This window comes from Streptomyces sp. col6, from assembly GCF_008042035.1.
Taxonomy (GTDB): domain Bacteria; phylum Actinomycetota; class Actinomycetes; order Streptomycetales; family Streptomycetaceae; genus Streptomyces.
Genome location: NZ_RDBL01000006.1, coordinates 135,191 through 192,150 on the forward strand (window position 1 = coordinate 135,191; position 56,960 = coordinate 192,150).

49 protein-coding genes, 1 tRNA gene and 3 pseudogenes are annotated in these 56,960 nt (G+C 69.9%); 32 read left to right on the plus strand and 21 right to left on the minus strand.

Going from position 1 to position 56,960, the window contains the following annotated elements; all coding sequences use genetic code 11:
- The coding region (locus EAO73_RS04560) for a serine/threonine-protein kinase (protein WP_224756181.1) at positions 1 to 1,275 on the minus strand (1,275 nt) is incomplete at its 3' end.
- Positions 1,276 to 1,417: 142 nt separating this feature from the next.
- On the opposite strand from EAO73_RS04560, the gene EAO73_RS04565 reads away from it, so the two are divergent.
- The gene (locus EAO73_RS04565; protein ID WP_147970207.1) at positions 1,418 to 2,122 is read left to right on the plus strand and encodes a GntR family transcriptional regulator; all 705 of its coding nucleotides are present in this window, start codon (positions 1,418 to 1,420) and stop codon (positions 2,120 to 2,122) included.
- Positions 2,123 to 2,260: 138 nt separating this feature from the next.
- A complete protein-coding gene (locus EAO73_RS04570; RefSeq protein ID WP_147970208.1) occupies positions 2,261 to 2,911 on the plus strand; it encodes a hypothetical protein in 651 nt (216 codons plus the stop codon).
- Positions 2,912 to 2,944: 33 nt separating this feature from the next.
- Here the strand turns inward: EAO73_RS04570 and EAO73_RS04575 are convergent, their stop codons facing one another.
- Entirely contained in the window at positions 2,945 to 3,745 is an 801-nt protein-coding gene (locus tag EAO73_RS04575; protein ID WP_376557473.1) for an SLATT domain-containing protein, read from the minus strand.
- 379 nt (positions 3,746 to 4,124) lie between these two features.
- On the opposite strand from EAO73_RS04575, the gene EAO73_RS04580 reads away from it, so the two are divergent.
- The 7 genes from EAO73_RS04580 (at position 4,125) to EAO73_RS04610 (ending at position 10,912) form a co-directional block, all read left to right on the plus strand.
- Entirely contained in the window at positions 4,125 to 4,463 is a 339-nt protein-coding gene (locus EAO73_RS04580; protein ID WP_147971381.1) for a YbaB/EbfC family nucleoid-associated protein, read from the plus strand.
- 79 nt (positions 4,464 to 4,542) lie between these two features.
- A complete protein-coding gene (gene recR / locus EAO73_RS04585; protein ID WP_018514171.1) occupies positions 4,543 to 5,142 on the plus strand; it encodes a recombination mediator RecR in 600 nt (199 codons plus the stop codon).
- 92 nt (positions 5,143 to 5,234) lie between these two features.
- Positions 5,235 to 5,894: a DUF5063 domain-containing protein gene (locus EAO73_RS04590; RefSeq protein WP_147970209.1), complete on the plus strand. Its 660-nt coding sequence runs from the start codon at positions 5,235 to 5,237 to the stop codon at positions 5,892 to 5,894.
- Between the two features lie 374 nt (positions 5,895 to 6,268).
- Positions 6,269 to 7,540, plus strand: a complete 1,272-nt coding sequence (locus EAO73_RS04595) for an aspartate kinase (RefSeq protein WP_147970210.1) — start codon at positions 6,269 to 6,271, stop codon at positions 7,538 to 7,540.
- Positions 7,537 to 8,601: an aspartate-semialdehyde dehydrogenase gene (locus EAO73_RS04600; protein WP_147970211.1), complete on the plus strand. Its 1,065-nt coding sequence runs from the start codon at positions 7,537 to 7,539 to the stop codon at positions 8,599 to 8,601. The genes EAO73_RS04595 and EAO73_RS04600 overlap by 4 nt, the downstream gene beginning before the upstream one ends.
- A gap of 383 nt (positions 8,602 to 8,984) precedes the next feature.
- Entirely contained in the window at positions 8,985 to 9,560 is a 576-nt protein-coding gene (locus tag EAO73_RS04605) for a SigE family RNA polymerase sigma factor (RefSeq protein ID WP_147970212.1), read from the plus strand.
- 119 nt (positions 9,561 to 9,679) lie between these two features.
- A complete protein-coding gene (locus EAO73_RS04610) occupies positions 9,680 to 10,912 on the plus strand; it encodes a hypothetical protein (RefSeq protein ID WP_147970213.1) in 1,233 nt (410 codons plus the stop codon).
- Between the two features lie 82 nt (positions 10,913 to 10,994).
- On the opposite strand, the gene EAO73_RS04615 is transcribed toward EAO73_RS04610, so the two are convergent.
- On the minus strand, positions 10,995 to 11,888 hold the full coding sequence (locus EAO73_RS04615; RefSeq protein ID WP_147970214.1) for an SURF1 family protein: 894 nt from the start codon (positions 11,886 to 11,888) through the stop codon (positions 10,995 to 10,997).
- Positions 11,889 to 11,960: 72 nt separating this feature from the next.
- Entirely contained in the window at positions 11,961 to 13,847 is a 1,887-nt protein-coding gene (locus EAO73_RS04620; RefSeq protein WP_191133933.1) for a prolyl oligopeptidase family serine peptidase, read from the minus strand.
- 70 nt (positions 13,848 to 13,917) lie between these two features.
- On the opposite strand from EAO73_RS04620, the gene EAO73_RS04625 reads away from it, so the two are divergent.
- Positions 13,918 to 14,754 carry a class I SAM-dependent methyltransferase gene (locus EAO73_RS04625; RefSeq protein ID WP_147970215.1) on the plus strand — a complete coding sequence of 279 codons (837 nt, stop codon included), beginning with the start codon at positions 13,918 to 13,920 and terminating at the stop codon, positions 14,752 to 14,754.
- Positions 14,755 to 14,821: 67 nt separating this feature from the next.
- Here EAO73_RS04625 and EAO73_RS04630 read toward each other — a convergent pair whose 3' ends face one another.
- Complete coding sequence (locus tag EAO73_RS04630; RefSeq protein ID WP_147970216.1) at positions 14,822 to 15,628, minus strand: SGNH/GDSL hydrolase family protein; 807 nt, start codon at positions 15,626 to 15,628, stop codon at positions 14,822 to 14,824.
- A gap of 1,639 nt (positions 15,629 to 17,267) precedes the next feature.
- Here EAO73_RS04630 and EAO73_RS04635 point away from each other — a divergent pair.
- A complete protein-coding gene (locus EAO73_RS04635; RefSeq protein ID WP_224756182.1) occupies positions 17,268 to 18,452 on the plus strand; it encodes a DNA cytosine methyltransferase in 1,185 nt (394 codons plus the stop codon).
- Here the strand turns inward: EAO73_RS04635 and EAO73_RS04640 are convergent.
- A complete protein-coding gene (locus EAO73_RS04640) occupies positions 18,373 to 19,260 on the minus strand; it encodes a hypothetical protein (protein WP_147970218.1) in 888 nt (295 codons plus the stop codon). The two genes, EAO73_RS04635 and EAO73_RS04640, sit on opposite strands and share 80 nt — an antisense overlap.
- A gap of 159 nt (positions 19,261 to 19,419) precedes the next feature.
- On the opposite strand from EAO73_RS04640, the pseudogene EAO73_RS36345 reads away from it, so the two are divergent.
- A pseudogene (locus EAO73_RS36345) lies at positions 19,420 to 19,916 on the plus strand (site-specific integrase); the annotation flags it as partial.
- 77 nt (positions 19,917 to 19,993) lie between these two features.
- Here the strand turns inward: EAO73_RS36345 and EAO73_RS04650 are convergent.
- Positions 19,994 to 20,067: transfer RNA gene (locus EAO73_RS04650), tRNA-Pro, on the minus strand.
- Between the two features lie 95 nt (positions 20,068 to 20,162).
- Positions 20,163 to 21,104 (minus strand): metallophosphoesterase, encoded by a 942-nt coding sequence (locus tag EAO73_RS04655; protein ID WP_147970219.1) that lies wholly within the window; start codon positions 21,102 to 21,104, stop codon positions 20,163 to 20,165.
- 79 nt (positions 21,105 to 21,183) lie between these two features.
- Between EAO73_RS04655 and EAO73_RS04660 the strand changes: the two genes are divergently transcribed.
- A complete protein-coding gene (locus tag EAO73_RS04660) occupies positions 21,184 to 21,648 on the plus strand; it encodes a GatB/YqeY domain-containing protein (protein WP_147970220.1) in 465 nt (154 codons plus the stop codon).
- 145 nt (positions 21,649 to 21,793) lie between these two features.
- Here the strand turns inward: EAO73_RS04660 and EAO73_RS04665 are convergent, their stop codons facing one another.
- Positions 21,794 to 24,037: a transglycosylase domain-containing protein gene (locus tag EAO73_RS04665; RefSeq protein WP_147970221.1), complete on the minus strand. Its 2,244-nt coding sequence runs from the start codon at positions 24,035 to 24,037 to the stop codon at positions 21,794 to 21,796.
- A 518-nt stretch (positions 24,038 to 24,555) separates the two neighbouring features.
- Between EAO73_RS04665 and EAO73_RS04675 the strand changes: the two genes are divergently transcribed.
- Positions 24,556 to 24,906, plus strand: a complete 351-nt coding sequence (locus EAO73_RS04675) for a WhiB family transcriptional regulator (RefSeq protein ID WP_191133934.1) — start codon at positions 24,556 to 24,558, stop codon at positions 24,904 to 24,906.
- A 36-nt stretch (positions 24,907 to 24,942) separates the two neighbouring features.
- Here EAO73_RS04675 and EAO73_RS04680 read toward each other — a convergent pair whose 3' ends face one another.
- Positions 24,943 to 26,316, minus strand: a complete 1,374-nt coding sequence (locus EAO73_RS04680) for an ArsA family ATPase (RefSeq protein WP_224756183.1) — start codon at positions 26,314 to 26,316, stop codon at positions 24,943 to 24,945.
- Positions 26,313 to 27,302, minus strand: a complete 990-nt coding sequence (locus EAO73_RS04685; RefSeq protein ID WP_147970222.1) for an ArsA family ATPase — start codon at positions 27,300 to 27,302, stop codon at positions 26,313 to 26,315. Before EAO73_RS04685 ends, EAO73_RS04680 begins: the two co-directional genes overlap by 4 nt.
- Positions 27,303 to 27,384: 82 nt before the next feature.
- On the opposite strand from EAO73_RS04685, the gene EAO73_RS04690 reads away from it, so the two are divergent.
- The 4 genes from EAO73_RS04690 (at position 27,385) to EAO73_RS04705 (ending at position 29,895) form a co-directional block, all read left to right on the plus strand.
- Positions 27,385 to 27,543 carry a DUF4177 domain-containing protein gene (locus EAO73_RS04690; protein WP_003991873.1) on the plus strand — a complete coding sequence of 53 codons (159 nt, stop codon included), beginning with the start codon at positions 27,385 to 27,387 and terminating at the stop codon, positions 27,541 to 27,543.
- A complete protein-coding gene (locus EAO73_RS04695; protein WP_147970223.1) occupies positions 27,543 to 28,013 on the plus strand; it encodes a RidA family protein in 471 nt (156 codons plus the stop codon). Before EAO73_RS04690 ends, EAO73_RS04695 begins: the two co-directional genes overlap by 1 nt.
- A 125-nt stretch (positions 28,014 to 28,138) precedes the next feature.
- Positions 28,139 to 29,068 (plus strand): NUDIX hydrolase, encoded by a 930-nt coding sequence (locus tag EAO73_RS04700; protein ID WP_147970224.1) that lies wholly within the window; start codon positions 28,139 to 28,141, stop codon positions 29,066 to 29,068.
- Positions 29,065 to 29,895, plus strand: a complete 831-nt coding sequence (locus tag EAO73_RS04705; RefSeq protein ID WP_147970225.1) for an MBL fold metallo-hydrolase — start codon at positions 29,065 to 29,067, stop codon at positions 29,893 to 29,895. The genes EAO73_RS04700 and EAO73_RS04705 overlap by 4 nt, the downstream gene beginning before the upstream one ends.
- Positions 29,896 to 29,960: 65 nt before the next feature.
- Here the strand turns inward: EAO73_RS04705 and EAO73_RS04710 are convergent, their stop codons facing one another.
- On the minus strand, positions 29,961 to 30,635 hold the full coding sequence (locus tag EAO73_RS04710; RefSeq protein WP_014046869.1) for a Crp/Fnr family transcriptional regulator: 675 nt from the start codon (positions 30,633 to 30,635) through the stop codon (positions 29,961 to 29,963).
- A gap of 253 nt (positions 30,636 to 30,888) precedes the next feature.
- Here EAO73_RS04710 and nth point away from each other — a divergent pair, with 253 nt between their 5' ends.
- From nth to EAO73_RS04725, 3 genes are all read left to right on the plus strand, one after another.
- Entirely contained in the window at positions 30,889 to 31,827 is a 939-nt protein-coding gene (nth, locus tag EAO73_RS04715; protein ID WP_147970226.1) for an endonuclease III, read from the plus strand.
- A gap of 62 nt (positions 31,828 to 31,889) precedes the next feature.
- Positions 31,890 to 32,705 carry an NUDIX hydrolase gene (locus EAO73_RS04720; protein ID WP_147970227.1) on the plus strand — a complete coding sequence of 272 codons (816 nt, stop codon included), beginning with the start codon at positions 31,890 to 31,892 and terminating at the stop codon, positions 32,703 to 32,705.
- A gap of 87 nt (positions 32,706 to 32,792) precedes the next feature.
- Positions 32,793 to 33,998, plus strand: a complete 1,206-nt coding sequence (locus tag EAO73_RS04725) for a MarP family serine protease (protein WP_147970228.1) — start codon at positions 32,793 to 32,795, stop codon at positions 33,996 to 33,998.
- Between the two features lie 26 nt (positions 33,999 to 34,024).
- On the opposite strand, the gene EAO73_RS36350 is transcribed toward EAO73_RS04725, so the two are convergent.
- From EAO73_RS36350 to EAO73_RS04755, 6 genes and pseudogenes are all read right to left on the minus strand, one after another.
- Complete coding sequence (locus tag EAO73_RS36350) at positions 34,025 to 34,228, minus strand: hypothetical protein (protein WP_073966437.1); 204 nt, start codon at positions 34,226 to 34,228, stop codon at positions 34,025 to 34,027.
- A 106-nt stretch (positions 34,229 to 34,334) separates the two neighbouring features.
- The gene (locus tag EAO73_RS04735; protein WP_147970229.1) at positions 34,335 to 35,360 is read right to left on the minus strand and encodes an alpha/beta fold hydrolase; all 1,026 of its coding nucleotides are present in this window, start codon (positions 35,358 to 35,360) and stop codon (positions 34,335 to 34,337) included.
- Positions 35,357 to 35,887, minus strand: coding sequence for a phage holin family protein (locus EAO73_RS04740; RefSeq protein WP_147970230.1), 531 nt, complete (start codon positions 35,885 to 35,887; stop codon positions 35,357 to 35,359). Before EAO73_RS04740 ends, EAO73_RS04735 begins: the two co-directional genes overlap by 4 nt.
- Positions 35,888 to 35,926: 39 nt before the next feature.
- The gene (gene nhaA / locus EAO73_RS04745) at positions 35,927 to 37,333 is read right to left on the minus strand and encodes a Na+/H+ antiporter NhaA (protein WP_147970231.1); all 1,407 of its coding nucleotides are present in this window, start codon (positions 37,331 to 37,333) and stop codon (positions 35,927 to 35,929) included.
- A gap of 232 nt (positions 37,334 to 37,565) precedes the next feature.
- The gene (gene acs, locus EAO73_RS04750; RefSeq protein WP_147970232.1) at positions 37,566 to 39,563 is read right to left on the minus strand and encodes an acetate--CoA ligase; all 1,998 of its coding nucleotides are present in this window, start codon (positions 39,561 to 39,563) and stop codon (positions 37,566 to 37,568) included.
- A gap of 193 nt (positions 39,564 to 39,756) precedes the next feature.
- Positions 39,757 to 42,561 (minus strand): annotated as a pseudogene (locus EAO73_RS04755) (bifunctional SulP family inorganic anion transporter/carbonic anhydrase).
- A 280-nt stretch (positions 42,562 to 42,841) separates the two neighbouring features.
- Here EAO73_RS04755 and EAO73_RS04760 point away from each other — a divergent pair.
- Positions 42,842 to 44,146: a hypothetical protein gene (locus EAO73_RS04760; protein WP_147970233.1), complete on the plus strand. Its 1,305-nt coding sequence runs from the start codon at positions 42,842 to 42,844 to the stop codon at positions 44,144 to 44,146.
- Positions 44,147 to 44,257: 111 nt separating this feature from the next.
- Here the strand turns inward: EAO73_RS04760 and EAO73_RS04765 are convergent, their stop codons facing one another.
- Positions 44,258 to 45,259, minus strand: coding sequence for an AAA family ATPase (locus EAO73_RS04765; protein WP_147970234.1), 1,002 nt, complete (start codon positions 45,257 to 45,259; stop codon positions 44,258 to 44,260).
- A 96-nt stretch (positions 45,260 to 45,355) separates the two neighbouring features.
- Between EAO73_RS04765 and EAO73_RS04770 the strand changes: the two genes are divergently transcribed.
- Positions 45,356 to 46,180 (plus strand): oxidoreductase, encoded by an 825-nt coding sequence (locus EAO73_RS04770; RefSeq protein WP_147970235.1) that lies wholly within the window; start codon positions 45,356 to 45,358, stop codon positions 46,178 to 46,180.
- A gap of 403 nt (positions 46,181 to 46,583) precedes the next feature.
- Here the strand turns inward: EAO73_RS04770 and EAO73_RS04775 are convergent, their stop codons facing one another.
- Positions 46,584 to 47,423: an HAD family hydrolase gene (locus tag EAO73_RS04775; protein ID WP_147970236.1), complete on the minus strand. Its 840-nt coding sequence runs from the start codon at positions 47,421 to 47,423 to the stop codon at positions 46,584 to 46,586.
- 565 nt (positions 47,424 to 47,988) lie between these two features.
- On the opposite strand from EAO73_RS04775, the gene ssd reads away from it, so the two are divergent.
- The 7 genes and pseudogenes from ssd to EAO73_RS04810 form a co-directional block, all read left to right on the plus strand.
- Positions 47,989 to 49,050: a septum site-determining protein Ssd gene (gene ssd / locus EAO73_RS04780; RefSeq protein WP_191134007.1), complete on the plus strand. Its 1,062-nt coding sequence runs from the start codon at positions 47,989 to 47,991 to the stop codon at positions 49,048 to 49,050.
- Positions 49,047 to 50,195, plus strand: a complete 1,149-nt coding sequence (locus tag EAO73_RS04785; protein ID WP_147970238.1) for a TadA family conjugal transfer-associated ATPase — start codon at positions 49,047 to 49,049, stop codon at positions 50,193 to 50,195. Before ssd ends, EAO73_RS04785 begins: the two co-directional genes overlap by 4 nt.
- Complete coding sequence (locus EAO73_RS04790; protein WP_191133935.1) at positions 50,192 to 51,076, plus strand: type II secretion system F family protein; 885 nt, start codon at positions 50,192 to 50,194, stop codon at positions 51,074 to 51,076. The genes EAO73_RS04785 and EAO73_RS04790 overlap by 4 nt, the downstream gene beginning before the upstream one ends.
- A complete protein-coding gene (locus EAO73_RS04795) occupies positions 51,073 to 51,912 on the plus strand; it encodes a type II secretion system F family protein (protein WP_191133936.1) in 840 nt (279 codons plus the stop codon). Before EAO73_RS04790 ends, EAO73_RS04795 begins: the two co-directional genes overlap by 4 nt.
- 67 nt (positions 51,913 to 51,979) lie before the next feature.
- Entirely contained in the window at positions 51,980 to 52,186 is a 207-nt protein-coding gene (locus EAO73_RS04800; protein WP_224756184.1) for a DUF4244 domain-containing protein, read from the plus strand.
- Entirely contained in the window at positions 52,173 to 52,655 is a 483-nt protein-coding gene (locus EAO73_RS04805) for a TadE family type IV pilus minor pilin (RefSeq protein WP_412074562.1), read from the plus strand. The genes EAO73_RS04800 and EAO73_RS04805 overlap by 14 nt, the downstream gene beginning before the upstream one ends.
- Positions 52,656 to 52,786: 131 nt before the next feature.
- Positions 52,787 to 52,984, plus strand: a pseudogene (locus EAO73_RS04810) (Rv3654c family TadE-like protein); the annotation flags it as partial.
- 40 nt (positions 52,985 to 53,024) lie between these two features.
- Here EAO73_RS04810 and EAO73_RS04815 read toward each other — a convergent pair.
- On the minus strand, positions 53,025 to 55,592 hold the full coding sequence (locus EAO73_RS04815) for a DEAD/DEAH box helicase (protein WP_191133937.1): 2,568 nt from the start codon (positions 55,590 to 55,592) through the stop codon (positions 53,025 to 53,027).
- Between the two features lie 78 nt (positions 55,593 to 55,670).
- Between EAO73_RS04815 and EAO73_RS04820 the strand changes: the two genes are divergently transcribed.
- The gene (locus EAO73_RS04820; RefSeq protein ID WP_003967428.1) at positions 55,671 to 56,024 is read left to right on the plus strand and encodes an STAS domain-containing protein; all 354 of its coding nucleotides are present in this window, start codon (positions 55,671 to 55,673) and stop codon (positions 56,022 to 56,024) included.
- 305 nt (positions 56,025 to 56,329) lie between these two features.
- Entirely contained in the window at positions 56,330 to 56,800 is a 471-nt protein-coding gene (locus EAO73_RS04825; protein WP_147970241.1) for an ATP-binding protein, read from the plus strand.
- The last annotated feature ends 160 nt before the right edge of the window (positions 56,801 to 56,960 follow it).

Below are 56,960 nucleotides of genomic sequence, written 5' to 3' on the forward strand. Positions count from 1 at the left end.
GCCGGGAGTTGGCGGCTGCGGCGGGGCGAGGGGAGCGGTCGGCCCGGTCGGCACGCCCAGCACCTCGGTCGCGGGTTCGGCCGGGGGCCCCGGCTGCGGTTCGGACACCGCGGCGGTCACCGGACCGGCCGGGGACGGCTTGGTCAGGGGCACGGCATCCCGGGGCACCGCGTCCTGCGGCTCCGTGTCCCGAGGCGCTGTGTCCCGAGGCGCTGTGTCCCAAGGTGCCGCGACCCGCGGGTCATCGCCCTGCGGCCCGCCGTCGCCCGCTCCGGCGCCGGAAGCCCCCGCGTCCGTAGGCCCGCTACCCCCCGGAGCCGCACCGGCCACCCCCGCATCCGCCGGTACCGCGTCCTCCGGGTCCTCCGAGTCGAGCAGTTCCACGGCATGGCGGCCGAGCTGGGCGATGAGCGCGCCCGGCAGCCAGGGCTCCGCGCTGTTGTCGTCGCCCGCCAGCAGGGCCAGGATGTCGTCCGTGGACGGCCGGGCCTGCGGGTCCTTGTGGAGGCAGCCCCGGATCAGGTCGTCGAGACCCGCAGTGACCCCGGTCAGGTCCGGGTCCTCCTGCGCGATGCGGAACAGCAGGGCGTGCATCTCGTTGGCCGCGGCACCGAAGGGGAGCCGCCCGGTCAGCGCGTACGTGAGCACCGATCCCAGACAGAACACGTCGCTCGCCGCGCTCACCCGCTCGCCCCGCACCTGCTCCGGCGACATGAAGCCGGGCGAGCCGACGAGCGCTCCGGTACGGGTGAGTCCGCCGTCGGTGACGGTGTCCAGGGCTCTGGCTATCCCGAAGTCGATGACGCGCGGACCGTCGATCGTGAGCAGGATGTTGGAGGGCTTCAGGTCCCGGTGGATGAGGCCGGCCGTGTGGATGGCCTTCAGGGCGTGCGCGAGACCGGCGCCGAGAATGCGGACGGACCGTTCCGGCAGGGGGCCGTACCCGCCGGCGGCCGCCCGGCCCGAGACGGTGGCGTGGAGGGAGGGCCCCGCCACATACCCGGTGGCGACCCACGGCACATCGGCCTCGGTGTCGGCGTCCAGCACCGGCGCGGTCCTGGTGGAGCCCACCCGGCGGGCGGCCTGCACCTCCTGCCGGAACCGGTCGCGGAATTCCTGCTGGGCGGCGAGTTCCTCGCGTACGAGCTTGAGCGCGACCGTACGGCCCCGGTCGGACCTGGCCAGATAGACCTGGCCCATGCCGCCCGCGCCGAGGCGCCCCAGCAAGCGGTACGCGCCGATGCGCTGTGGATCGGTGGACCCGAGCTTCTCCATGGTGTGCGGCCTCCCCCGTACGACAACACGCCGGACGGGGACGAGAATAGCGGCGTGGCCCGTCCCGTCGGGGCCCTCGGGGGCTCCTGACCGGTCCGGAGCCGGTCTAAGGTGACCCGGAACCGAATCGGGGAGGGGCGCCATGTGCGCGAGCGGAGCCGTCACCCGCAGCACCCTGCGTCAGCAGATCGCGGACGCGCTGCGCGACGAGGTGCTCGCCGGGCGTCTGCTGCCGGGGCGTGAGTTCACGGTGAAGCAGATCGCCGAGCAGTACGGGGTCTCCGCGACACCCGTCCGCGAGGCGCTGTTCGACCTGTCCGCGCAGGGCCTCCTCGAATCCGACCAGCACCGCGGGTTCCGGGTGCACGAGTTCACGGTCGCGGACTACCGGGCGATGGTCGAGGCCCGTGCCCTGGTCATGGACGGGGTCATCCGAGGCGTCTTCCACGATCCGCTGCCGGCGCAGCAGCCGGGCTACCGTGACGCGCTCGTCTCCGTACGCCGCCGCGCGGAGGAGGCCGCCCGTGCGGCACGCGGCGGGGACCTGGACATCCTCATCGGCTACGACCTGCGCTTCTGGCGGGAGCTCGGCGGGCTCATCGGCAACGCCTACATCAGCGACTTCCTGCACCGGCTGCGCGTGCAGGCGTGGGTGTTCGCCGTGCCGTACCTGCGGGGCGACACCGATATGCGCGACTGGCTGTGGAACGGCCATGCCGAGCTGGTCGCCGCGATCACGCATCGGGACCGCGAGGCCCTGCGCGCGGTGATTCACGACTACAACAGCCACGCGCTGAGCTGGGCCGACCGACTGGCCGCCCCGGGACCGGCCACGAGGGAGACCTAGGGGCGCCCCTGCCCCCGACGGGCACCGGGCACAGCGCCACCGCGCCCCGGGCCGGTCGTGAGCGACCTCTGTGCGCGCGGTGCCGGCCGCATTACGCTGGCCCGACCACCGCACGCCCCCGTTGGAGAGCGAGACTTCGTGGCCTGTGACCTGTGGCTGGTCCCCCTCGTCGATGTGCTGTGCCACAGCCCCGACAACCCCTTCGCCGAAGAGATCACCCTCTACGACAAGGCCCTGGGCGAGGCCGGACTGCCGCCCGTCCCCGTCTACGCCTACATGCCCGGACTCACCGGCGATGTGGCCCCGGTCGCGGGATTCGACTACGAGGCCCTGCACTTTCTGCGCCGCGCCTACCTGCTCCAGCTCAGCGGCCTCGCCGTCACTCCGGTCGACGAGCTGGGCGGGGACTACGAGCAGTTGCTGGAGATGTTCGAGCCGACGGCCCGGCAGTCGCATCTGGTGTGGCACTTCGACCACGCGGGTGCGTACGTTCCCCTCGACTTCGCCGCCCCGGTCTCCACCGACGACCTGCTGGCGGGCGGCGGCCCGCTCGGTTCGGCGCACGGGCTGCTGCGGGAGCTGGAGTTCGTCGCCCCGGCGATCGGCATCGACCCGGCGAACCCGCCGGCCGCCCCGCTGCCGCCCGCCGCACCGACCGAGCTGGAGGAGCCGGCGAGCTCCGTCCCGTACGACGACGACCCGTTCGCCCGGGAACGCCACGTCTGGCTCGGCCTGCACGCCGCGGCCACCCGCAGCCTCGCCCAGGGATCGATGATCGTCTTCAGCTGAGGCGGCCTCGTACCGCCCGGGTCCCCGTGCCGGTCAGCGCGGGGACTCCGGTGGCCGCTGCCTCGGCATGTTCGGCCGGCCCATGGACTGGAGCGGGAACCGGCCGGGAGCCGCCCCCTGCTCCGGGCGCCCGTTCCCCGAGCCGCCGGAGGCCAGGGCCTGCATCCCCAGCGGCGCGGGACCTGCCCGGAACTCCACCATCCAGTCGGCGGTCTCCGACCGTACGAGCTCCGTGATGTCCTCGGAGAAGCGCCGCAGCACGCCCAGGCACCGCTCGGTCGCCTCGCTCGCCGTGCCCTCGGCCGGGCCGAGCACCTCCCGTACGCACTCCGACGCCCAGTCGAACCGGAGCACCTGGAGCCGCCGCTGCACGGCCTGCGCGGTCGCGAGGTTCCTTATCCAGCCCGAGGTCAGGCCGAAGTACCGGTCGCACGCCATGCATGCGGCGCCCAGCAGCAGCGACAGATACCCCAGGCCGGCCGCACCGTGCAGCGCGCCGGTCAGGTCGAGCAGCGGCAGGGCGGCGCCCGCGACCACTCCGGCCGCCGTGCCCATCCGCAGGGCCCTGGCGCCGCGGCGCTTCCACAGCCGGTCGTTCAGATACCACTCGGCGGTGCGCAGCGCGTCCGCCTCAAGCCACCGGTAGAGCTCGTCGAGCCGCTGGGAGGGCTCTCCCCAGTCGCCCTGCGGGAACGGCTCCCCGGTCAGGTCACGGCCCCGCCCCGCACGGCCCTCGGCGCCGGAGCCCGTACCGGAAGGAGCGGCCGCACCCACCGGGCCGGACGCGCCGGACTTGCGGGGCGGCACTTCGGGCTGCATCTCCGGCTGACTCACCGGGGTACTCCTCTGCATGCTGCATAGCGACGCGTGCTCTCGACCGCGTACTCGACGACGGGGCGGATCTCTGCTCTGCTCCCTGGCTGCTCCAGCCCCCTGGACGCGACGGGCAGTCCCCCGTGCGTAACCATGCGTGACGGGAAGTATGCGCGTGCGTACCGGGACGCATGCCCTTCCTACCGCCGAATGGTGGGCCGTGGGGTCGAAATCGCGGTATTCCCGGGTGCGTACGGCCTCTGGTCAGGTATAGGAGTCCCGGCACCGTTCTCCCGAACTCACTCGAAAGAGTTGCTCCCCGGCGGGTGGGGCGCGCCGCCCGGGGACAACGTAGGCTCGGCGTACCGAAACATTTGTCGTCGAAATGCCTGGAGTGACCGTGATTCCCGGTGGTGGTCAGCCCAATATGCAGCAGCTGCTGCAGCAGGCCCAGAAGATGCAGCAGGAGCTCGCTCAGGCCCAGGAGGAGCTTGCCAGGACCGAGGTCGACGGCCAGGCGGGCGGCGGTCTGGTCAGGGCGACGGTCAACGGCTCGGGTGAGCTGCGCGGCCTGGTGATCGATCCCAAGGCGGTGGACCCGGAGGACACCGAGACCCTCGCGGATCTCGTCGTCGCGGCGGTCCAGGCGGCCAACGAGAACGCGCAGCAGCTCCAGCAGCAGAAGCTGGGCCCGCTGACCCAGGGCCTGGGCGGCGGCATGCCCGGCCTGCCGTTCTGACCGGCCGCATACCCAAGACCCTACGTACCCCCTACGGTACGTACCACGACTCAGCCGGCTCAGTCAGGAAGGCGTTCCGTTGTACGAAGGCGTGGTTCAGGACCTCATCGACGAACTGGGCAGGCTGCCCGGCGTCGGTCCCAAGAGCGCGCAGCGGATCGCCTTCCACGTGCTGCAGGCGGAGCCCACGGACGTACGGCGGCTGGCGCACGCCCTCCTGGAGGTCAAGGACAAGGTCCGCTTCTGCGCGGTCTGCGGCAACGTGGCCCAGCAGGAGGAGTGCGGGATCTGCCGCGACCAGCGCCGCGACCGGTCGGTCATCTGCGTGGTCGAGGAGCCCAAGGACGTCGTCGCGATCGAGCGGACCCGTGAGTTCCGGGGCCGCTACCACGTGCTGGGCGGGGCGATCAGCCCCATCGAGGGCGTCGGACCGGACGATCTGCGCATCCGCGAACTGCTGGCCCGTCTCGCCGACGGCTCCATCACCGAGCTGATCCTGGCGACCGACCCCAACCTGGAGGGCGAGGCCACCGCGACGTACCTGGCGCGGATGGTCAAGCCCATGGGCCTGCGCGTCACCCGGCTGGCCAGCGGCCTGCCGGTGGGCGGCGATCTGGAGTACGCGGACGAGGTCACCCTCGGCCGCGCCTTCGAGGGGAGGCGGCTGCTCGATGTCTGACGGTTCCGTCCCCGCATCTCACGACGGCTTTACGTTCAGCGCGGTTATCTTCTACTCACCGTCTCCGACCGTGCACACGGGAGGTCTCCTCGATGTCTGACGCCACGTTGAACACCGTCACGCAGGACCCCGGCGATTTCGCGGTCCAGATCGCGGACCAGATCAAGACGTTCATCGTCGCGGTCACCGAGGTGTCCAAGGTCGAGGAACCGGAAGAGGCTGTTCCGGTCCTGCTCCTCCAGGTCTCCCAGCTGCTGCTGGCCGGCGGCCGGCTCGGCGCGTACGAGGACATCCTCCCGGACGAGCGCTACGAGCCGGACCTGGGCGCCGAGCCGGACGCCGACGGCCTGCGCGAGCGCTTCGCGGCCCTCCTGGAGCCGATCGACGTCTACTCCGAGGTCTTCGACCCGTACGAGCCCCGCAAGGCGCCGGTCGCGGCCCGCATCTCGGACGACCTGGCCGACCTCGTCACCGATCTGCGCCACGGCCTGGCCCACTACGAGGAGGACCGGACCACCGAGGCCCTGTGGTGGTGGCAGTTCTCCTACTTCTCCAACTGGGGCTCCACCGCCTCCGCCACCCTGCGCGCCCTGCAGTCCCTCATCGCCCATATCCGCCTCAACCAGCCCCTCCAGGAGCTGGACGGCCTGGACACCGACCAGGACGCCGCCGACGACGACCTGGCGGAGGAGGCGGGCCGCGTCATGGTCGAGGAGATCGCGGGGCCGCTGGGCCTGCGGCCGGTGAAGTAGCGGCCGTCACCCAGCCGCGCCCCGTTGTCGGTGCGCGACACCTGCGAAGCCGGAGCGGATCGTTCCGCCCATGCTGGGGGCCGAGGTGCCGCGCGGGGCGGACGCGGACGCGGCGCGGCGTGTGAAGCGCCGCGGCGTTGCCCCGCCGCACCTGCGGAGCGTAGGAATCCGGCGCCCCGGCCCCGTGTGGGCTGGGCCACAAACGGGAATGCGTACGGGTCCGCTGGGCAGCAGCGCGGTACGAGCGGCTCGGAAGCGACACGCTGATGATCACGTGGTGAGCGGGACATCTCATCATGTGATATCAGCGCGGCGTTTCCGGGCTGCTCGTTAAACTGAGCCGACCGCAGTAATGGACTGAGCGAGGAGCGCACGTGGGCCTTGTCGTGCAGAAGTACGGAGGCTCCTCCGTAGCCGATGCCGAGGGCATCAAGCGCGTCGCCAAGCGAATCGTCGATGCCAAGAAGAACGGCAACCAGGTGGTTGTCGTGGTGTCAGCGATGGGCGACACGACGGACGAGTTGATCGATCTCGCCGAGCAGGTATCCCCGATACCGGCCGGGCGTGAGTTCGACATGCTGCTGACCGCGGGAGAGCGGATCTCCATGGCGCTGCTGGCCATGGCGATCAAGAACCTGGGACACGAGGCCCAGTCGTTCACCGGCAGCCAGGCGGGCGTCATCACCGACTCGGTCCACAACAAAGCGCGCATCATCGATGTGACGCCGGGCCGTATCCGTACGGCGCTGGACGAGGGGAACATCGCGATCGTCGCGGGGTTCCAGGGCGTGTCCCAGGACAAGAAGGACATCACCACCCTCGGCCGCGGCGGGTCCGACACCACCGCCGTCGCCCTCGCGGCCGCGCTGGATGCCGAGGTCTGCGAGATCTACACCGACGTGGACGGCGTGTTCACCGCCGACCCTCGGGTCGTGAAGAAGGCCCGTAAGATCGACTGGATCTCGTTCGAGGACATGCTGGAGCTGGCCGCGTCCGGCTCCAAGGTGCTGCTGCACCGGTGCGTAGAGTACGCACGCCGTTACAACATCCCGATCCACGTGCGCTCGTCCTTCTCCGGACTGCGCGGCACCTGGGTCAGCAACGAGCCGCAAGGGGACCAGCAGGTGGAGCACGCGATCATCTCCGGAGTCGCCCATGACGTCTCCGAGGCCAAGATCACCGTCGTCGGCGTGCCCGACAAGCCGGGCGAGGCCGCCGCGATCTTCCGCACGATCGCGAACGCCGAGGTCAACATCGACATGGTGGTGCAGAACGTCTCCGCCGCCTCGACCGGCCTGACGGACATCTCGTTCACGCTCCCGAAGGCCGAGGGCCGCAAGGCCATCGACGCCCTGGAGCGCAACCGCGGCGTGATCGGCTTCGACTCGCTGCGCTACGACGACCAGATCGCCAAGATCTCCCTGGTCGGCGCGGGTATGAAGACCAACCCCGGGGTCACCGCGGGCTTCTTCGAGGCGCTGTCCGATGCCGGCGTGAACATCGAGCTGATCTCGACATCCGAGATCCGCATCTCGGTGGTCACCCGTGCCGACGACGTCAACGAGGCCGTGCGCGCCGTGCATACCGCCTTCGGTCTCGACAGCGACTCCGACGAGGCAGTCGTGTACGGGGGCACCGGCCGATGACCGCACGCCGCCCTTCGCTCGCGGTCGTCGGCGCGACCGGGGCGATCGGTGGCGTCATGCTCCAGATCCTCTCGCAGCACGCGGATGTCTGGGGCGAGGTCAGACTCGTCGCCTCGCCGCGCTCGGCCGGCCGCAAGCTGGTCGTCCGCGGTGAGGAGAGCGAGGTCCTCGAACTCACCGAGGACGTCTTCGACGGCGTCGACGTGGCGCTCTTCCTGGTGCCCGCCGAGGTCTCCGCGCGATGGGCCCCGATCGCCGCGTCGAAGGGCGCCGTCGTCGTCGACGACTCCGCGGCCTTCCGGACGGACGGCGACGTTCCGCTCGTCGTGCCCGAGATCAACCCGCATGCCGTGCGGATGAGACCGCGCGGCATCGTCGCGAACCCCAGCTGCACCACGCTGGCGCTGATCGTCGCCGTCGGCGCCCTGCACGCCGAATTCGGCCTGCGAGAGCTGGTCGTCTCCTCGTACCAGGCCGTCAGCGGCGCCGGACGCGACGGAGTCGCGGCACTGCGCGAACAGTTGTCGATGGTGGCCGGCACCGAACTCGGTACGAAGCCGGGCGACGTACGCCGCGTCGTGGGGGACACGCACGGCGGCCCGTTCGCCGCGCCGGTCGCGCTCAACGTCGTCCCCTGGGCCGGGACGGACGCCGGGGACGGCTGGTCGTCGGAGGAACTGGCCATCCGCGACGAGTGCCGCAAGATCCTCGACCTGCCGGACCTGCGGGTATCGGCGACCTGTGTCTACGTACCCGTCGTCGCCACGCACTCGATGTCGGTGCACGCCCGCTTCGAGAACGAGGTCGCGGTCGACCGGGCCCACGAGATCCTGGCGACGGCCCCCGGAGTGGTGCTCTACGACAGCCCGGGTGCCGGCGACTTCCCCACCCCCTCGGACGTGGTGGGCACCGATCCGACCTGGGTCGGCCGGGTCCGGCGCTCGCTGGACGATCCCCGGGCACTGGAACTCTTCGTCTGCGGCGACAACCTCCGCAAGGGCGCGGCACTCAACGTGGCGCAGATCGCCGAATCGGTGGCCGCCGATTTTCCCCGGTCCTGAGCAGCCGTGATCATGAGGTCCGGATCGAGCCGGTTTTGTACTTTCTGTGAACGGCCTGTGAGCAACTTGCTGGTCTGAACCTCTTGAGCTGGGCAGTCGCCGTGACCGACGATGACCTTTCGGTTCGTTGCAACCGCGGGTCGGGCGCCAGGCGTCTAAGCGGTCACTTCTTGCGCGGCGGGGCGCATGTGCGAGGCATCTGGGGAAGAGCGGGTACGTATGAAGGCATATCGCAGGGCCTCAAACGCGGTGCCGTATGCGTACAACCCTGACGGGGGGAAGCGTGTCCAACTGGCGTGGCAGAGGTTCTCGATATCACAGTGGTGGGCCCCTTGCGCGGCGCTTCGGTGCGACCGCTCCGACGGGCCCGTGCAGCCGGCGGCATGCCGGTGATCGCCCCCATGCCCGCCGCACGCCGGACGGGGCTGCCGACGCAGCGCGAGGGCGCTGAGGAGAGCGTGGCAGCCGGAACCACCGTCGACCATCTCACCGAAACCTACCGCGCCCACTACCGTTCGCTGCTGGGCCTCGCGGCCCTGCTGCTGGACGACACGGCGTCCTGCGAGGACGTCGTGCAGGAGGCGTTCATCCGCGTGCACTCCGCGCGCAACCGGGTCCGCGAGCCCGAGAAGACCCTCGCGTATCTGCGCCAGACCGTGGTCAACCTGTCCCGCTCCGCGCTCCGCCGCCGCATCCTCGGGCTGAAGCTGCTCTCGAAGCCGATGCCGGACATGGCGAGCGCGGAGGAGGGCGCGTACGACCAACTGGAGCGGGACGCGCTGATCAAGGCGATGCGCGGCCTGCAGAGGCGCCAGCGCGAGGTGCTGGTCCTGCGCTACTTCGCGGACATGACCGAGGCTCAGGTCGCCGAGACGCTGGGCATATCCCTGGGCTCGGTCAAGGCGTACGGGTCCCGCGGCATCGCGGCCCTGCGCGTGGTGATGGAGGCGCAGGTATGAGCCGGCGCGGCGATCACCACGATCACGAACACGAACGGGACCCGCGGCACGGGGGCCGTAACGGATACCGACGCGGCCCCTCGCGCGGTTTTCCGCTGAACCGGACTGGGAACGGAACTGTGAACCACGGGCCGGAGAGCGTTCCTTACGCGGGTGGCGACGAGGAACCCGGTGCGCGTCCCGCCGGGGGTCCGGGCGCCGGGGAAGGCGACACGGCGGGCTTCACGACCCCGGCCGATCTGTTCGGCGACGGGCTCTTCGGCGGAGGGGGCGGCTCCTTCGGCGGCGGTTCGTCCGGCGGAGGCGGGTCCTTCGGTGACGACGGCGACGACGAGGACGCGCTGCGCCGCATGATGCGCGGTGTCGTGCAGGGACTGGAGCCGAGCGAGGGCAGCCTCGACCGGCTGCAGCGGGCGGTGCCCGCCCGGCGCGCCCGGCGACGGCAGGCCTTGGTCGGTGCGGCGGCCGCCGCATTGCTGATCGGCACCGCGGTCCCCGCGTTCGTCCACGTCGCCAACTCGGAAGGTTCGAGCACCGCCAGCCCCGCCATCGCCGGCCACGGTGAGCAGGCGCAGGGCGGCAACGGCGACGCCGCCGGCGAGGACTCCGGAACCGGGGGCGGCGGCGAGAGCGGCGGCGGGCACCCGGACGGCGGCCAGGGGCTTCCGCAGGCCACCGCGACCCCGACCGGCAGCGGTGACCAGGGGCCGGCCGGCGACACGACCGGCGCGACCGCCGACCCCGCCGTCAGCGCGGAGGGCGTCATGCCCGCGTGCGATCCGGGCCAGCTCGGCGTGAGGTCGGCCAGTACGGGTGCGGCGGGTGCCGACGGCACGGTGTACGGGACCTTCCGCATCGCCAACGTGTCCAGCAAGGACTGCGCGGTGAACAGCGGTGGCACCGTGGGCTTCGAGGCGATGGGCGCCGCCGACCCGGCCCGGATCGTGGTCGTCCGGCACACCGAGGGCGACCCCGCGTCGGGTCTGCCCAGTCCGGCCACCGAGGAGGCCACCGTCCTGCTGAAGCCGGACATGGTCTACGAGGTGCAGTTCGCCTGGGTCCCCAAGGACACCTGTCCGACCACCGGCGGCTCTCCCTCCCCGACACCGACGGACGCCGCGGCGGGCGCCGGCAGCGGCGGCTCCGCCGGGGCGGCGGCGGCCGGCGGGACCGGCGAGAGCGACACGGGTACGGAGGCGCAGTTCGGCACCGCCGACGGGGCCGGCCCGGCACAGGGCAGCATCTCCGTGCAGCACACCCCGGAGCCGGGTGCGCCGGTCGCCGCGACCAAGATCGACAACGCCTGCGCGGGCACGATCTACCGGACGGGAGTCCTGGAACCCTCGTCGTAGGGCGGTCGTAGGTGCGCTCGTAGGCGGAGGGGCGTGGGGGCGGAGAGGTCAGAGCGGGGCCGGGTGACGGCCTTCCGGCCGTTCACGCCCCGGAACGGGCCTCCGCCTCGCCCGGCGCCGCGGCCCCCGGCGTCTCCGCCTCGGGGACCAGCCCCAGCTGCACGTCCCGGGCGGCCTCCGCCTCCCGGCGCAGCAGCCGGAACCACATGAAGACCACGAACGCGGCGAAGACGAACCACTCACCCGTGTAGCCGAGGTTCTGGAAGGCCTTGAGGTCGAGCCCCCCGCCCACCGGCGCGGCTGCCGGGACCGGACGCAGCGCGGTAGCCGCCCCGGACCGGGCGGCACCATCGGTCGTGTCCGCCGGAGTGCCCGTGGCGCCCGCGGCCTTCTCGGAGCCGCCCGCGCCGCTCTTCGGAAGCGTCACCCAGGCGTCGTACACGTCGTACGGCACGAGGTTGACGAGTGACGCGGCGCTGATCATGCCCACCTGGCCGTCCGGCAGCCCGCCCGTCGCGCCGACCCCGGCGGTGCCCGCGTTCTCCGACGCCTGGAGGTCGCCGGTCACCGTGACCCGGCCGGACGGTGCGTGCGGCACCCTCGTCTGCCCCGGCTTCCCGGGCAGCCAGCCGCGTACCACCGGCAGAGCCTTGCCGCTGTCGGTCCGCAGCATGTCCAGGACGTAGAAGCCCTTCCGGTCGTCCAGCTCGCGGCCGGGCACCAGGAAGCGGTCCGCATACCGGCCGGTCGCCGTGGCGGGCCGGCCGGAGGTCTCCGTGTCGACGGGCAGCAGCTCGTCGAGCGGCCTGGCGGCCCGGGTGCCCGGAGCGGGCTGCTTCTCGGCGGCCTCGTGCGTGTGCACGCGGTCCTCGAAGCGGCCGAGCTGCCAAGTGCCCATGAACACGCAGAACGGGATGGCCAGCACGACGAAGAGGTTGATCCCCCACCATCGCGGGGTCAGCAGGAACCGGTACACCCCTCCACGGTACGGTCCCCGCTCCGGCCGGACGGAGCGGGGGCACCCGGAAAGCCGCCCTTTATCCGCCTCCTACGCGCCGCCCACCGGTGCCTCCTCACCCGGAGCGACCGGGTCCCCGGGCCCCGCGGGCGAGACCCCCGCCAGGTGCCGCCGGGCGAAGTCGAGCTCCAGCCGGACCTGCTTGATGCGCTCCTCCACGACGAGCGAGCCGTGCCCCGCGTCGTACCGGTAGACCTCGTGGACGGCGTCACGGCCCTTCAGCCGGTCCACGTAGTTCTCGACCTGGCGGATCGGGCAGCGCGGGTCGTTGACGCCGGCCGAGATGTAGACGGGGGCCCGCACGGCCTCGACGTACGTCAGGGGCGAGGACGCCTCGAACCGCTCGGGCACCTCCTCCGGCGTCCCGCCCAGCAGCGTGCGGTCCATCGCCTTCAGGGCCTCCATCTCGTCGTGGTACGCCGTGACGTAGTCCGCGACGGGGACCGCCGCCAGGCCGAGGGCCCAGTCGCCGGGCTGCGTACCGAGGCCGAGCAGGGTGAGGTATCCGCCCCAGGAGCCGCCGGCCAGGACCAGCTTCGCCGGGTCCGCGAGGCCGGACTTCACCGCCCACTCCCGCACCGCCGCGATGTCCTCCAGCTCGATCAGGCCGACCCGGTGCTTGAGCGCGTCCGTCCAGGCCCGCCCGTATCCGGTCGAGCCGCGGTAGTTGACCCGGACGACCGCGTAGCCGTGGTCCACCCAGGCGGCGGGGCCGGCCGCGAAGGCGTCGCTGTCGTGCCAGGTGGGGCCGCCGTGGATCTCGAAGACGGTCGGGAAGGGCCCCTCGGCGGGGGCCGGCGGACGCTGCACGAGCGCGTGGATCCGGCCGCCCGGCCCCTCCACCCACACGTCCTCGACCGGCACCGACGCCGGAGCCCTGGCCCCCGGCGGGTCGAGCACCACCGAACCGGTCGTGGAGCGGACGACGGGCGGCTCGGCCGCCGACGACCACAGGTATTCCACCGTCCCGTCCGGCCGCGCCGTGGCACCCGAGACCGTGCCGGTGGGCGTCTCCACCCGCACCAGGCGGCCGTCGGCCGCGGCGGGCTCGTACCGCCACAGCTCGCTGCGGGCCTCGAAGCCGTGCTCGACGAGCAGCGCGGAGCCGTCCGGATACCACTCGGCACCCACATCGCCCGGCAGATCGATGGCCAGGTCCGTCTCCGTGCCCGCCACCGGGTCCCAGATCATCGGCTCCCAGCGCCCGCGCCTCTGGTGGCCGACCAGCAGCCGGGTGTCCCCGTCGACCGGCGCGAAGCCGAGGACCGCGAGGCCCAGCTCCTTCGTACCGCCCTCGGTGTCGTCCAGCTCCGCGACCGTCGTCCCGTCCGGCCGCACCACGCGCAGCGCGGAGTGCATCGCGTCCCCGTGCTCGGTGTGCTCCAGGGCGATCAGCGTCCCGTCGTGCGACAGGTCGCCGACCCCGGCCGACTCGCGGTGCCGGTAGATCTCCACGGGGGCCGCGCCCGGCCGTACGACGTGGACCGTCGTGCCGTCCTCGTCCGTCGAACGGCCGATCACCGCCGTGTTGTCCCGGCCGATCGCCAGCCCGGCCGGGTAGGACGCTTCGAGGCCGGGCGCCGCCGGCTCGGCCTCCACGTCCGCACCGCCGTGGAACGGCCGGCGCATCCACACCCCGAACTCGTCCCCGTCGGTGTCGTTGAACCACCACACGGCCTCGCCGTCCGGAGTCAGCACGCCGTCCGTCGTCCCGTTCGGCCGGTCGGTCACCTGGCGCTGCTCACCGGTCGCCCGGTCCCAGGTGTACAGCTCGTAGGTGCCGGTCGCGTTGGAGACGAACAACGCGCGGTCCGGCGCGTCCTCCGCCCAGTCGGGCAGCGACACCCTGGGAGCCCGGAAACGCTGCTCCCACAGGGGGACGGATGCGGTCGTCGACGAACCAGTGGCCTCAGTCATGACCCCATTCTGCGCCGGGCGGCCGACAATCCGTTCGCTTCGTCCGCAGCCTGTGGATAACCTCGCGGACATGTCCACCGCTCCGATACCGGCCGACTGGCGCGAAGCCAACCGCAGGATGTGGGATGAGCGTGTGCCCATCCACGCCGGCAGTGACTTCTACGACCTCGACGCCTTCCGTGCTGGGAAGGACGCCCTGCGGCCCTTCGAGCTGGCCGAGGTCGGCGACGTGACCGGCCGGTCGCTGCTGCACCTGCAGTGCCATATCGGACTCGACACGCTCTCCTGGGCGCGGCACGGTGCCGCTCAGGTCGTGGGCCTCGACTTCTCCGAACCGGCCGTCGAGACCGCCCGCACGCTCGCCGAGGACCTGGGGCTCGGCCCCGACCGCGCGGCCTTCGTCGCCGCCGACGTGTACGACGCGGCCCAGGCCGTACCGGACTCCTCGTACGACATCGTCTACACGGGCGTCGGTGCGCTGAACTGGCTGCCCGACATCGACCGCTGGGCCGAGACGGCCGCCTCGCTGGTGGCGCCGGGCGGCTTCCTGTACCTGGCGGAGTTCCATCCGCTCACGGACTGCCTCGACGACGAGACGGGTTCGCGGATCGTGCACGACTACTTCAGCCGCGAGGCATGGGTGGACGAGACGCCGGGTACGTACGCGGACTTCGACGCGCCGACCCTCCACAACCGCAGCGTCGAGTGGCAGCACCCGGTGGGCAGTGTGGTGTCCGCGCTGGCCGCCGCGGGTCTGCGGATCGAGTTCCTGCATGAGCACGACGTCTCGCTCTTCGCGCGTTTCCCGGTCCTGAAACGCGGGGCGGACGACTTCTTCCGCTACCCGCCGGACCGGCCGCGTATCCCGTTGATGTACTCGCTCAAGGCGACCCGCCCGTCAGCATGACGGAGGGGCCGTACCGCCCCGGCCTCGCGCCGGGGCGGTACGGCCCCTCATCCGTTGCGCTTGCTCGTTACGCCGCAGAGCGGAACGCGGGCAGGTACCCGCCCGACTGGCCCTCCGCCTTCGGGTGGTACGAGTTGGAGACGGGGATCGAGACGCTGTGCAGCCACGGATCACCGGAGCAGATCTCGTGCCCGGTGAACTCGTCGGCGACCCCGGAGAAGGTGAACCCGGCGTTCGCCGCCTGCTTGGCGATGACCCCGTTCAGCACGTCGGACGCGTTGTTGATGGCCGTACGCGCCTTGTCGGACAGGCCGACGACGCAGCTGCCGCCGATCTTGTAGAAGCGGGGGTAGCCCAGCACCACGACATGGGCCTGCGGGGCCTTGGAGTGGATGGAGGCGTACAGCGAACTCAGCCCCGACGGCAGGGTGTTGTTCATCCTTCCGACGGCCGCGTCCACGGCCGAGATGCACGCGGACTCGCCCGACAGCACACAGTCCTGCATGACATCGGCGAACCCGACGTCATTGCCGCCCGCGGTGACGCTGACCAGCGAGGTGGACGAGCTGAGCGCCCCGAGCTGACCACTGGCCACGGTGCTCGAGGTGGCGCCTGAACAGGCGACGAAGGTGAACGACGACGGCGAGTTCGCCGCGGCCCAGAGGTAGGGATAGGCCTTGGTGCTGCGCTTGCAGTCACCGCTGTCGGACAGGTAGCTCCCCGCGCCGACGCCGGACGAGTACGAGTCGCCCAGGGCGACGTACCCGCCGGCGGCGGCCGAGGAGGACGCCGAAGCCGGCTGGGCCAGGCCCAGAGCAGCAGCGGCGGCGAGGAGCAGAGTGGATGCGGACGCCCAGAATCTCCGTACTGACATAGCTGTCAGCCCTCCGAAGTGTGGGGGGTGGGTGGGGGGTTGAGTGAGCGTCCCCTGTTGTAGCAGCTCTCAGTACCAGTCGGTAATAGCCCTGCGAGAACCCGTCGGAATTGCCCGAATGATCGGTCGGTAGCCGTAGCTCCGCGCGTAGATAAACCTACAACTCCCCCTGAAATAAAGGTTTTTGCGGCTATCGGCTCATCGCATCGCAGGTGCGTGATTCCGTGGATGAGCGTTCGAAGCCTGTCAACGGTGCCAGTCGGGCCGCCCGGAGACGGAGGTGCCGCTCATGCTGCGGGTCTGGAACTGCTCCGTGGTTGGCAACGCGCCGCGTGTGGCGCGAGCTTCGGGTCGGGCCGCGATGATGTCTGCGCGAGCACCCGCGGCAGCGGCGCGAGGCAGCCCTCGCTGCTCCACTGACTGGTCCCCGCCCCGGCGTCGGCTTGGTCCGGGGCCACTTCGCCGAACCCAGCTTCATGATCACCGCTGGCGGACCGTCCACCCGGGACGTTGCGTGACGTGCCCCCGCTCGCCGCAGCCTCACCCGCCGCCACGTCGAACTCCGGCACATTCGCCGGGACTGATCGGGGCCTGCGGCAGAGGTCGTGCACCCGGGGGATGCAGAAAGTTCCCGGGAAACACTCAAGGGCCTGATCCGATTTCTCGGATCAGGCCCTTGAGCTGGTGTTTCACTATCGGGGTGGCGGGATTTGAACCCACGACCTTTTCGTCCCGAAGCAACTCAGGACGCTGGCTGCAGATGGGTTGCCGTGCTTGTCATCTGCGCTGAAGGTCCGCCGACGTCTTGTGCGTTCGACCGCCCGCGCGACCTTGGCGAGGTGGGTGGCAACGCTCGGCATGGACTTGTCGTATTCGCCCGGATCGTTGGCGACGTGCCGAGCCGATCAGTGCGGAACGGCTGAGGTCGAGGCTGGGGCGATCATGAGCTTGGGAGTCAAGGCCTTCCCAGCTTGTCGAGAGGCCCTGGCAAGCGAAGAACCGGCCTTGAGGAGGGCTACGGACCTTCCCCTGACGCCCGCCATTTATGGTGGCTCACCGCTCTTCCGGGCACGGATCGGGCACGGTGTTGAGTGTCGACCTCTTCGAGCCGGATTTACTTCGGTAGTGATCGACCATGACCCCGAATCGCTTTGAGCTTCTTCGGTGATCTCTCGGTATCTGTGTGCGTCGTCACCACTCGACCGCCCTGTCACACAGCGACGCTTTCCCGTCCGCCGCGTTCGACGTGACGTTCGTTTCAGTAGTGCCGGCGAAGCTCGCTTCCTTTGCCACTACAGGTTTGCTGGCCCCAGCGAAGGGCCCAAGGAATGGCGCACGCAGATGTTACGGAGCCCTCTAGTCATCCGTGTCAATGAACGGAACGATGACAAGGTCATCCTGACCCGCGCCCTTTGTATCTCGACACAGCCCTTGGGAGACACCTGGAGTCGAGGGAATTTATTAGGCTGCGTGTGCATTCTATCCCGCTGTCGGCCGTCTGAAGCGAGGTAGTCGTACCTCCAGGCATGTATCACACCCCTACAAGGCCTTGTTTGACTTGACTTACTTGACGGATGAAGGATATTATTTTATCTCGATAAGGGGAGACTAGTTGTCGGCGACTAATGCTTACTCCGTTGTGGATCTTTTCTCCGGAGGCGGGGGTATGAGCTACGGCTTTCATGCCCATTCGTCCTTCAAGATGTACGGTGCGGCGGACGTGGAGGTCGGAAAGCCTAGTACCGGTCATGGCGCGATCGGCTGCAATGCCACCTATGAAGCGAATATCGGTATCAAGCCGATGGCGGTGGACCTTGCCGCTGTCGAAGCAGATGAACTTGCGGCACTTATTTCTCCATCAGGCGAGGTGGACGTCCTCCTGGCGTGTCCTCCATGCACCGGGTTTTCTCGCGCTGTGTCGAAGAACTGGGCACAGGACGACCCGAGAAATTCGCTCGTAGCAAGAGTGGCGGACCACGTGTCGGTCATGCGGCCAAAGGTTCTCCTCATGGAGAACGTTCCGCAGCTACTCACAGGGAATTTCCGGCACCATTTCCAGGCGTTGAAGAGTTCGCTTGAGGGAATGGGTTACACGGTTCGGGCATCATCGCATGTTCTGACGAAATTTGGATTGCCTCAGCAGCGCGATCGCGCTCTGGTAGTCGCGACAGCTCCCGGCCTTCCTATTTATACGCTCGAAGATATCTGGCGAGGATATTCAGTGCGTGAGCAAGCGCTAACAGTCCGGCGTGCCATCGGCCACCTGCCGGCCGTACGCTCTGGAGAGCAGCATCACCACGACGAGAATCACACCAGTAGCGCGCTTGCAGGTGATTCTTTGGCCCGCATTGCAGCCATTCCTCATGATGGTGGTAGCTGGGCCGATCTTCTGCGCACACCGGAGACGGAGAAGTATCTGATTCCGTCCATGAGGAAAGCTGTTGAAGCCGGACGCCTAAATGCATACTGTGATGTATACGGCCGTATGTATTGGGACCGCCCTGCCCCTACCATCAAACGTGAGTGCTCACATGTTGGCAATGGTCGTTACGCGCACCCCGAACAAGATCGACAGTGCACGGTTCGCGAATTGGCGATTCTGAATGGATTTCCCGAGGGTTACAGGTTCATCGGTCAAAGTCGTAAGAACCTGTACCGTCAAATTGGTGATGCGGTCCCTCCGCTGATTTCCTTTCAGTTGGCTCACGTAGCCTCCTGGATTCTCGAAGGAGAAGCACCGGAACTCAAAACAGCAGTTCTTCCTGGTTCGACCCTTCGGGCTGATGACCTCGTTGTGGAGGAAGCTCAGCTTGTTCTGGCTTAATCAATTCGGCAACATTTGGTGGCGTCGAAGCGGGCAAAGTCCAGTAGCCGTGATGAATGCATTCCTCTAGTGCATGCCAGATGCGAACCTTTTCGACACTTGTGTCGAGCAGCATGCGGAATAGTCTATTTGGGGTCCCGGTGATCGGGTAGTCGGCCCCGAAGCTCTTTGCCTGCTTTCCGCCCCGGATTCTCTTCGAGAAAATCTCTGTACGAGTTTCATTCTGCAGTGCCGAATAGAGCTTATTCCATGGAATCTCTTCAATGCTGTAGGTGATCATGTCGCCTGCCTTCAGGGCGCGCAGCACGACAATTCTGTCGTAGTCCAGCAGGCGAGGCGTCACCCTCTCGCGAATGTTTCGGGCGCAATCTTCTGCCGTAGGACTGTCCCTGATCCAAAGGGCTTCGGTTAGCTTCTCAACCTTGACCATTCTCCGGCTCATGGAGTCACCCGACTCCGTCTTGAGTGACCATCGCTGGCCAGCACCTTCGACGTCGAATTTAGCCTGTTTTTGGTTAGGGTTCAGCCGGGCTTCTGGGGCGCCGGATGCGATCAGGCACTGCTTGAATACATACTCGAAATTCTCTTTATTCAAAGCTCGCTCATGCAAGGCGTGATGAACCACAAGGAAGAGGGACATTTCGTCACGAAAGGCTTCAGTGACGAGATCCGTAGCATCTCCGGGGCGAAATTCAATTTTCCGATGCATATTCCGCACAACGGACTCGATGGCAGCAAGCTGGCGATTCTCCAGGCCATCCAAACCTGCAACGATGCGGTCTTTGATACTCCCGGGGTCAACGTCCATGAAGTGATCGTAGTGGCCGACGCGTGAAGGCTCTGCCGGGTCTGACCCACCGCTCAGCCCCGCGACGCTGACCACGCTCCGGCCGGCACTCGCGAACGGTGCCCCGTCCATCCCGGTACCGGAGCGCCCCCGCCGGAGGCATCGTCTTGAAGCCGCAGGCTTGTCCTGCCGACCGGTGCCTGTACTGGGGGCTTGCGGACGCTCACCTGGGACCACGTCTTCCTCAAGGGGAGGCCGGACGCGGACCCGTCGCGGCCTCCGCACATCGCGGTCTGGCGTTCGGTTCGGCGCGGTGGGGACACAAAGAGAAGTCCCGGCGCGCGCTCGCTTTGCCGGCGCGGTGCATCGGCGCTCTCTGGTAGCAGTTCGAGGATCAGGGCTGGGACCGTCTGGCGGCCGGCGACAGGTGGGAGGAACGCGAGCTCGTCTTCTCCTCGGCCGTGGGCAAGCCGGCCTGGAACAGCTTCGTGTCCCTGCTGTCCGACCGCGGTGTCCCGCTGGAAGTGATCTCCCGGCTCGTCGGGCACTCCTGGACGGCCGTGACCGAGGAGGTCTGCCGGCAGTAGATCCGGCCCGTGATCCAGACCGGCCATGTGGTTATGGACGGGATCTTCGGTGCTGTTCCGCAGCGGCCGTACACACGCGGGAACCAGTAGTCACGCGGATGGACACGCACAAAACAGGTCAGCCAGGCTACTCACGTGAGTAGCCTGGCTGACCTGGTGTTTCTCTGTCGGGGTGGCGGGATTTGAACCCACGACCTCTTCGTCCCGAACGAAGCGCGCTGCCAAGCTGCGCTACACCCCGATCGCCGCCGGTCTCCCGGCGACATCGACAACTCTAGCCCACCGGCGCCCGGAGACGAAATCCGGTTTTTGTCGTGATCGGCCGGGGTGGCCGGGTCAGACGTCCCGGGGCGTGAGGGTGAGCAGGGTCGCCTCCGGGGGGCACGCGACGCGGACCGGGGCGTAGCGGCTCGTGCCGCAGCCGGCCGAGACGTGGAGGTAGGCGCGGTTGCCGCCGGAGGAGTGGGTGGACAGGCCCTTGACGCGGTCCGTGTCCAGGTCGCAGTTGGTGACCAGGGCGCCGTAGAAGGGGATGCAGACCTGGCCGCCGTGGGTGTGACCGGCGAGGATCAGGGGGTAACCGTCCGTGACGAACGCGTCGAGGGAGCGCAGGTACGGGGCGTGGACCACGCCGATCGAGAGGTCGGCGCCGGTCTCGGGGCCGCCCGCCACCTCGGCGTAGCGGTCACGCTTGATGTGCGGGTCGTCCAGGCCGGTGAAGGCCAGCTCCAGGCCGTCGAGCTTGAGGCGGCCGCGGGTGTTGGACAGGTTGAGCCAGCCCGCAGCGTCGAAGCCGTCGCGCATCGGCTCCCACGGGTTGTGGACGACGCCGGTCGCCGGGGCGTTGCCGTTGAGGCCGTGCTTGCCCGACGCCTTCTCGAAGAGGTAGCGGACCGGGTTGCGCAGCTTGGGGCCGTAGTAGTCGTTGGAGCCGAACACATAGACGCCCGGGAGCTCCATCAGCGGGCCGAGCGCGTCCAGCAGCTCCGGCACGGCCTCCGGGTCGGAGAGGTTGTCGCCGGTGTTCACGACGAAGTCGGGGCGCAGGCCGGCCAGCGACTGGAGCCAGGCGCGCTTCTTGCGCTGCCCGCTGACCATGTGCACGTCGGAGATCTGCAGGACGCGCAACGGGCGCGCTCCTCGGGGGAGCACCGGGACCGTGACCCTGCGCAGACGGAACGAGCGGACCTCGAAGCCCGCCGCGTAGGCGAGACCGGCGGCGCCGGCCGCGGCGGTGACCGCCGTGATTTTCAGGGGTACTCCGTAGCGTGCGCGCATGCGCCCATCGTCGCAGACGTCGTGCGCGCACAGGAAAACAGGCGGGCGCCGGGCGCCCCGCACCTGCCACAATCACCCCATGACCACGCTCAAGTCCAAGCTCAAGGAAGACCTCACCACGGCCATGAAGGCGCGCGACGAGCTGACCTCGTCCACGCTCCGGCTGACGCTCACCGCGATCACCAAGGAGGAGGTCGGCGGCAAGACCGCCCGCGAACTCTCCGACGACGAGGTGCAGAAGGTGATCGCCAAGGAGGCCAAGAAGCGCCGTGAGGCCGCCGACGCCTTCGCCAAGGGCGGCCGGACCGAGCAGGCCGAGCGGGAGAAGAAGGAGGGCGCGATCCTCGACGCGTACCTCCCGCAGCAGCTGAGCGACGAGGAGCTGACCGCGATCGTGGCCTCCGCCGTCGACGAGGCGAAGGCCGCCGGGGCCGACGGGCCGCGCGCGATGGGTGCCGTCATGAAGATCGTCAACCCGAAGGTCGCGGGTCGCGCCGACGGGGGCCGGGTGGCCGCCACCGTGAAGAAGCTCCTCGCGGGCTGAGGCCGGGCGCCGGGCCTGTCGGGGTCCGGCCGGTCCGAGCCCGTGCCGGCACGATCCGGCCGGGCCCGGCAGCCACCTCCATACACGAGGGCGGGGCGCCCCCGATCACTCGGGAGCGCCCCGCCCTCGTACGTGCGGTGACCGCTCAGGGGCCGTTCGTGCCGCCGTCCTGGCCGCGGCCGTGGCCGCCGTTGTTCCCGCCGAGGATGTCCGGCGGGATGCTGATGCCGGGGAACGGGTTGTTGTCGCCGCCGGGCTTCTCGTCGTCGTCGCCCGGCTTCTTCTTGTCCCGGCCCTTGTCCTTGTCCTCCTTCGGCTTCGCCCGCGGTACGTCGACCGGGTTGAAGGCCGGAGTCTCGGAGGAGCTGAGGGAGCCGGTCATCGCGGTGCGCCAGATGGGACCGGGGAGGCAGCCACCGCAGACCTTGTCGTAGTACTGGCCGCCGATGTTGATGTTGCTCATCGGGATCTGCTTGGCGCCGTCGCTGCCGACCCACACCGCCGTCGACAGGTTCGGCGTGTAGCCGACGAACCAGGCGTTGATGCGCTCGTCGGTCGTACCGGTCTTGCCCGCGTTGTCACGGTCGCTGAGGCCGGCCTGTGTACCGGTGCCGTCCTCGACGACGCCCTTGAGCATCTGGTTTATGGTGTCGGCCGTGTGCTCGCTCATGGCGCGGCTGCACTTCGACTTCGGTACGTCGATCGGCTTGCCGTCCGGCTTGGTGACCCCGAGGATCGCGACCGGGGTGCAGTAGGAGCCGCGGTTGGCGAAGGTCGCGTACACCGAGGCCATGGCCAGCGGGGTCGATTCCTGACCGCCCAGCGTGGTGGAGGCGACCGCCTGCAGCGGCTTGTTGTTTCCGCGGATGTAGCCGATCTTCTCGGCCATCGACAGCGTCTCGCAGAGGCCGGCCTTCTGCTCCAGCTTCGCGAAGTACGTGTTGATCGACTTGCCCAGCGCGCTGGTCATGTCGAACATGCCCTTCTCCGTCTCCAGCTCGTTCGACACCTCCCACGGCCTGTTGTCCGCCGGCTGGTTCTCGCAGGTGCGGAAGCTTTCGCCCGGCAGCGTGATCTTGTGGTCCGTGGTGAAGCTCTGCGCCGGGCTGATGCCCTTCTCGAGCGCCGCGGCGGCGGTGATCGGCTTGAAGGTCGAGCCGACCTGGAAGCCCGCGTAGCTGCCGCCCATCGCGTGGTCCACGGAGAGGTTCAGCATGGTCTGGTGCTTGGAGCCGTCGAGACCGTACGGGCGGGACTGGGCCATGGCCAGGATCCGGCCGGTGCCGGGCTGGACCTGGACGACCGCGTCCGCGACCTTGTCGTCCTTGTTGACCCGGGAGGTGGCCGCCTCGTTGGACGCGGCCTGCGACCGCGGGTCCAGGGTCGTCTTTATGGTCAGTCCGCCGGTCGCCCAGAGCTTGGCCCGGTCCTTCGAGGTCTTGCCGTAGGCCGGGTCGCTCATGACGACCTTGTGGACGTAGTCGCAGAAGAAGCCGGCGCCGTTGACGGCGGTGATGCAACCGTTCTGCGGGCGCTTGACCTTCAGCTTGATCGGGGTGTTCTTGGCCTTGTCCGCCTGCTCCTGCGAGACCTTGCCGATGTCCGCCATCCGCTGGAGCACGGTGTTGCGGCGCTTGGTCGCTTCCTCCGTGTCGTTGATGGGGTCATAGCGGCTGGGCGACTGCACGATGCCGGCCAGCAGCGCCGCCTCCTCCAGCTTCAGGTCCTTCGCGGACTTGGAGAAGTAGCGCTGGGACGCCGCCTCGACGCCGTACGCCTGCTGCCCGAAGAAGGTGATGTTGAGGTAGTTCTCCAGGATCTTCTTCTTGCCGAGCTCTTCCTCGACCTGGATCGCGTACTTCAGCTCCTGGACCTTGCGGCCCAGCGTCTGCTGGGTGGCCTCGGCGACCTTGGCCGGGTCGTCGCCGGCCTCCTCGACGAAGACGTTCTTCACGTACTGCTGGGTGAGCGTCGAGGCGCCCTCCGCGGTGCCGCCCGCCTGTACGTTGCGGTTCATCGCGCGCAGGATGCCCTTGAGGTCGACCGCGCCGTGCTCGTAGAAGCGGGCGTCCTCGATCGCGATGATCGCGTTCTGCATGTACGGGGAGATGCTCGTCAGCGGCACCACCGTGCGGTCACGCGAGTAGACCGTGGCGATCAGGCCACCCTGGTTGTCCAGGATTTTGGTGCGCTGGCTCAGCGGCGGAGTCTTCAGGTTGGCCGGGATCTCGTCGAACCCGTCGACCGTCCCCTTGGCGGCGAGACCCAGTGCTCCGGCGGCCGGCAGCGCGATGCCCGCCAGCACGACTCCCGAGAGTGCGGCGACACCGAGGAACTTGGCGGCCTGCTGGGTCGTGGTGAGACCCCCGCCCGAGCGCTTCTTTGGCATGGGGGCAGCCTAATCCGTAGATATGAGCGTTCCGTAGGACCGGGTGGGTCTCGGAGCGTTCCCGTACCGGACCGTGACATTCAGAGCGGCGTGTGCGCCGCGCTTCAGCGGCCCGACCTGGTGGCATGGCAACGCGGGGCGGCTACGTTCCCATTCGCCGGACACACGGATATGCCTTGGCCTAAGCTGCTCCCAACTGTCACAGCAGTCCGGTTCCGTATCAACCCCCGTGCACGATCCGGCCACCCGCGCGGCGCTCCCGAATTCGCCCCGTGTGTCACCGAACGTCCGTTGTGGTTCTGGTGGACTGTCCCGATTTTGACGGGATAATCACGCATGTCCTCACCTCACTCCCCTGGGTGATCTGCCGCATACGCATAGTCCGTTCGGGCCATTCAAGATTGGGCCCGAAGGGGGTGTTGTGCTGTCGCCACTTTCCGTAACGTCCTCAACTGGCAGCGGTGAATATGCCGCTGCCGCCGTGGGGGAGCCTCGATTCGGGAGAGGACGGCGCCGGAATGGGCTGGGTAACCGACTGGAGTGCGCAGGCAGCCTGCCGCACTACTGATCCGGATGAACTGTTCGTACAAGGGGCAGCGCAGAACAGGGCCAAGGCGGTGTGCACCGGATGCCCGGTGCGGACCGAGTGCCTGGCCGACGCGCTGGACAACCGCGTCGAGTTCGGCGTGTGGGGCGGGATGACCGAGCGGGAGCGCCGCGCGCTGCTGCGCAGACGGCCGACCGTCACGTCCTGGCGCCGGCTGCTGGAGACAGCGCGCAGCGAGTACGAGCGGTCCTCGGGCATCCTGCCCGTGGCGATCGGGCTGGAGGACGAGGAACTGCACGAGACGTTCGCCGCCGTGGGCTAGGACCGGCTGCGCGTACGGCTTACGTGGTACGAGGGGCTAGGCAGCTCCGTCCGGGGCGGAACCGGTCGCGAGCCGGTCGCCGATGGCTCGCAGACCCGAGAGGTCATGGACATCTCCGGGCAGCGCGGCCACGGCGGTGACGGCCACCTCGGGGTGCAGTGCGGTGAAGCGGTCGCGTGTGTCCTGTTCGCGCGCGACCATCTGCATCCGCTCGGCATGCAGTCGGAGCAGACCAGCGGTCAGTTCTTCGGTGGTGACGGCTGTCGTGTTGTCGGGCTGAGGCTCTTGGTCCGCATCTGCTCCGGGAACGGCGGAGCCGGCGGTGTCCGGGTCGGGTGCGTGCCCGGCCGCGGGGGAGTCGGCGGGCCCACGAAGTCCAGCCTTCCCGGCCGCCTGATCCACAATGCCGGCGGTTTCAAGATTTTCTGCTTCGAGGCTTTCCGCGGCGGCCAGCGCCTGCTCGGCGGAGAGCCGGGCGGCATCACTGTCGTGGACCCGGTTGAGCACCAGCCCCGCCAGCGGCATGTCCTCCGCGGCCAGACGTTCCACGAAGTACGCGGCTTCGCGCAGCGCGTCCCGCTCCGGCGTCGCGACGACGAGAAACGCGGTGCCTGGCGCCTGAAGCAGTTTGTACGTGGCATCGGCCCGGGTACGGAACCCGCCGAACATGGTGTCCATCGCGGCGACGAAGGTCTGTACGTCCCGCAGGAACTGACCGCCGAGCAGCTTGCCCAGCGTCCCGGTCATCATCGACATGCCCACGTTGAGGAACTTCATCCCCGCGCGGCCGCCCATCTTCGCGGGGGCCATCAGCAGTTTGATGAATTTCCCGTCCAGGAACGAGCCCAAACGCTTCGGGGCGTCCAGGAAGTCCAGCGCGGACCGCGACGGAGGGGTGTCGACGACGATCAGGTCCCACTCGTCACGCGCCCGGAGCTGGCCGAGCTTCTCCATCGCCATGTACTCCTGCGTGCCCGCGAAGCCGGCCGACAGGGACTGGTAGAAGGGGTTCTCCAGGATCGCGCGGGCCCGCTCGCCGTCCGCGTGCGCCTCGACGATCTCGTCGAAGGTCCGCTTCATGTCGAGCATCATGGCGTGCAGCTCACCGGCGCCCTCGATGCCCTTCACCCTGCGCGGGACGTTGTCCAGCGAGTCGATGCCCATGGACTGGGCGAGCCTGCGGGCCGGGTCGATGGTGAGGACGACGACCTTGCGGCCGCGCTCGGCAGCCCGCACCCCGAGCGCCGCGGCGGTCGTCGTCTTGCCGACGCCACCGGAACCGCAGCAGACGACGATCCGGATGTCCGGGTCGTCGATCAGTGCGTCCGTGTCCAGAGCCGGTACGAGAGCTTCCGCGCCGCCTTCCGTACGTGCGCCGCCGTCCGCCCCCGCCTTCGTGCCCGCTGTCATGAACCCGCCCCTCGTCCGGACTCCCCTTGGCCCACACCCTGTTCGCGGAGCGCGGCCGCCAGGTCGTCGAGCCCGCCCCGGTCCACCCCCTCGCCGAGCAGCGGAAGCTCGTACCCCGGCAGGCCGAGGCCGGCCAGTACGGCGCGCTGTTCGCGCTCCAGGGCAACCCGCTGAGTGTGCTCGGCGGCCTGCTCGACCAGGGGGCGTACGAGCCCCGCCGAGCCGGTCACACCCGCCCTCGTCAGCGTCTTGGCGATCTCCTTGCGCCGGCCGCCCGCTGCGGCGCGCAACGATTCCCCGTCCAGCAGCTGCGGGCGCACCATGTTCACGATGACCCGGCCCACCGGCAGTTCAGCGGCCCGCAGCTCTGCGATGCCGTCCGCGGTCTCCTGGACCGGCATCTCCTCCAGCAGGCTCACCAGGTGCACGGCCGTTTCGGGGGACTTCAGCACCCGCATCACGGCCTGCGCCTGATTGTGTATCGGGCCGATCCGGGCGAGCCCCGCCACCTCGTCGTTCACGTTGAGGAAGCGCGTGATGCGGCCGGTCGGCGGGGCGTCCATGATCACATGGTCGTAGACGAACCGGTTCTGCCGGTCCTTGCGGCGGACGGCCTCGCACGCCTTGCCCGTCAGCAGGACGTCTCGCACGCCGGGCGCGATCGTGGTGGCGAAGTCGATCGCACCGAGCTTCTTGAGCGCCCGGCCCGCGCTGCCGAGCTTGTAGAACATCTGGAGGTAGTCGAGAAGCGCCAGCTCCGCGTCGATGGCGAGCGCGAAGACCTCGCCGCCGCCCGGGGCGACGGCGATCCTGCGCTCCTCGTAGGGGAGGGAATCCGCCTCGAAGAGCTGGGCGATGCCCTGTCTGCCCTCGACCTCGACGAGGAGGGTGCGCCTGCCCTCGGTCGCGAGGGCGAGCGCGAGGGCGGCGGCGACCGTGGTCTTACCGGTACCGCCCTTGCCGCTGACGACCTGGAACCTGCTCACGTATTCGAGCCTAACCAGTCACACCGCAGGCTACGCACGAGGCTGCGCGTGGCCCGGATTGCGCAGGCATTACAGTCGGGCCATGACCAAGTGGGAATACGCGACCGTGCCCCTTCTCGTGCACGCGACCAAGCAGATTCTGGACACCTGGGGCGAGGACGGCTGGGAGCTGGTCCAGGTCGTTCCCGGCCCGAACAACCCCGAGCAGCTCGTGGCGTACCTGAAGCGGGAGAAGCAGTAGTGGCGGGCACCGTCGAGGCGAAGCTCGCCGAGCTCGGCCTGCCGCTGCCCGCCGTCGTACCGCCGCTGGCGTCGTACCAGCCGGCCGTGCAGTCCGGGGTGTACGTGTACACGTCCGGCCAGCTGCCGATGGTGGACGGCAAGCTCGCCGTGACGGGCAAGGTAGGCGCCGAGGTCACGCCCGACGAGGCCAAGGAGCTGGCCAGGACCTGCGCCCTGAACGCCCTCGCCGCCGTGAAGTCGGTCGCGGGCGACCTGGACCGGATCGCCCGGGTCGTCAAGGTCGTCGGCTTCGTCGCCTCGGCCACCGACTTCACCGGCCAGCCCGCCGTGATCAACGGAGCGAGCGAGCTGCTGGGCGAGGTCCTCGGGGACAAGGGCGTCCACGCCCGCAGCGCCGTGGGCGTCGCCGTGCTGCCGCTGGACGCGCCGGTCGAGGTCGAGATCCAGGTCGAGCTGACCGGAGCCTGAGCCCCGTCCGTATCCGCCCGTGGTCCCGCCAGGTCGTCACGACCGGGCGGGACCACGTGTGTACGGGGCATGTACGGGTCAGGGGACCCCTCGAACATCGTCGCGGTTCCGGATAGCCTCCGGCCATGTCCAATGGTCAGTGGTACCCCCCGGAATGGCCCGGCCGGATCAGGGCCCTCGCGGCAGGCGAGCTGACTGCCGTCGTGCCCCGGCGGGCCGCCACCGTGATGCTGCTCCGGGACGACGCCACCGGCACCGGGGGCGCGCCCGCCGTCCACATGCTGCGCCGGCGCACATCGATGGCCTTCGCCGGGGGGGCGTACGCCTATCCGGGTGGCGGTGTCGATCCGCGCGACGACGATCGGCTCGTCGGGTGGGCCGGGCCCTCGCTGGAGACCTGGGCACACCGGCTGGGCGTCGGCACGCCGGCCGAGGCCCAGGCGATCGTCTGCGCGGCGGTCCGCGAGACGTACGAGGAGGCCGGGGTCCTGCTCGCGGGCCCGACGCCGGACACCGTCGTCACCGACGCCACGGGCGACGACTGGGAGGCCGACCGCGAGGCACTGGTGGCACGGGACCTGTCGTTCGCCGCGTTCCTGGAGCGGCGCGGGCTGGTGCTGCGCTCGGACCTGCTCGGCGCCTGGGCGCGCTGGATCACCCCCGAGTTCGAACCGCGTCGCTACGACACATGGTTCTTCGCCGCCGCGCTGCCCACGGGCCAGCGCACCCGCAACGCCTCGACGGAGGCCGACCGCACGGTGTGGATCACCCCGGGCGACGCGGCCGACGGATACGACCGGGGCGAACTGCTGATGATGCCGCCGACCGTGGCGACGCTGCGGACACTCCGGCCGTACGCCACCGCGGCGCGGGTGCTGGAGGCGGCCTCGGACCAGGACCTGACCCCCGTACTCGCACAGGCCCGTCTGGACGGTGACGAGCTGGTGCTGAGCTGGCCGGGGCACGAGGAGTTCACCCAACACATTTCCACGGCCGGCACGGACGAAACGCACGGCGGGGAGAAAAAGGACGACACGGAAGGCGGTGCGGCATGAGTGACGCCGCGGCACTGCCCGGCCAGCCGCGCGGCGGTGTGCTGTCCGGTCCCGCCACCACCCGTACGGTCAACGTCCTGGCGCCCAACCCCTCGGCGATGACGCTCGACGGGACCAATACGTGGATCGTCGCCGAGCCCGACTCGGACCTGGCGGTGGTCATCGACCCGGGCCCGCTGGACGGCGCCCATCTGCGGGCTGTCATCGACACCGCCGAGCGGGCGGGCCGCCGGATCGCGCTGACACTTCTCACCCACGGCCACCCCGACCATGCGGAGGGCGCGGCGCGGTTCGCCGAGCTGACCCGTTCCAAGGTGCGGGCGCTCGACCCGGAGATGCGGCTCGGCGACGAGGGCCTGGGCACGGGTGACGTGATCACGACCGGCGGCCTGGAGATGTACGTGGTGCCGACACCGGGCCACACGGCGGACTCGCTGTCGTTCCACCTGCCGGCCGACCGGGCGGTGCTGACCGGGGACACGATCCTCGGACGCGGGACGACGATGGTGGCGCATCCGGACGGGCGGCTGGGGGACTACCTCGACTCGCTGCGGCGGCTGCGCTCGCTGACGGTCGACGACGGGGTCCACACGGTGCTGCCCGGACATGGCCCGGTGCTGGAGGACGCGCAGGGCGCGGTCGACTTCTACCTCGCCCACCGCGCGCACCGGCTGGCCCAGGTGGAGACGGCGGTGGAGTCGGGCTACCGGACCTCGGCCGAGGTGGTGGCCCATGTCTACGCGGACGTGGACCGTTCGCTGTGGCCGGCGGCGGAGCTGTCGGTGCGGGCGCAGCTGGAGTACCTGGTCGAGCACGGGCTGATCTGACGACGCATGGGTGAGGGGCTCTGCCGGTACCGGCAGAGCCCCTCACCCATGCGTACGACGGCGGGTCAGCGCGAGCGCTTGGCCAGCCGCTCCACGTCCAGGAGGATCACCGCGCGGGCCTCCAGCCGCAGCCAGCCCCGGCCGGCGAAGTCGGCGAGCGCCTTGTTGACCGTCTCGCGGGAGGCGCCGACCAGCTGGGCCAGCTCCTCCTGCGTCAGGTCGTGCACCACGTGGATGCCTTCCTCGGACTGGACGCCGAAGCGGCGCGACAGGTCCAGGAGGGCGCGGGCGACGCGGCCCGGCACATCGGAGAAGACCAGGTCCGACATCTGGTCGTTGGTCTTGCGCAGGCGCCGGGCGACGGCACGCAGGAGCGCCGTGGCCACCTCGGGGCGTGCGTTGAGCCAGGGCTGCAGGTCGCCGTGGCCGAGGCCGAGGAGCTTGACCTCGGTCAGCGCGGTGGCGGTGGCGGTGCGCGGGCCCGGGTCGAAGAGCGAGAGCTCGCCGATCAGCTCGCCGGGGCCGAGGACCGCCAGCATGTTCTCGCGGCCGTCGGGGGAGGTGCGGTGGAGCTTCACCTTGCCCTCGGTGACCACATAAAGGCGGTCGCCCGGGTCGCCCTCGTGGAACAGCGCGTCGCCGCGCGCGAGGGTCACCTCACTCATCGAGGCGCGGAGCTCCGCGGCCTGCTCGTCATCGAGCGCCGCGAAAAGCGGGGCGCGCCGCAGAACGTCGTCCACGAGTTCTCTCCTTGTCGGCCTGTTCAGGGAACCGTGGTCCCCATCATGCCGGACGGTAAAACAGTGCGATCAATCACAAACCAGTTTGACGCACGCGCGTGCCGAGGGGTACGGCAGGGGGCCGATTGGGGGCGGATCACCGGTGACCGGGGCGGATGTCAGTGGCGGGCTCTAGGCTGGCCGGGTGTCCAGAATGCCGGTGAGAGCGCAGGCCAAGGGGGCTGATGGGGTGTCGGAAGGCCGTGATTCCGCTGTGGGCGAACAGGGTGCGGGCAACCGGAAGAACCTGAAGAAAACGGCGGAGGGCGGGTCCGTGACGGCGAAGACCGGGACCGCCGGCTCCGGCTCGGCCAGGAGAGCGAAGCCGGACGGGGCCGAGGCTGCCGGCACCGCCACGGCCGGTGCGCCGAAGAAGAAGCCGGTGCGGCCCGAATCGCATCTGGCCATGGTCCGCCGCGCCCGCCGGATCAACCGCGAGCTCGCCGAGGTCTACCCGTACGCCCACCCGGAGCTGGACTTCCGGAATCCGTTCGAGCTGCTCGTCGCCACGGTCCTCTCCGCCCAGACCACCGACCTGAGGGTCAACCAGACGACTCCCGCCCTCTTCGCCGCCTATCCCACCCCGGAGGACATGGCCGCGGCCGTCCCGGAGGACCTGGAGGAGCTGATTCGGCCGACCGGCTTCTTCCGGGCCAAGGCCAGGTCATTGCTGGGCCTGTCCGCCATACTCCGGGATGACTTCGGCGGCGAGGTGCCGGGGCGGCTCGCGGATCTCGTCAAGCTGCCGGGAGTCGGCCGCAAGACGGCCAACGTCGTCCTCGGCAACGCCTTCGGCGTCCCCGGACTCACCGTCGACACGCACTTCGGCCGACTGGTCCGGCGGTGGAAGTGGACCGAGCAGGAGGACCCGGAGAAGGTCGAGGCGGAGATCGCGGCGATCTTCCCCAAGAGCGAGTGGACCATGCTCTCGCACCGCATCATCTTCCACGGCCGGCGTGTCTGCCACGCCCGCAAGCCTGCCTGCGGCGCCTGTCCGATCGCCCCGCTGTGCCCTTCGTACGGTGAGGGCGAGACGGACCCGGAGAAGGCCCGCAAGCTGCTGAAGTACGAGATGGGCGGCCGGCCGGGCCAGCGGCTGAATCCGCCGCCGGACTACCCGGGAAGCCCCGCACCTCCCCTGGGCGCCGACTGAGGCGGACCGCTGCTGCGGAACGAATCGCGGGACGACAGGCGTTGTGAGACGGAGGGGTGCCTATGAAGACGCATGAACCCGGCACGGAACAGCAGGGCGAGGAGCGGTACAGCGGTACGGAACGCGGTGATGTGGGTGGGTCGGGCCGGCGCGGCGGCGCGCGTGACGGACGTACGGACGTTGTGACCGCCGGTCCGGCCGACGACGGCGTCCCGGTCACCGTCTCGGCCGAAGGGCTGCCCGACTGGCTCGATCCGGTGGCGGGCGCCGCGCGGACCGTGCGGCCGCAGCAGCTCAGCCGCTTCCTGCCGCCCGAGAGCGGCGCGGGGCGCCAGTCCGCCGTGCTCGTGCTGTTCGGCGAGGGTGCGCGCGGACCCGAACTGCTCCTGATGGAACGGGCCGGAAGCCTGCGTTCCCATCCGGGGCAGCCGTCCTTCCCCGGTGGCTCGCTCGACCCTGAGGACGGCGACCAGGCGACGACCGGGCCGCTGCGGGCGGCCCTGCGGGAGGCCGAGGAGGAGACCGGCCTCGACCCGCGCGGAGTGCAGATCTTCGGCGTGCTGCCCCGGCTCTACATCCCCGTGAGCAGCTTCGTGGTGACGCCCGTGCTCGGCTGGTGGCGTACACCCAGTCCGGTCGGGGTCGTCGACCCCGCCGAGACGGCGCGGGTCTTCACGGTCCCCGTGGCGGATCTCACGGATCCGGCCAACCGGGCGACGGCCGTCCATCCCAGCGGCCACCGGGGCCCGGCATTTCTGGTCGAATCGGCACTCGTCTGGGGATTCACGGCCGGGGTGATCGACCGGATTCTGCACTTCGCGGGCTGGGAACGTCCGTGGGACAGAGCCAGGCAGGTGCCGCTCGACTGGCGCGCATGACAGGCTGACTTCCGTGTTCCGCCGCTCCGGGCCCGCCCGGACACGGAGACGTACGGGCCCGGTGACGAATCTGCGAGGCTATAGACGGTGAACGTGCTGGACATCCTGCTGCTGGCCGGCGCCGTGTGGTTCGCGGTCATCGGCTACCGCCAGGGGTTCGTCGTCGGCATTCTGTCGGTGATCGGGTTCCTGGGCGGCGGTCTCGTCGCCGTCTATCTGCTGCCGGTCCTGTGGGACCAGATGACGGACGGTTCGGAGGTCTCCTCCACCGCGGCCGTCGTCGCGGTCGTCATCGTGATCGTCTGCGCGTCGATCGGCCAGGCCTTCACCACCCATCTGGGCAACAAGCTCCGCCGCCACATCACGTGGTCGCCCGCGCGTGCCCTGGACGCAACCGGCGGCGCCCTGGTCAATGTGCTGGCCATGCTGCTGGTCGCCTGGCTGATCGGGTCCGCCCTGGCGGGCACCTCGCTGCCGACGCTGGGCAAGGAGGTCCGCAGCTCCTCGGTCCTGCTGGGCGTCTCCCGGGTGATGCCGTCACAGGCGTCCACCTGGTTCACGGACTTCTCGTCGGTCCTCGCGCAGAACGGCTTCCCGCAGGTCTTCAGCCCGTTCGCCAACGAACCGATCACCGAGGTCAGGGCCCCCGACCCGGCGCTGGTCGGCAGCCCCGTCGCCGCCCGCGCCAAGCAGTCCATCGTCAAGGTCGTGGGTACGGCCCCGAGCTGCGGCAAGGTCCTCGAAGGCACCGGGTTCGTGTTCTCCGACCGCCGGGTCATGACCAACGCCCACGTCGTCGGCGGCGTCGACGAGCCGACCGTCCAGATCGGGGGCCAGGGGCGCCTGTACGACGCGAAGGTCGTCCTCTACGACTGGCGGCGCGACATCGCCGTACTCGACGTACCCGACCTCGACGTGAAGCCGCTGCGGTTCGCGGACACCGAGAGCGACGCGGAGACGGGCGACAGCGCCATCGTCGCGGGCTTCCCGGAGAACGGCGCGTACGACGTACGCTCCGCGCGTGTCCGGGCCCGCATCGACGCCAACGGCCCCGACATCTACCACCGGGGTACGGTCCGCCGCGATGTGTACTCGCTCTACACCACGGTCCGCCAGGGCAACTCCGGCGGCCCGCTGCTGACCCCCGAGGGCAAGGTGTACGGAGTCGTGTTCGCGAAGTCGCTCGACGACCCGGACACCGGCTACGCGCTGACGGCGGACGAGATCCGCGACGACATCACGCAGGGACGCACCGCCAGCCAGCAGGTCGACAGCCAGGGGTGCGCGCTCTAGAGGTACACGGGCGGGCCCGGGGTGCGTCAGTTGCGGGGATGGCGCAGCCGCGCCGAGACCCAGCGGGCCCTGCGGCGGAGGATGCGTGAGATGCCGAGCCGAGGATCATGCATGACGTGCAAAGCGTGCACCCGGCCCTGGAGGCCGTCCCCCTCATGAATGCCCGGAACCGCCGTGGCGGTCGAGCGACGGTTGCGTGCTGCGTCACCGAAGTCGTGCGTCCAGCCCATACCCGGACGTCTGCCCGTGCCTCATGGTCCGTAACCGCCTATCCGCCAGCCAATTGGCCTATGCGTCAGGCACGTGGCTGTTCGTCGGACACGTGTGCCCCTGTGGCTAGCGGTCGGGCTCGGAATCCTTGAGCCAGTTGATGAGCTCGGCCGAGAACCCGGCCGGATCCTCCTCATGGGGGAAGTGGCCCAGACCGTCGAAAAGTCGCCAACGGTAGGGCGCCTCGACGTACTCGCCGGATCCGGCCGAGCTGCGGGTGCGGACCGCCGGATCGAGTGAACCGTGCAGATGCAGCGTGGGCACCCGGACGGGCCGTTTCATGCGCCGGTTGAACTGGATGCCGTCCGGGCGGGCCAGCGAGCGCACCATCCAGCGGTACGGCTCGATCGAGCAGTGCGCCGTCGAGGGGATGGCCATGGCACGCCGGTAGACGCCCAGCGTCGCCGCGTCGGGGAACTCCGCCTTGCCAGGACCCGCCCAGTCGCTGATCAGTCGTGCCACCAACGCGGCGTCGTCCGCCACGAGCTGACGCTCCGGCACCCACGGCCGCTGGAAGCCCCAGATGTACGAGCCGGCCCGGGACTGCGCGAAGTCGGAGAGCATCGAGGAGCGCCACCGCCGCGGGTGGGGCATTGAGGAGACGACCAGCCGGCGCACCAGCTTGGGGCGCATCACGGCGGCCGTCCAGGCCAGGTAGCCGCCCATGTCATGGCCGACCAGGGCGGCGTCCGGCTCGCCGAGCGACCGGATCACGCCGGTGATGTCGAGCGCCAGGTTGGCGGGGTCGTAGCCCCGGGGGGTGCGGTCGCTGCCGCCGACACCACGCAGGTCCATCGCCACGGCCCGGAAGCCGGCCCCGGCGAGCGCGGGCAGCTGGTGGCGCCAGGTCCACCAGAACTGCGGGAAGCCGTGCAGGAGGAGGACCAGCGGCCCGTCACCCATCTCGGCGATGTGGAAGCGGGCGCCGTTCGCCGCGACGTCCCGGTGCGTCCAGGGACCGTCGAGGCGAACGGGGCTGCCGGCCGGGGCGGACGGTGCGGGAGCCGGGCCCGCCGGGCCGGCCGGCCCTTCGTGGCCCGCCCGGTCCTCCGGGCCCACAGGGCCGGGTGCGCTGGAATCGGGGACGGTCATGTGGACGAGCGTGCCACAGCCGACGCCTTGTCCTGGACTGGTGCGCTCTCGATCGCCCGGTCCGCGCGGGTGCTGCCGCCCAGCGGAAGGATCGCGTCGGCGGCGGTCTCCGGACGGGGGTGCGGCTTGACGCCCTGCAGGACCGCGGCGGTCTGCTTGGCGGACGCGATGGACTTCTCCGGCGGCTTGACCTTCTTGAACTTGGCGTAGCCGAACAGCGCGAGCAGGACGCCCAGCAGGATGAACGCACCGCCCACGATCAGGAACGACCAGGCGAGGCCCAGCCCCAGATTGTGGATGCCGTACGCGGCTGCGAAGCTCAGCACCGGGATCGAGAACAGGACCAGCACGCCCGTGACGATGAAGGCCACGCTGCCGATGACGCCGCGCTTGACGTCCTGCCGCACCTCGGCCTTGGCCAGGGCGATTTCGTCGTGCACCAGCGCCGACAGTTCGGCCGTCGCCGACGCGACCAGCTGGCCGAGACTGCGGTCGGCGCTGCCCGCGTAATTGCCGGGGTCGCTCATCCCTGACTCCCTCTCCTGTTCAACATGTCCGATGTCAGATCATGCCGGACTGTCCGGCTCGCTGCTCGCTGCCCCCGCCAGTCGGGCAAGGCGGCGGTGCTCGGCCGCCTTCTGTTCGTAGAGCGCGGCCATCCTCAGGTGGTACGCCGGGTCGTCCTGTTCGTAGACGTCCGGCACTCCGGAACCGTCCTCGTCGAGTTCCTCGGCGTCGGACAGCGCCCTGTATCTCCGTACCCGGAGTTTGAGCAGTACACCGGAGAGTACGGCGGCAATCAGGGAGCCGAGCAGAACCGACGCCTTGATCTCGTTGATCATGTCGTCGTCACCGGCGAAGGCGAGCTCCCCGATCAGCAGCGACACGGTGAAGCCGATACCGGCGAGTGAGGCGATCGCGAAGACGTCCGCCCAGGCCAGCTCCTTGTTCAGCTCGGCTCTGGTGAGCCGGGTGGTCAACCACGTACCGCCGAAGACACCGATCGTCTTGCCGACGACGAGTCCCAGGACCACCCCGAGCGTCTCGGGCCGGTCGAACACACCGGCCAGCGCGCCGCCGGAGAGGGAGACTCCGGCGGAGAAGAGCGCGAAGACCGGAACGGCGAAGCCCGCCGACAGGGGGTGCACCAGGTGCTCGATGCGTTCCCCGGGCGACTGGTCCTCGCCCTCGCGCCGCGTGCAGCGCAGCATCAGGCCCATGGCGACGCCGGCGATGGTGGCGTGGACGCCGCTGTTGTACATCAGCCCCCAGACGACCACGGCGAGCGGTACGTAGACGTACCAGCCGCGCACGCCGAGGCGGAGCAGCAGGTGGAAGAGGCCCAGGCCGAGGAAGGCGCCGCCGAGCGCGAGGAAGTCGATGTCCTCGGTGAAGAAGACGGCGATGATCAGGATCGCGAAGAGGTCGTCCACGACGGCGAGCGTCAGCAGGAAGGCCCGGAGCGCGGCCGGGAGTGAGGTGCCGATGACGGCGAGAACGGCGAGTGCGAAGGCGATGTCGGTGGCGGTGGGAACCGCCCAGCCGGCCGTGGAACCGTCGCCGAGGACGTTCACCAGTGTGTAGACGACCGCCGGCACGGCCATGCCGCAGAGCGCGGCGGCCACGGGCAGCGCGGCGGCCCTGGGGTCGCGCAACTCACCTGCCACGAGTTCGCGTTTGAGTTCGACGCCCGCGACGAAGAAGAAGACCGCGAGCAGCCCGTCGGCGGCCCAGTGCGCCACGGAGAGGTGCAACCCGAGGGATTCGGGCCCGATGTGGAAGTCGCTGACGGCCGAGTAGCTCGAACCCGCTGTGTTGGCCCACACCAGCGCGGCCACGGCGGCGACCAGCAGGATGACGCCACCGACGGTCTCCGTACGCAGGGCGTCGGCGACATAGTTGCGCTCGGGGAGCGGCAGCCGCCCCAGGAAGGTGCGGCGCGGGCCGGTGGGTGCGGGAGTGGGCGTGGCCACGGGGGGAGACCTCCGGGTCGGTACGGCAGCGATGGCATGGCTGATGCACTTGCCGACCAGACTTCCCGGCACCCCTGTGGAGATTTTCTTATCGTGTTGTCGCTCAGCCGCCACTGTACCCGCGGGGCGTGGGAGCGGGGTGTGAGGGAGTGGTGATCTTCACCTTAAATGCCCGAAGGGCACCCGGCGCGTCGCCGGGTGCCCTTCGGGCTGTCGGTCGTCCGTCAGCGCCTCAGTCCTCGGACTGGGCCGACGGCAGCTGGCTCTGGATCAGGTCCATGACCGAGGAGTCGGTCAGGGTTGTGACATCACCCAGGGCCCTGTTCTCCGCCACGTCCCGCAGCAGGCGCCGCATGATCTTGCCGGAACGGGTCTTCGGCAGCTCGGCCACCGGCATGATGCGCTTCGGCTTGGCGATCGGGCCGAGCGTCGTACCGACGTGGTTGCGCAGCTCCGACACCAGCTCGTCGGAAGCGGTGGCCGTGCCCCGCAGGATGACGAAGGCGACGATGGCCTGGCCGGTCGTCTCGTCGGCGGCGCCGACCACGGCGGCCTCCGCGACCGACGGGTGCGAGACAAGCGCCGACTCGACCTCGGTGGTCGAGATGTTGTGCCCGGACACCAGCATCACGTCGTCGACCCGGCCCAGCAGCCAGATGTCGCCGTCCTCGTCCTTCTTGGCACCGTCGCCGGCGAAGTACTTGCCCTCGAAGCGTGACCAGTACGTGTCGAGGAACCGCTGGTCGTCGCGCCAGATGGTGCGGAGCATCGACGGCCACGGCTCGGTGAGGACCAGGTAGCCGCCTCCGCCGTTCGGGACCTCGTTGGCCTCGTCGTCGACGACGGTGGCCGAGATGCCCGGCAGGGCGCGCTGGGCGCTCCCCGGCTTGGTCTCCGTGACGCCCGGCAGCGGCGAGATCATCATCGTGCCGGTCTCGGTCTGCCACCAGGTGTCCACGATCGGGCACTTGTCGGCACCGATGTGCTTGCGGTACCAGATCCAGGCCTCGGGGTTGATCGGCTCGCCCACCGAACCGAGGACGCGCAGGGACGACAGGTCGAACTTGGCGGGGATGTCGTCCCCCCACTTCATGAACGTACGGATCGCGGTCGGCGCGGTGTAGAGGATCGTGACCCCGTACTTCTGGACGATCTCCCAGAAGCGGCCCTGGTGCGGGGTGTCGGGGGTGCCCTCGTACATCACCTGCGTGGCGCCGTTGGCCAGCGGCCCGTAGACGATGTACGAGTGTCCGGTCACCCAGCCGATGTCGGCGGTGCACCAGTAGACATCGGTCTCCGGCTTGAGGTCGAAGACCGCGTGGTGCGTGTACGCCGCCTGGGTGAGGTAACCGCCGGACGTGTGCAGGATGCCCTTGGGCTTCCCGGTCGTGCCCGACGTGTAGAGGATGAAGAGCGGCTGCTCCGCATCGAACGCCTCGGGGGTGTGCTCGGCGGACTGTCGGCCGGTGATCTCGTGCCACCAGACGTCGCGGCCCTCGGTCCACGCGGTGTCCTCGCCCGTACGCCGGACCACGAGGACGTGCTCCACGCTGTCGATGCGCGAGACGGCGTCGTCGACCGCGGGCTTGAGCGCGGACGGCTTGCCGCGGCGGTACCCGCCGTCGGCGGTGATGACGACCTTCGCGTCCGCGTCCTCGATGCGGGCGGCGATGGCGTCGGCGGAGAAGCCACCGAAGACGACCGAGTGCGCCGCACCGATGCGGGCACAGGCCAGCATCGCGAAGGCGGCCTCGGGGATCATCGGGAGGTAGACGGCAACCCGGTCGCCCTTGCCGACACCGAGCTCGGTGAGGGCGTTGGCGGCGCGGGAGACTTCGTCCTTCAGCTCCGCGTAGGTGATGGCGCGGCTGTCGCCGGGCTCGCCCTCGAAGTGGATGGCGACCCGGTCGCCGTGGCCCGCCTCGACGTGACGGTCCACGCAGTTGTAGGCCACGTTGAGCTTGCCGTCCGCGAACCACTTCGCGAAGGGCGGGTTGCTCCAGTCGAGGGTCTCGGTGGGCTCGGTGGCCCAGGTCAGGCGGCGGGCCTGCTCGGCCCAGAAGCCCAGCCGGTCCGCTTCGGCCTGCTCGTACGCCTCTGCGGTGACGTTGGCGTTGGCGGCCAGCTCGGCAGGCGGCGCGAACTTCCGCTCTTCCCGAAGCAGGTTGGCCAGGCTCTCGTTGCTCACGACTTCTCCCAGTCCCAGGGTGTCCGTTGTGTCCCGGGGCATAGCTCATCAGTCCCGAGGCCGGGTGACAAGTGTCTGCCAGGAATTGGTTTAGACCTGTGTCTCGTGTATAGAGGCATGATCCCGCTTCCACGCCGAGGCCGCGCAGGGCCGTGCCGGTGATGCGGATAGCGCGGATGTGCGGAGAACGCGTCAGCGGGATCACTAGGTCTCACGGACCCGAGCGGCGTGCGGTTCAGGCGCCGGTACGTGTCAGCTCGGCCGGATGAGCGGGTGAGATCGGGTCGAACACCGCAGCCGTGCCGACTCCGGTGCTCCCGTCCTCCGCCAGCAGATACGACTGGGCCTCGGCCACGTGGAAGTACATGCCGTGCAGCTGAAGGCTGCCATCGGCGATGCGGCAGGCCACCGACGGGTGCGCCCTCAGGTGGTCGAGCTGCTGGACCACGTTGGTCAGGCAGAGCTGCTCCACCGCATTGGCGGGCAGCCGGCCGGAGAACCGGGGCTGCGTGTCGCTGGTCGCACTCACCCGGCCCAGGCTCGGGAGCCCATGCCGGAGCCAGCGCCACAGCGACGTGTCGGAGGCCTGCGGCGCCCCTGCGAGCAGCGCGTTCATCGCCCCGCAGTCCGAGTGACCGCAGACGGTGATGGACTCGACGCCGAGCACGTCCACCGCGTACTCGATCGCGGCCCCCACCGAGTGGTCGCCCTCCTCTGCATCCGGGGGCGGCACAAGGTTGCCGATATTGCGCACGGTGAAGAGGTCGCCCGGACCGCTGGCTGTGATCATGCTGGTCACCAGACGGGAGTCCGCGCAGGTGATGAAGAACTGTGAGGGGCGCTGGCCCTCTCGGGCGAGCCGCGCCAGCTCACCGCGGACCAGCGGCGCCGTATCGCGCTGGAAGGAGCTCAGACCTCTGACCAGCCGGTGATCGCCTCCCGCGCGCGGGGGCCGGTCGGCGGCCGCGCGCGGGAGGCGATCACCGGCTGGTCAGAGGTCTGAGCTCCTTCCAGCGCGATACGGCGCCGCTGGTCCGCGGTGAGCCTGCACCGGCCTGCACCGGCTGGCCCAAACCCGGATTTCGGTCTCCGAACAGAACGGGCAGCATCTCGTCGTCGTACGCGGGCAGTTGACCTTCCTGGCAGTACCCCGCCTCAGCCGGATGCTCGGGGCTGCTGCGGTGCCGACGGAGAGCGCGGGGTCCGGCCGGTGGTTGGCTGCCGGCGAGGGAGGGGCGTGTTCGGGCTGGTCGTGGCAGTGGTGGTTGCGCCATGGGGTCCACGGACGGCAGCAGGAATAAGCCGCTGCGGCGGGCTCGGCGATTCTGCCGCCCGAGCGGCCGGCGAAGGCCACCTGGCCGCCGTGTGCCGTATGGGCGTTGCTCCAGTCCTGAATCGTCTCGTACGCCGCGTGGTCCATGAAGAAGCCGTCGAGCTCGACGACCACATCGGCGTCCTGGGGGAGTCGCCCGAGCATCCGGCTGAGGCGGGGTACTGCCAGGAAGGTCAACTGCCCGCGTACGACGACGAGATGCTGCCCGTTCTGTTCGGAGACCGAAATCCGGGTTTGGGCCAGCCGGTGCAGGGCGACGGCCACCGCGACGGCGATCCCGATCGCCACGCCCTTGAGGACGCCGACGACCAGCACGCCGGCGATCGTCGCTCCGTACACCAGGAATTCGCGGTGCTGGTGGACGTTGCGGATGTGCGCGAGGCTGACCATTTTGAGGCCGACCATCATCACCAGCGCGCCCAGGGCCGCCAGCGGAATGCGCTCAAGGGCTGTCACGAGAAAGGCAGAGGCGAGCAGGATCCACACGCCATGCAGCACGGTGGAGGCCCGGCTGGTCGCCCCGGCCCTCACATTCGCCGAACTGCGCACAGCGCCGCCGGATACCGCGAGTCCGCCCAGCAAGCCCGACACCGCGTTGGCGACGCCTTGAGCGCGCAGCTCCCGGTCGAGGTCGGAGCGCTTGAGCGGGGGAGCGAGCCGGTCGAGGCCGTCCGGGTGGGAACGGGCTTCGGCTGCGTCGGGGGCAGGGGGCACGGAAGCGGCGGACGGGTCTGCGGTCTCGAGCAGCTGGGATGCCGTGCCCGGTGCGTTGCCCGGTACTTCTCCGATCCCGGCCGGGGAGGCTCCGGAGCGGGCGCGGTTACGGTCGGCGGCCAGTTTGTCCACGGCGACGGCGGCGAGTAGTGACTCCAGGCTGGCCACCAGCATCATCGTGAACACGGCTGTGGCCAGACCGAGCACAGGACCCTGTGGCATTTCGGGCAGGGCGTGCGAGCGCCAGGAGGGGAGATCGACCCGGGCGATCGACGGCGCCGCCCACGCTGCCACGGCGGTGGCCAGGCCCACGGAAGCCAGGGCTGCCGGAACGCGGCGCAGAATCCGCCCGGCCCGTCCGGGCAGCAGTGGCCACAGGACGAGAGTGGCCACCGTGAGTGCGCCGATCAGCGGGGCGGCGGGACTGACACGTGCCAGCTGGTCCGGAAGGTGCAGGACGTTGGAGATGGCAGAGCTCTGTGGTGAACCGCCCAGCACGATGTGCAGTTGAGCGAGCGCGATGGCCACGCCGATGCCGGCGAGTGTGCCGTGGACGATCGCGGGAGAGACGGCGAGCGCGCTGCGGGCTGCCCGCAGGGAGCCGAGGGCGAGCTGAAGCAGTCCCGCCCCGATGGTGATGGCGCAGGTGGTGCGCCAGCCGTAGACCTGGATCGTCTCGGCCGTCACCACGGTCAGTCCGGCGGAGGGGCCGGAGACCTGGAGGGGAGTCCCGCCGAGAAGTCCGGCGACGATGCCGCCGACCGCGGCGGAGATGAGGCCCGCCTCCAGAGGCGCACCCATGGCGACGGCGAGACCGAGCGACATGGGGATGGCGAGCAGGAACACAGTGATGGACGCCGACACGTCGGCGCCCGCGATACGGAATCGTCCGCCGCGCGGGGGCGGGCTGTGTGGTCGCTTGACTCCCGAGGACCGGGAGGGGCGCGAACTGCGCGATGAGTGATCGTGGCGAGTGGGTACGCAGGCAGACATTTCCCGTCTCCTCCTGGGCAGCGCGGTCGCGAAATTCGGTGACGCGGCCGTGGGTCACGGCGTGCAGCGGCGGGATATCTCAACTCTCGGTAAATAGACAGTAATGGAGAGTAAAGAAGCGTGTCCAGGATTAAGGGCAAATGGGCCACTCGTCCACCCATTCCGGTGAATAAGCAGCTTTTCATTCGGCTTGTCGCGCCAGCCTTTCGACAGTACGTGCGACCTTGGCGGCTCCGTGTCGGCACTCGGCGCAAGCTACCTGTGAGAAAGAGGTGGGCGGATGATGGCCGCCACGAAGAGGATCGCTCTGGGCGTCATGGCTGTTGCGCTGATCGCGGGGGCGGCCGGGTGCTCGGCGGGCTCCGGATCAGGGGCCTCCGGTCTCGGGGCCGTCAACGGGGCCGCGGGCGAGAAGAAGAAGGCCGCGGAAGCGGCGCCCAAGTCCGTGTTCCGAGCCATTGGTGACGGGTCGACCGCCTTCACGGGTGTTCAGCCCAAGCAGCCGGTGGTGCAACGCCTGACGTCGGGACAGAAGCCCCCGCAGTTCGTGGTGTTCTCGTGGGACGGAGCGGGAGAGGACAGTCAGCGGCTCTTCTCGCACTTCCGTGAGGTGGGCAAGAAGTACGACGCCGCGATGACGTACTTCCTCAGCGGCGTGTACCTGCTCCCGGAAGGGAAGCGGACCCGGTACGACCCGCCCAAGCACAACGCCGGCAGCTCGGACATCGGCTTCAACGACACCAAGGGAATCCGGGACACCCTCACCCAGCTGCGCGGTGCCTGGCAGGACGGGAACGAGATCGGCACCCACTTCAACGGCCACTTCTGCGGCAACGACGGTGGCGTCGGGACCTGGTCCGTAGAGGAATGGAAGAGCGAGATCAGCCAGGCCAAGTCCTTCGTCAAGAGCTGGAGGACGAATGACCCGGTCCTCAAGGCCGAGAAGCCTCTTCCCTTCGACTACGACAAGGAACTGGTCGGCGGACGCACCCCTTGCCTGGAGGGCCGGAAGAACATGGTGGAGGCGGCACGCACCATGGGGTTCCGCTACGACTCCAGCGGCGTCAACGACCAGGTGTGGCCGGAGAAGAAGAGCGGGATCTGGGACCTCTCCATGCAGCTCGTCCCAGTCCCCGGGCGCGCCTTCGAGACGCTGTCGATGGACTACAACTTCATGTTCAACCAGTCCGGGACGACGCAAGGAGACCCGGACAAGCACGAGTACTGGGGAAACCAGATGCGTGACGGTCTGCTCCAGGCCTTCGACCGCGCGTACGACGGCAACCGTGCGCCGCTGATCATCGGCAACCACTTCGAGTCCTGGAACGGTGGCACGTACATGCGTGCCATCGAGGAGACGATCGCGACGGTCTGCACCAAGGCCGACGTGCGCTGCGTCTCGTTCAGGCAGCTTGCGGACTGGCTCGACGCACAGGACCCGGCGACACTGGCGAAGCTCCGGACGCTGAAGGTCGGCCAGGAGCCCGAGGCCGGCTGGCCCACGTTCCTCAAGAAGGGGGCAATCCGGGACCAGGAGGCCTCCAAGGCGCCGGCCGCGGCCGCGGGGAATCCGGCCGACCGCTAGGGAGTTGGTACGTGCACCGGGGCGCCGAGCCTTAGATGCGCCCGGCGCCGTCCGGCGCCCTCACCAAGGCATCGGAGGCGCCGTGGTCGGCCCGCCCGAAGCCTCGGCCGCTCAGGCAGGCTGGGCGGCCTCGGCGCGAATGAGGCCCTCGTCCAGCACGAAGGCCGGGTCGACCTGGGCAGCAAGGTCTGCCCCGGTCTTGTCGTTTCCCCAGCTCTCCGCGTTCCTCAGATGGAAATGGACCATCTGGCGCGTGTAGCGCCCCCAGTCCCGCCGTTCGTACGAGTCCTCCGCCGCGTTCTGCAGGGACTGCAGTGCCATCCTGTTGTCGGCCTCGAGCAGTTCGAAGCGCGCGGGGCGGCCCTTCTCCATGGCCCGCACCCAGTCGGAGTGGCCGACCGTGACCAGCAGGTCGTCGCCCACCTCGGCGCGTAGGAACTCCAGGTCGTCCTCGCCCTGAACCTTGTTCCCGACGACCTTCAGATCCACACCGAAGTCCCGCGCGTACTCCTTGTACTGGCGGTAGACCGAGACGCCCTTGCGGGTCGGTTCGGCGATGAGGAACGTCATGTCGAAGCGAGTGAACATCCCTGAGGCGAAGGAGTCCGAACCGGCGGTCATGTCGACCACCACATACTCGTCGGGGCCGTCGACGAGGTGGTTGAGGCAGAGCTCGACCGCACCGACCTTGGAGTGGTAGCACGCCACACCGAGGTCCGACTCGGTGAACGGCCCCGTCGCCATCAACCGGATGTCCCCGTCGTCGAGCCGGACCGTGCGTGCACAGGCCTCGAAGATCGGGTTGTCCTCGCACACGCGCAGCAGGCGTGAGCCCTCGCCCGGTGGCGTCGTCTTGATCATCGTCTCGGCCGAGGCGATGCGCGGATTGCTGCCGCGCAGATACTCCTTGATCAGGGGCAGCTGCGCCCCCATGGCGGGCAGTGCGGCGGCGTCGTCCTCGTCGAGGCCGAGCGCTGTTCCGAGGTGCTGGTTGATGTCGGCGTCCACCGCGAGGACGTGGGCTTCATTGGCAGCGAGGTGGCGGATGAAGAGCGAGGACAGCGTGGTCTTACCGCTGCCGCCCTTCCCTACGAAAGCGATCTTCATGTTCACCTAGGGTAGTCGATCCATCGCTATGGGTTGTCAGTTTCCGTGAAGAAGGCCACTCCCGGCCGGTGGGCGGGCGTGAGGCGCGTAGCCTCGCTACTTATGAGTACGACTTCCTCGGACCCGCTCGTCGCCCTGAGCGCTCTGCCGGGTGTGACCGACGCGGTGGACTCCGTACGCAAGGCCGTCGACCGGGTCTACGGGCACCGCGTGATGCGGCGCCGCAGCAACGAAGTCACCGCGGAGGCCGCTCTGCGGGGCGCCCGCGGATCGGCCGCGCTGTCCGGTGCCGACTGGAACCTCGAGGAAGTGCGCCGTCGCACCGACTTCAGCGGTGACGACGAGGCGCGTGTCGTCGGGTCGGCCCTCCGCCTGACGGCGGAGGCGGGTCAGCTGCTTTCCATCTGGCGGCAGTCGCCGTTGCGTGTTCTCGCACGGCTCCACCTGGTGGCCGCGGGGGGCGCTGCCCCCGAGGATGCTGTCGGGCGGCCCAGGCTCGCGGGTGAACCGGTGGACGAGCCGCTGGTCAAGGCACCGCTGCCGGACGCGGACGAGGTTGCGGGCCGACTGGACGGGCTCGCCCGGCTCATTCTCTCGGGGAGTGAGGCGCCCGCCCTGGTGACCGCCGCCGTCGTCCACGGGGAACTGTTGGCCCTGCGTCCCTTCGGGTCGCACAACGGCCTGGTGGCGCGCACTGCGGAGCGGATCGTGCTGATCGGAAGCGGGCTCGATCCCAAGTCGATCTGTCCGGCCGAAGTCGGGCACGCAGAACAGGGGCGGGCGGCCTATGTGGCGGCCTTCGACGGCTATCTGTCGGGCACGCCGGCCGGCATGGTCGCCTGGATCAAGCACTGCGGACGCTCGGCGGAACTCGGTGTCCGGGAATCGACCGCCGTGTGTGAGGCGCTTCAGCGAGGCGCGGCATAGCGCCCTCGCCCGCAGCGTCAACGGCGCTTCCCGGCAACTGCGTCGCAAGCTGGGACCGACTGTGAAGCGGGCGTCGAACGTGGTTGCGGCGGTACCGGTCCGGTACCGCCGCTGGCATGTCCGCCCAGTTACCAAGCGTCCTCGTTATGTGCCCATCAGGTCGGGGTCTTTGCCCGCTCCTGGTGCGGCTGGCCCGTAATCGACGGGTCGACGTCGCGTGGGTGCCGGGTTTCCATGCGCGGTCCGTGGGGCCTTGCTGCGTAATTCAGGTCATCCTCGCGGATGTCCTTGGTCTCGCGGGCCGTTGAATCCTTTGTACTCCAGGCGCTGGAAGAGCGGTAGTGCTGACCGCACTTCTTTACTTTTGGGTTCAATTACGGACGAGTTGGTTCAATGAGCTGTGTCAGGCGGAAGCCGCAGTTGCTCGCCGACGGGCGGCGTACCAGACGACTCCAGCGGTGAGAGCGGCCGCGCTCACCGCTGCCGCGGCCATGAGTGCGGGGCGCGGCGGCAGGGAGAGCGCGGAGAGGCGCTGCTTGAGCCGGACGGGCCGGTCGAAGGCGAGAATCGGCCACTCCCGGAGGGTCGCCTCCCGGCGCAGCGCGCGGTCCGGGTTGACCGCGTGCGGATGGCCGACGGATTCCAGCATGGGTACGTCGGTCGCCGAATCGCTGTACGCGTAGCAGCGGGCCAGGTCGTAGCCCTCCGAAACTGCGAGTGCCTTGATGGCCTCCGCCTTCGTGGGCCCGTACGCGTAGTACTCCACCTCGCCCGTGTAGCAGCCGTCGTCCCCGACGACCATGCGGGTGGCGACGACGCGGTCGGCGCCGAGCAGCTCGCCGATCGGTTCGACGACCTCGGCACCCGAGGTCGAGACGATCACGACATCGCGGCCGGCGGTGTGATGCTCTTCGATGAGCGTCGCCGCTTCGTCATAGATGATCGGGTCGATAAGGTCGTGCAGGGTCTCGGCCACAAGTTCCTTGACCTGCTGTACGTTCCAGCCCTTGCAGAGCGCCGAAAGATATTCGCGCATCCGCTCCATCTGGTCGTGGTCCGCGCCCCCGGCAAGGAACACGAACTGCGTGTACGCAGTGCGCAGCACGGCGCGGCGGTTGATCAGTCCACCGTGGTAGAAGGACTTGCTGAAGGTCAGTGTCGAAGACTTCGCAATGACCGTCTTGTCCAGGTCGAAGAAGGCGGCTGTGCGCGGCAAGAAGCGGTTTTCCACAAGGCAGAGCATAGGGGGCGGCCATTCGGCGTAAACCCCGGCGCGTGGGTTTGCCTGAGAAGGGCGTCGGGTACACCATGGAAGTCACGGATCGTTCGCGACCGTGCTAACCCGGTCCGGCTCCTCCCCCCCGAGTCGGCCGTGGGGACGACCCCCGCTCTCCCCCCCGGCGGGGGTCGTCGCATGTCCAGACGCGGTTTGTCGAGCGGAATCGACCATTTCTCCTCCTTCTGCTCCATGTCGGGTCATGTCTGCACCCGACGCACGCTCAGCCTGCATCGTGACACTGAGTAGCGGAAGAGTCGCACCGGGAAGTCACCGGTATGAGCTACGGAGTTATTCACAACCGCCGAGTTGTCCACGGTTTTTGAGCAAGATCCACATGATTTCCGGAAGCGCCGCACCGTGATTCCACCCGTGAAGTCCACGGGTACCGGAATCGCCGTTCTCGGATGAGCTCCGAGACCGCCGTGAACCACGGCGAGGGCGAGTGATGGAGGGGGTGGAGAGTATGGCTGAATCCAGTGCGCTGGATCGGTCGACGACAGTCGGCGCGCGACGGAGCGGACCGCTGATCGTGACCGAGGACGTGGACCTGCTCGACGATCTGCTGAGGCTGTGCGCGGCGGCCGGTGCGGAGCCGGAAGTTCATCACACGCTTCCCGGCCACCGAGGGGGCTGGGAGCAGGCACCCGTGGTCCTCGTCGGTGATGACGCGGCCGCACGGTGCCGCGGGGCGGCGCGCAGGCGTGGCGTCATGGTCGTGGGCAGGGGCCAGGACACACCCGATGTCTGGCGCCGGGCCGTCGAAATCGGCGCCGAGTACGTGATCCGGCTGCCCGACTCGGAGAGCTGGCTCGTCGACCAGATCGCCAATGCGGCGGAGGGTGTCGGCCGGCCCGCGCTCACGTTGGGGGTGATCGGGGGCCGGGGCGGTGCGGGAGCGTCCACGCTGGCCTGTGCTCTCGCGGTGACCGCGGCAAGGGCCGGACAGCGGACGATGCTCATCGACGGGGATCCGTTGGGCGGCGGCATCGACGTGCTGCTCGGTGGCGAGCGGGCCGAGGGGATGAGGTGGCCTGATTTCGCCCATTCCAAGGGGCGTGTCGGTGGAGGTGCGCTGGAGGAATCGCTGCCCGCGCTGCATGGGCTGCGGGTTCTCAGCTGGGGCCGTGACGACTGGGTGGTCATCCCACCGCCTGCCATGCGGGCGGTGCTGGCCGCAGCGCGCAGGCTCGGTGGGGTGGTGGTGGTCGATCTGCCGCGCCGAGTGGACGAAGCGGTTGCCGAAGCCCTTGCCCAGCTCGACCTGGGGCTTGTGGTCGTTCCAGGGGAACTGCGCGGGGTCGCGGCGGCGAAGCGAGTGACGTCGATGGCCGGGATGGTGCTCGACGACCTGCGCGTGGTGGCGCGGGGTCCGTACGCACCCGGGCTCGACGAGCAATGGGTGGCCCAGGCCATGGGTCTTCCGCTGGCAGGCGAAGTCCCTTGGGAGAAGGGCCTGTCGGCCGAGCAGAACATGGGCGAACCGCCCGGCGGCAATGCACGTGGGCCGCTTGCCAGGTTCTGCGCCGCCTTCTGGGAACAGGCACTTGTGGGCGAGAGCGCCAACGGTCCGGGCGCCGGAGGAGTCTCATGACCGAGACGCTGCTCGACGCCGTGAGGCAACGGCTCGCGTGCAGCGGTACGGCGCCGACCCCGGCCGGGGTCGCCGCCGCGCTGCGCGCCCAGGGCCGCCTGCTCGGGACAGCCGAAGTGCTGGGCCGGGCAGACGAGTTGAGGGGCGAGTTGATCGGGGCCGGAGTACTGGAACCGCTCTTGGCCGATCCCGGCGTCACGGATGTCCTGGTGTCCGCCCCCGACCGGGTCTGGGTGGACCGTGGTGGCGGGCTCGAACTCACCGAGGTGACCTTCGCGGACGCGGCCGCGGTTCGCAGGCTGGCACAACGGCTCGCGGCTGTGGCGGGCCGCCGGCTCGACGACGCCAGGCCCTGGGTCGACGCGAGACTTCCGGACGGCACCCGCATGCATGCCGTGCTGCCCCCGGTATCGGTCGGCTCGACATGCCTGTCGCTCCGGGTGGTCAGGCCCAGGGCCTTCTCACTGGCGGAGCTGGTCAAGGCCGGGACCGTACCGCCCGGGGGAGACCGGGTACTGAGAGCTCTGGTGGAGGCGAGGGTCTCGTATCTGATCAGCGGTGGGACCGGGGCAGGGAAGACGACTCTGCTGTCGAGCCTGCTGGGAGCGGTGGGGGAGGGCGAGCGGATTGTGCTCGCCGAGGACTCGGCAGAACTGCGACCGGACCATCCGCATGTCGTGCGGCTGGAGTCACGCCCCGCCAATCAGGAGGGTGCCGGGCGGGTGACTCTCCGGGATCTGGTGCGGCAAGCCCTGCGCATGCGTCCCGACCGGCTGGTGGTCGGTGAAGTGCGGGGCAGCGAGGTGACCGAGCTCCTGGCAGCCCTCAATACGGGGCACGAGGGAGGTTCCGGCACGGTTCATGCCAATGCTGCCGGGCATGTCCCGGCACGGCTGGAGGCGCTGGGAACCGCAGCGGGGCTGGACCGGGTGGCGCTGCACAGTCAGCTCGCGGCGGCCTTGTCCGTCGTGGTCCACCTCGTACGGGACCGCGCGGGTCGCAGGCGGATCGCGGACATCCACGTGCTGGAGCGGGATGCGGCGGGGCTGGTGCTGACGGTCCCGGCGCTGCGCTGGGGTCCCATGGGTTTCGAGCGGGAACGGGGTTGGGAGCGGCTGAACGCGCTGATCGGGGGTGCGCTGTGACCGGGGGCACGTCGTCGGCCGGTGTGCCGGAGGCGGTACATGCGGCTGCGCTGTGCGCGGCGACGGCGGTGTGGCTGGTCCTGGCAGGGCACGGGAGGCCGCTGCGGAGAGCGCGGGCGCTCCTCTCCGACGGCAGCGGGCAGCCGCGGGCCCGGGAAAGGTGGTGGAGAGCGCGCAGCCGGTGGGAGGAACGGCTCCGGGGACGCGGGGAGTGGCTCTGTCTCCCGGCGGCATCGGTTCTGGCACTGCTCGGCCAGTCCGTACTGCCGTTGATCGCGGGGGCTGTCGCGGTTCCCGTGATGCGGCGGTGGTTGCGGAAGAGGAAGCGGCGCAAGGACCAGGAAGCCCGCGCGGACGGGGTGGTGGACCTGTGCGGCGCGCTGGTCGGTGAGCTGAGGGCCGGCCACGAGCCGGGGCAGGCTCTGCTCGTCGCGATACGCGGGACGGACGTGATGGGCGAATCCGGGGTCCGGGTATCGGCTGCGGCCCGGTTCGGCGGGGATGTGCCGAAGGCGCTGGTCCAGGCGGCGGGCGAACCGGGGCTGGACGGGCTGGCCGGAGTGGCCGCCTGCTGGCGAGTGGCGGTGGGCAGTGGTGCCGGGCTCGCGGCCGGGCTGGCTCGGCTGGAGAGCGCGCTGCGGGCCGAACGTTGTCAGCGCGATGAGCTGCGGGCGCAGTTGGCGGGAGCGTGGTCGACGGTCGCGGTGCTGGCCCTGCTCCCCGTGCTCGGGATGGGGCTCGGTGCCGCACTCGGAGCGGACCCGCTGAGGGTGCTGCTTCACAGCACGGCCGGCCTGGTCTGCCTGGTGACGGGCGGGCTGCTCGAGGTGGGCGGTCTCCTGTGGGCCGCCCGGATCGTCCGGGCGGGAGAAGCGGTATGAGCGCGTCGGCCGGTGGACTCGCGCAGGCAGTGGAGGCCGTCGGGGCGGCACTCGCGCTTCACACACGCGTGGTTCTTCCCTTGGTCCGGCGCCGGGTGGGCCGACGGGTCCGGCGTCGAGGCGAGCGGCTTCTGGCAGTGGCACCGGTGGTTCCCGCCGTGGGGCCGGGTGCATCCCGGTCAACGGGTCGCCGGGCGCGCCGACCGGTCTCCGCCGGTTTGGTCAGGCAGTGGGCGATGGTGCCGGCGGTCGCGCTGACCGGGTGGTTCCTCGTGGGAGGCCCGGTGGGTTGGGTGGCCGGTCTGGCCTCGGCCTACGGTGCCTGGCGGTGGCAGCGAGCGCGGCTCGGGCCCGCCGCCGTACGCGCCTTTGAGGCCAAAGCGCATACAGCGGAGGCGGCGCGGCAGCTTCCCATGGCGGCGGATCTGCTGGCCGCCTGCATCTCTGCGGGTGCCGGGCCGGTGGATGCGGCCGAGGCAGTGGGTGAGTCGCTGGGCGGCCCGGTCGGTGAGCAACTCGCGCGCACGGCGGCGGAGATCCGGCTCGGCGGGGACCCCACTGTCGCCTGGGGGCGGTTCGGCGAGATACCAGGGGCCGCTGCTCTGGCCCGCTGCCTGGACCGGGCGGGCTCCACCGGCGCTCCGGCGGCGGAACCGGTCGCGCGCATGGCCGAGGCGTTGCGGGCCGAGCGGGCGAGGGCGGCGGTGGCGCGGGCTCAGCGGGCCGCAGTGACGGTCACCGCGCCTGTCGGACTGTGCTTCCTCCCCGCGTTCCTGGCGGTCGGGGTGGCGCCCGTGGTGATCGGGCTGGCCGGGGGCTTGCTGCAACCGGCGTGACCCGAACGAGGCCGCAAGAGCGGTTTCGCTTTTTTCTGCATGTAACTGGCATATCGGGGGTTCGAGAATGATGCGCAAGATCAAGAACTGGATGCTGTCCATGGCCCACCTCGCCCGGTCGGGGGCGGACCGCGGGATGACGACATCGGAGTACGCGGTGGGCACGATCGCGGCATGCGCCTTCGCCGCGGTGCTCTACAAGGTGGTGACCAGCGCGGCGGTCATGTCCCAGCTGCAGTCGCTGCTGAAGGGTGCGCTCGATGCGAAGTTCTGAGGGCGGTGCGAAAGGGGCCGTACGCCCGCTTGGGCTAGGTAGGTGCGAGGGCCCGGCCGAGGACTTCGGGCGCCGGGGCGACAGAGGCGCGGTGACAGCGGAGGCCGCCATGGTGATCCCGGTGCTGGCGGTCTTCGCCCTGGCGTTGCTCTGGGCGCTGATGGCCGCCTCGGCCCAGATCCGTTGCGTGGACGCGGCCCGCGCCGGCGCCCGTGCGGCAGCCCGTTCGGAACCGGCCCCGCAGGTGCGGGAGGCCGCTCTCTCGGCGGCGCCCGACGGTGCCTCGGTCGCGGTGGAGCGCGCCGGAGCCCTGTGGCGGGTGAGGGTGACCGCCCCGACCCCCGGCCCCGCACGCCTCGCTGTGACGCTGCGGGCGGACGCAGCGGCGGCGGCGGAGGACGAGCCGGTTGCGGCCGGTCCGCCGGTGCTGGACACGCCGGGCGTTGCGGCGAAAGGGGGCGAACGGTGAGGGGGCGCGGTCGGCGGGGCGGCACTCCTGACCGGCGACCGGGTCGGCCACCGGGTCGGTATCGGGCACACGCCGGGGATCAGGGGCTCGCGACGGTATGGGCGGCGGTGACAGCGGCGACTCTTTGCACGGTGTTCGCGGTGGTCCTGGCACTCGGTCAGGTGGTGGCCGCCCGGCACCGTGCCGGGGGTGCGGCCGACCTGGCTGCGCTGGCCGCGGCGGACCGGGCCTTGAAGGGCGCGGCCTCGGCCTGCGAGTCGGCCGAGCGGGTGGCGGGCGCGCAGGGGGCGGAAGTGGTGCGGTGCGCGGTCCTGGGGGAGATCGCCGATGTGACGGCCAGGGTGCGGTTCGGTCCGTACACGCCGGAGGTCAGGTCGCGGGCCGGTCCTGCGGCGGACGCCCCTCCGCCCCGGACGGGCCGGGAGAGCGGGGCTCGCGCGGGCCCTCGGCCCCGATCGAGCCCTCCGCCTCGCCCGGCTCCCCCGCCCCATCCGGAGCGCACCGGAGGAGCTCCGTGAGGAGGCGGACGGCGCCCCGTTTGTGCAAGGGGTCGTTGCCGTTGCCGCATTTGGGGGACTGGATGCAGGACGGGCAACCCGCATCGCACTCGCAGGACGCGATGGCCAGGCGCGTGGCCGCCAGCCACTCGCGGGCGGTGTGGAAGGCGCGCTCGGCGAATCCGGCGCCGCCCGGGTGGCCGTCGTACACGAAGACGGTCGGCAGCAGGGTGTCGGGATGCAGCGGGACGGACACTCCGCCGATGTCCCAGCGGTCGCAGGTGGCGAAGAGGGGCAGCATCCCGATCGACGCGTGCTCGGCGGCGTGGAGCGCGCCGCCGAGGATCTCCGGGTTGATCCGGGCCGCGTCGAGCTGGTCCTCGGTCACCGTCCACCACACGGCACGGGTGCGCAGGGTGCGGGGCGGCAGGTCCAGCTTGCTCTCGCCGAGCACCTCACCGGTGATCAGCTTGCGGCGGAGGAAGGAGACCACCTGGTTCGTGACCTCGACGGACCCGTAGCACAGGCGCCCGTCCCCCCAGGGGATCTCGGTGTCGGTCTCCAGGACGGCGATGGCCGTGGTGTCCCGGGCGGTGGTCGAGTAGGGCGGTTCGGCCTCCTCGACCAGGGCCACGGAGTCCTCCAGGTCCAGCTTCCGGACCAGGTAGGAGCGGCCCTGGTGGAGGTGGACGGCGCCCTCGTGCACGGAGCTGTGGGCGGCGGACTCGTCCACGGTGCCCAGCAGCCTCCCGGTGCCCTCCTCGACGATCTGGACGGGCCGGCCGCCTTCGCCCCGGATGTCGGTGAGGTCGGCGGCCCGCTCACGTCGGGTCCAGTGCCAGCCCGACGGCCGTTTGCGGAGCAGCCTGGCGGTCTCCAGCTGGGGGAGCAGCCCGGCGGTTGCGAGGCCGAAGAGCTGGAGGTCGGCTTCGGTGAGCGGCAGCTCCGCGGCCGCGGCGCAGAGATGGGGGGCGAGGACGTACGGGTTGTCCGGGTCCAGGACCGTCGACTCCACGGGCTGCTGGAACAGGGCCTCGGGGTGGTGGACCAGGAAGGTGTCCAGCGGATCGTCGCGGGCCACCAGGATGGCGAGGGCGCCCTGCCCCTCACGCCCGGCCCGGCCCGCCTGCTGCCACAGGGAGGCCCTGGTGCCCGGGTACCCGGATATGACGACGGCGTCCAGGCCGGACACGTCGATGCCGAGTTCGAGGGCGGTGGTGGCGGCGAGGCCGAGCAGCCGGCCGGAGTGCAGGGCGCTCTCCAGAGCGCGGCGTTCCTCGGGGAGGTACCCCCCGCGGTAGGCGGCGACCCGGGAGGGCAGGGTGCGGTCGACCTCGGCCAGCCGCTCCTTGGCGATGACGGAGATCAGCTCGGCGCCGCGCCGGGAGCGTACGAAGGCGACCGAGCGGACGCCCTGGACGGTGAGGTCGGTGAGCAGGTCGGCGGTCTCGGCCGTGGCGGTACGGCGGACCGGGGCACCCTTCTCGCCGTGCAGGTCGGTGAGCGGGGGTTCCCACAGGGCGAAGACCAGTTCACCGCGCGGGGAGGCGTCGTCGGCTACCTCCGTGACGGGGAGGCCGGTGAGGCGGCCCGCGGCGACGGCGGGCTCGGCGGAGGTGGCCGACGCGAGGAGGAAGACGGGGTCGGAGCCGTAGCGGGCGCACAGACGGCGGAGCCGGCGGATCACCTGGGCGACGTGGGACCCGAAGACGCCCCGGTAGGTGTGGCACTCGTCGATGACGACGTAGCGCAGGGAGCGCAGGAAGGAGGACCAGCGGGGGTGTGACGGGAGGATCCCGCGGTGCAGCATGTCGGGATTGGTGAGGACGTAGTTCGCGTACTGGCGCACCCACTCGCGCTCCTCGACGGGAGTGTCACCGTCGAAGACGGCGGGTCGGATGCCGTTGCACAGCGGAGCCGCGAGAGCCTTGACCGAACGGCGCTGGTCGGCTGCCAGGGCCTTGGTGGGCGAGAGGTAGAGAGCGGTGGCGCCACGCCCGTTGGGGGCCTCGGAGCCGTCCAGGAGGGCGCTGAGCACCGGGGCGAGGTAGGCCAGCGACTTGCCCGACGCCGTTCCGGTCGCGATCACGACGGATGTGCCGTCCAGGGCGTGCTCCGCGGCGGCCGCCTGATGGGCCCAGGGATGGTCGATGCCGGCCTTCTGGATCGCGGCGATCACTTCCGGACGGATGCGATCGGGCCAGACGGCATGGGTTCCCGCGCGCGGGGGCAGGTGCTCCGTATGAGTGATGCGCGCGGACCGGCCCGCCCCTGCGGCGAGCCGGTCGAGGACCGTGTCCGGAGAGGGGCGGGAACCCCCACTCTCCGGGGGTCGACTGGGGCATTGATTCTTGGCCATCGGCATCGAGTGTGTCACTGGCAAGACGGACAATGGTCCCAAGGCGTCGTGCATGGCTGCCGGTAAGTGATTGAATGCCATCGCGGCTGGCGATCCGTCCCCCGGCTCCGTCGGGGAGACCGAGGGGCGACCGCTCGATAGCAAGGTGCTGGAGGATCCGTGGACCTGTCCTTGTCGACTCGCAATGTGTCCGGCCCTGGTGGCGACCGTACGGTCGTCGAGGTCGGTGGCGAGATTGATGTGTATACCGCGCCCAAGCTGCGCGAGCAGTTGGTCGAGTTGGTGAATGACGGCAGCTACCACCTGGTTGTCGACATGGAAGGCGTCGACTTCCTCGACTCCACCGGCCTCGGCGTGCTCGTGGGCGGCCTGAAGCGAGTGCGGGCCCATGAGGGCTCGCTGCGCCTGGTGTGCAACCAGGAGCGCATTCTCAAGATTTTCCGGATCACCGGTCTGACCAAGGTGTTCCCGATCCACACCACGGTCGACGAGGCCGTCGCGGCCACCGACTGACATCGGTTCGGCGCCGGACCGGTTCTGCCGGTCCGGCGGTGGTCTCGGCCGCGATGGTTCCGGAGGGAGACCGCCGGGGGCGACGGCCTCTGCTCCGCCATGCGCGGTTGGGCAGTCCGGCCGGCGTTCGGCGGCTGCCGGGTCACCCGCTCGGCGGTGCCCGGCCGATTTATTTGTCGGCCGCCGCCCTGCCAGGGCCGGGCCGCGCTGTCGGCACGGAGCCGAGGGCGCGCAGACAGCGTCAGGGGCCCCGGGCCATGGGGCCCGTCCCTGGCATGCACACACGTACGTTCGAGGGGGATCGCATGGCCACCGTTGAACTCCGCTTCAGCGCCCAGCCCGAACACGTCAGGACCGCCCGTCTTGTGGCGGCGGCCGTGGCGCGCAGGGCCGGGGTGGACGAGGCCGTGCTCGACGAGGTCCGGCTCGCCGTGGGCGAGGCGTGCAGCCGGGCCGTCGGTCTGCACCGCAGCCACCACATCACCGCTCCTGTCACGGTCGTCCTGATCGAGGAGGAGAAGACGTTCGCCATCGAGGTCGGCGACGAGGTTCCGGGCCCTGGTGCGGACGGCTCGGTTCCGGGCGGCGTATCGGGCCAACGCGCTGCCGCGTCCGGCGGAGGGCTCGACGAGCCCGAGCCGGAGGCGGACGACGAGGACGAGATGGGCCTCGCGGTCATCAGCGGCCTGGTCGACGACGTGGAGGTCAGGTCGGGTGCGGACGGCGGAGTGATCCGGATGAGCTGGCCCAAGACGCCGGTCGCCGTACTTCCCTGAGCGGCGTGTGCGGCGTACCTGTTGCATGACGGCAGCTCAGTTCGCCTCTGAGCGCGGTTGCCTGACGGCTCATGGCTGTCAGGGGCCTTCGTTCGGGTGAGGAATCGTTCACGCGTTCCCCTTGGTGGGGGCTGTCCGGGTGAGTTGTATATCCCTCATT

Bases quoted from the DNA above. Each gene is read 5' to 3' on its own strand.
- EAO73_RS04795 (WP_191133936.1), top strand. From the start codon at position 51,073: ATGAGCGCGTCGGCCGGTGGACTCGCGCAGGCAGTGGAGGCCGTCGGG.
- acs (WP_147970232.1), bottom strand. From the start codon at position 39,563: ATGCCCCGGGACACAACGGACACCCTGGGACTGGGAGAAGTCGTGAGC.
- EAO73_RS04775 (WP_147970236.1), bottom strand. From the start codon at position 47,423: ATGCTCTGCCTTGTGGAAAACCGCTTCTTGCCGCGCACAGCCGCCTTC.
- EAO73_RS04700 (WP_147970224.1), top strand. From the start codon at position 28,139: ATGTCCAATGGTCAGTGGTACCCCCCGGAATGGCCCGGCCGGATCAGG.
- EAO73_RS04825 (WP_147970241.1), top strand. From the start codon at position 56,330: ATGGCCACCGTTGAACTCCGCTTCAGCGCCCAGCCCGAACACGTCAGG.
- EAO73_RS04620 (WP_191133933.1), bottom strand. From the start codon at position 13,847: ATGACTGAGGCCACTGGTTCGTCGACGACCGCATCCGTCCCCCTGTGG.
- EAO73_RS04785 (WP_147970238.1), top strand. From the start codon at position 49,047: ATGACCGAGACGCTGCTCGACGCCGTGAGGCAACGGCTCGCGTGCAGC.
- EAO73_RS04740 (WP_147970230.1), bottom strand. From the start codon at position 35,887: ATGAGCGACCCCGGCAATTACGCGGGCAGCGCCGACCGCAGTCTCGGC.
- EAO73_RS04660 (WP_147970220.1), top strand. From the start codon at position 21,184: ATGACCACGCTCAAGTCCAAGCTCAAGGAAGACCTCACCACGGCCATG.
- EAO73_RS04815 (WP_191133937.1), bottom strand. From the start codon at position 55,592: ATGGCATTCAATCACTTACCGGCAGCCATGCACGACGCCTTGGGACCA.
- EAO73_RS04800 (WP_224756184.1), top strand. From the start codon at position 51,980: ATGATGCGCAAGATCAAGAACTGGATGCTGTCCATGGCCCACCTCGCC.
- EAO73_RS04705 (WP_147970225.1), top strand. From the start codon at position 29,065: ATGAGTGACGCCGCGGCACTGCCCGGCCAGCCGCGCGGCGGTGTGCTG.
- EAO73_RS04675 (WP_191133934.1), top strand. From the start codon at position 24,556: ATGGGCTGGGTAACCGACTGGAGTGCGCAGGCAGCCTGCCGCACTACT.
- EAO73_RS04605 (WP_147970212.1), top strand. From the start codon at position 8,985: ATGCCGGTGATCGCCCCCATGCCCGCCGCACGCCGGACGGGGCTGCCG.
- EAO73_RS04805 (WP_412074562.1), top strand. From the start codon at position 52,173: ATGCGAAGTTCTGAGGGCGGTGCGAAAGGGGCCGTACGCCCGCTTGGG.
- EAO73_RS04565 (WP_147970207.1), top strand. From the start codon at position 1,418: ATGTGCGCGAGCGGAGCCGTCACCCGCAGCACCCTGCGTCAGCAGATC.
- EAO73_RS04735 (WP_147970229.1), bottom strand. From the start codon at position 35,360: ATGACCGTCCCCGATTCCAGCGCACCCGGCCCTGTGGGCCCGGAGGAC.
- EAO73_RS36350 (WP_073966437.1), bottom strand. From the start codon at position 34,228: ATGGGCTGGACGCACGACTTCGGTGACGCAGCACGCAACCGTCGCTCG.
- EAO73_RS04625 (WP_147970215.1), top strand. From the start codon at position 13,918: ATGTCCACCGCTCCGATACCGGCCGACTGGCGCGAAGCCAACCGCAGG.
- EAO73_RS04770 (WP_147970235.1), top strand. From the start codon at position 45,356: ATGAGTACGACTTCCTCGGACCCGCTCGTCGCCCTGAGCGCTCTGCCG.
- EAO73_RS04590 (WP_147970209.1), top strand. From the start codon at position 5,235: ATGTCTGACGCCACGTTGAACACCGTCACGCAGGACCCCGGCGATTTC.
- EAO73_RS04630 (WP_147970216.1), bottom strand. From the start codon at position 15,628: ATGTCAGTACGGAGATTCTGGGCGTCCGCATCCACTCTGCTCCTCGCC.
- EAO73_RS04760 (WP_147970233.1), top strand. From the start codon at position 42,842: ATGATGGCCGCCACGAAGAGGATCGCTCTGGGCGTCATGGCTGTTGCG.
- EAO73_RS04655 (WP_147970219.1), bottom strand. From the start codon at position 21,104: ATGCGCGCACGCTACGGAGTACCCCTGAAAATCACGGCGGTCACCGCC.
- EAO73_RS04720 (WP_147970227.1), top strand. From the start codon at position 31,890: ATGAAGACGCATGAACCCGGCACGGAACAGCAGGGCGAGGAGCGGTAC.
- EAO73_RS04680 (WP_224756183.1), bottom strand. From the start codon at position 26,316: ATGACAGCGGGCACGAAGGCGGGGGCGGACGGCGGCGCACGTACGGAA.
- EAO73_RS04640 (WP_147970218.1), bottom strand. From the start codon at position 19,260: ATGGACGTTGACCCCGGGAGTATCAAAGACCGCATCGTTGCAGGTTTG.
- EAO73_RS04690 (WP_003991873.1), top strand. From the start codon at position 27,385: ATGACCAAGTGGGAATACGCGACCGTGCCCCTTCTCGTGCACGCGACC.
- EAO73_RS04665 (WP_147970221.1), bottom strand. From the start codon at position 24,037: ATGCCAAAGAAGCGCTCGGGCGGGGGTCTCACCACGACCCAGCAGGCC.
- EAO73_RS04600 (WP_147970211.1), top strand. From the start codon at position 7,537: ATGACCGCACGCCGCCCTTCGCTCGCGGTCGTCGGCGCGACCGGGGCG.